We start from the raw sequence: 57671 nt of genomic DNA, 5'->3' as shown, positions 1-57671 counted from the left end.
TTTGGGCATGGCGACCGCTCAACGTTGAGGAATATGCCTGGGTAGTTGGTGCCGGCATTTTGGCCACCTTCAGCCAGCTCGCCATGTCACGAGCCTATAGCTTGGCGCCGGCTGGGCGTATTGGCCCGGCGGCCTATTTGGCCATCGTTTTTGCCGGGCTTTGGGCGTGGATTTTGTGGGATGAGCTGCCCGAGACCTTGGCGGTCGTGGGCATCGTTATCATCTTTTTAGCCACGCTGATGTGCTTAGACAAGCCTTTATTCTGGCGCAAAATAACGCGACGTAAAGGCACACTCCCCGCTCGGTAACCAGCTCGGAAATTGATAGAAGCGCTCACGCACCGACACTAATACCTGCTGGAAATACGCCTCATAGCGAAAGCCTTCGCCAGCCAAAAAGTGGAAAGTTTGGCCGCGATAAGTCAGGCTAAATCGCCGCGATGTGGTGAACCAATTCTCGGCATTAGGCTGCTCATTGGGCTTTTTCAATAGCAGCAATACGGCCTTGCCATCGAGGCTTCGGAAGTCAGTCAGGCTGTCATCTTGGCGTGCATATTTCGCGCCCTCACCCATCACCATGACTGGCTCGCGCACCTGATAAGCCAGCACTGAAGCTGATGAATAGCTCAGCGTTGCTATCGCGCGCTCAGCCTTAGGCTGATCTGGCACTAAGGCATCGACACCTAGACTTTTGCGCGCAGAAGCAGCTTCCCATGCTGGCTGCCAAGCGCCCGCTTGCAGCTCATCAGCCTCGGTACGAGCTTGTTTTAAAATCGCCGGCGCTTCGGTCATCGCAAGCAAATACCATTGCACGCGCGGCTGGCTTTTCCACACCGAAAAAGGCGCGTAAAGAATGCCCAATAGCACCACGACATGCACCACGCTGACCCAACTCACTATCTTCGTCAGTTTTGCCCAGCGCGCGACAGGCAAAGGCAAGAGCAGCACCAGCACCATAGGGTAAAACCACAGCACCCAATGCAGGCCAATATCTTTGCTCAGGCTCACCCATAAAAAGCCCAAGCCTGCGGTCCAACTCAAGGTGGCGGCAAGGCTGATAACGGGCTGTAAGTTTGCACGGAGTGATGAGCGCTGCTGTTGCGCAGCTCGTAACGCCAACCATATAGGCGGCAAAATGACATAGCCCATCATGCCGAGATAGGCCAATAGGCTCTGCCAACCAAAGCCGCCGCCAGCATTGCGATTAACTAAGTTAAACAGCAGGTTAGACCAGCAATGCGTGTAGTTCCAATACAGATTAAGCAGGCCAAAGGGAATGGCGACCAGCACTAGCACTAGGCCATGACGCCAGAAGCGCCTGCCAGCGAAAGCATAGAAAATAACAAAGCCAAGACCTAAGAACACAGCAAAGTATTTGGACAAAAACGCCAAACCTAAGCTCACGCCTGCTAGTACCGCCCAGCGTATATGCTGTGTCAGTAAGCCGCGCGCAGCCGCCACAAACGCCAGTGCGGCGAATAAGATGCAGCCTGTGTCGGTCAGTGTGAATACATTGATGAGACTAAGTGGGCTGAGCGTAAATAGCAGCGCCAACCAGCGCGCCTTAATGGCATCGACAGGTCGAAACAGCGCATAGAGTGCAGCCGCGATAATAAGCTCAGTGACTAGGCCCGGTACGCGCAGCCAGAGATGGTGATCACTGACCAGCAGCTGTAGCGCCATCATCCAGCCGGCCATGGGCGGATGATCGTAATAACCGAAGTCGAGATGCTTGCCCCAAAGCACGAAATAAGCTTCGTCGCCAGTCATTGGTAAGCCATAGGCAATGGCGACTTTGATCAGCACCACAGGCAGCAAAATCCATAGCCAATGCGCTTCAAGCCAGCGAGCCATCAGGCCTGGCTTCAGTGTTTGAGTCATCTCGAAGTACCTATTATTTCAAGCCTTGGCCGTCACCGGCCTGAGTGGCTAACTGTGTGTCTAAACTCTCAGCCCGTGCCGGCATGGTTGGCAAACGCATCACTGCAAATAGCCCCAACAGCACAGCAAACCACAGCGTTGCTAGGCGAATGATCACCGTCGCTGCCACCGCTTCAGGCAAGCTCAAACCTTGCAGCACGAGCAAGCCTGTCATGGTGGCTTCAGTGCCACCTAGCCCACCGGGCATAAAGCTCAGTGCGCCGACTATCATGGCAAAACCATAAATAAACAGACCAATTTCCAGCGGCATATCTGGCATCAATGTGCGCAGCACCAACCATGCGCCCACGCCCTCCGCCAACCATGCCAGCACGCTTAAGCCCTGCACTTGCCACAGCAGGCGTCCACGCCATAGCGCGCGGCTACTGGCCGCAACATTCGCTAGCCAATGCACGCCTTTGCGCTCACCTGCCACATGGCGCAATAGACGCTCAGGCCAAGTCGTGCGCAATACTAAAAGCCCGACTAACAAGGCCACGACCAATATGGCGTAATACATTTCGCCTTGATGTAACTGCGACAAACCGGCGGCAGTGATGATCAAGACAGCGATTAAATCGGCGACGCGCTCGCTAAAAAACATCGCGGCGGCATGATGAAATGTGACGCCATAAGGCTTTAAAAATAGACCACGAATAAGCTCACCGGCCTTGCCTGGCGTGGTGGTGAGAGCAAAGCCGGCAATATAAATGCGTAGGTTGTCGACATGAGAAATTGCATGGCCATTACTGACGATATAGAGACGCCAGCGCTCAGCGCGCAGCCAGTAATTTGCCAGCGATAATAGCAGCGCCAAGCCCAGCGCTTGCCAGCCGATATGGCCCATGGCGGCTAATACTTCACGCCAGCCCGACCATAAAGCAAAGACTAAATAGCCGGCAGCGCCAGCGCCCACCGAGATCATAAGCAGGCGAAGTTGGCGCGGGCTCAAACTCATCTGGCCACCAACACTAAGGTCATCAGCAACCAGCTCAGGCCGGCAGCGACAATATGTGGATCGCGGATTAGGTCGCGCGAGGGGTCGCCACCGCCAGTCTCACGATGCAGCAAGTAGAGATAGCGAAAGCAGGCATAAATCACGAATGGCACGGTGTAAATGAGCTGGTCGGTATTGTGAATACGGCGCACATCGACATCCATGGTGTAGAGGCTGTAGCTGAAAATCATACCCATGCAAGTAATGCTGATGAGCTGATCAAGCAGTGTCGCTGAGTAATGCTCAAGTACTTTGCGGTGGCCACCCGCGCCCTCATCTAGCGCAATCATTTCAGCGCGACGCTTGATGAAGCCTAAAAATAACGTAGTCCAGAGGCCGCAAAACAATAGCCAATTGGAAGGCGGAATATCGACGCCGTCGGTGCCGGCCAAAATGCGCAACATAAAACCGGCCGAGATGCAGAAAATATCCAGCAGCACCACGCGCTTTAGGCGCCAGGTATAGGCCATATTCAGCACTAAATAGGCAGCAATATAGCCGGCCACAGGCGGGTTAGCCGACCAAGCAATGCTTAGCGACACCACGCCTAAGACAGCCGCCAGAAGCAAGGCTTGGCGGGCAGTGACAGCGCCCGATGCTATCGGGCGATTACGCTTGGTGGGGTGCAGGCGATCATTTTCGGCATCGGATAAATCATTGAAAACATAGACGCAGCTAGAGGCTAAACAGAAGGCGATAAAGGCCAGTAAAACCGCTTGGACTTGCTCGGGGACATCCCAGCCATGGCCGAAAACCAAGCCGGTAAGCACGAAGCCGTTTTTCACCCATTGGTGCGGGCGCATGAGTTTAATCAAGGTCATTGGGTGCTGCTCCACACTGTCTTGCTAGCGCTTTTTAATTATTGATTGGTGAGTTGCGTTAGTGCCAAGGCCGATAAAACGGTTGTTCAGCCATGGCCAACATTTCCGTATCGCCACTGCTATCGCCATAAGCTGCGAAAATATGGTCGACGCCGAAGTGCGCTTTTAGGCGCACAGCCTTTTGTGGACCATAGCAGTTTGGTGTCGACATGACGCCCGTTAAGCGCCCTTGTCCATCACATGCTAGCTCAGTCGCAATGACATGCTCAAACTCGTGTAGCTCAGCCCATGGCCGCAAGTACAGCGCTAATGTAGCACTCACTAACACGCAGTGATGGCCTTGCTTTTGATGGTGACGCAGGCGCGCCATCGCCTCAGGCCGCAACGACTTAGGAATACCTTTGCTGGCAAAATCACGCGACAGTTGTTCAAGCTTTTCGCGCGATTGGCCGCGCAAGAAAATACTAATCACCCTCGCCTTCGCACGATCATTGCTCATCAGGCGAGCGACATAGGCCGCCAGCACTGGCACGCAGCGTAGAAAGCACCAAGCGAAACGCCACCATGGCGTGACAAACCAGAGAAAGTGAAAAAATGACTCGCCACGCGTGAGCGTGCCATCGAAATCAAAGGCCACAATGGTCGGCTGCTTAACGATAACCGTCATGATCAGAGCTTCAGGCGCTTAAAGACGAACTCAGGTACATGCTGAATGATGAGCATGATGAGTCGCCAAAATGAGGGTAGGTACACGGTGCTTTTGCCTGCTGCTTGCGCTTGCACAATTTGCTCACCCAACTGCATAGGATCAGCAACCAAGAATAGGCCGGGCAAGCCCCAAGTCATGCGCGTATCGACAAAACCAGGCTTCACAGTAAGCACGGGCACACCAGAGGCAAATAAGCGATTACGCAGGCCGGCGAGATAAATACTGAAGCCACCTTTAGCTGCGCCGTAGAGGTAATTGCTTTGCCGGCCGCGATCGCCAGCGACCGAACTAATGCCAACAATGAAGCCATTTTTACGCGTTTCAAAAGCATCGGCAGCAGCGTTGAGCAGCGCTACTGGGCCGGTGAAATTACGCGCAATAACCTGCAGAGCTGGTGTATCACGGCGCATGGCATCGTTGTCTTCCGGCATCCAGCCCGCCGCCATTAGCACGCCGTCGATGTCACCATGTGCGGCCTCAATATCGCTCCAGCGCGTGGAGAGATGTTTGACGTTATCGAGATCGAGCTCAGCGACTTGCACATTGCTGGCGAAGCGCAAACGAATATCGCTAGCAATGCGTTCAAGCTCCGTAAGGTCACGGCCAGCGAGCACGAGGCGTTGGCCTTGCTTAGCCCAGGCGTAGGCACAACCACGAGCCATCGCAGAGGTAGCGCCGACGATTAAAATTTGCGTCATGGTGCCATCTCCAAACGTTGACCCAAGGCCGAGACAAATAAGCCATCGGGGTCGAGTTCGCGGCGAATTGCTTGCCACTCTGCTAATTGTGGATACATCGCCGACATCATGCTGGCGTTGAGGCGCGCATCTTTGGCTAAATATACGCGGCCGGCGTGAGCCACCACGATGGCATCAAGGCGATCAAGTAGCGCCAAAGTGCCGGCTCTTAATGGCAAGTCTAGCGCCAATGTCATGCCCGCTTGTGGGAATGACAAAAGGCCATCGCCAGCTTCGCCAAAGCGCTTGAGCACGGCTAAAAAGCTGGCATTGCCTGAGCTTGAAACGGCCTTTAAAACATCGCCGATGCAGGCTTCAGCTGCTGCTTCACCAACAACAAATTGGTATTGCACAAAGCCTGGCTTGCCGTAGAGGCGATGCCATTGCTTGATGCCATCGAGTGGATAGAAAAATGGTTCGAAATCGCAGCGGAACGGTTTAGTTTTGCGGCCTTCCCAGCGGTAGTAGAGGGCATTAAACGCGCCCACGCTGTAGCGATTTAATGCTGCGCTGGGCACATTGATGGGCAGGCTGAGCTTGGCATCTCGTGGGCCATGCGCATGTGCGCCATCGGCGTGTTGCCCGCGCATAAATACTGAACGGCCGAGCTTAGCCCCAGAGGCTAGACAATCTATCCACGACACGGTGTATTCGTCGTCATGCTCAGCCGAACTCATCAACGCTAATGATTCACGCAGATTTGCCGCCGGCACATGCTGCACCAGCATATTGCTCGATGGGATGCGCTTGAGCTGCAATTCGACTTCGCCAATGAGACCGGTCATGCCCATGCCACCTAATGTGGCTTGATACGCGGGCACATTTTGGCTGGATGAACAGGTCATCGCACCTGCTGCTGTGAACAACTCAAATGAGCGCACAAAGCGGCCAAAGCTGCCGACGTGGTGATGATTTTTGCCGTGGACATCGGCAGCGATAGCACCGCCTAAGGTGATGTAGCGCGTGCCCGGCGTGACTGGCAGAAACCAGCCTTTGGCCATCACAGCTCGCAAAATAGCATCGAGGGTGACGCCAGCTTCGGCTCGCAAAACGCCGGTATCGGCGTCGAAGCTGAGAAGTCGGTCAAGGCGTTCGGTGAGCACCGTAGTGCCGTTCGCGCTAATCGCGGCATCGCCATAGGCACGACCCATGCCGCGCGCTAGAGATGCTTGCTGAGCCCATGCCGCAAGTTCACGGTATTGCTCGGGGCGTGCCAAGGTGGCATCGACCTGTGGATAGCGACCCCAGCCGCTTAATTCTGCTGACTTCGTACGCATTAAGAGCGCTTCTTAAATGGTAAGCCGGGGCCACCTAGGCCAGGCAAACCACCGCCGGGAAAGCCGGGCGGCAAGGCGCCTTTCGCACCGCCAGCACCACCGCCCATACCAGGCGTATCGTCCATCATGCCCGGCGGTAATTTGCCCTGCATGCCCTTGAGCATCTTCATCATGCCGCTGGGGTTAGAGAATTTTTTCATCATCTTTGCCATCTGCGTGTGCTGCTTGAGCACACGATTAACTTCTTGGATGGTCGTGCCCGAACCATTGGCAATACGGCGTTTGCGCGAGCCATTAATAACATCAGGCTTACGACGCTCACCGGCAGTCATCGACTGAATAATCGCTTCCATTTGCTTCATCTGTTTCTCGGGTGCGCCACCGGCCATCGCCTGCTGAACAGCTGCGGCATTCATGCCCGGCAATTTGTCGATTAAGCCACCCATACCGCCAAGATTACGCATTTGCTGGAACTGCTCGAGCATGTCCTGCAAGTCAAAACCTTTACCCTTTTGCAGCTTTAGCGCGAGCTTCTCGGCTTTTTCTTTATCAATCTTGCGCTCGACTTCCTCGACCAGCGAGAGCACATCGCCCATACCCAAAATACGCTGGGCAACACGATCTGGATGGAATAGCTCAAGCGCATCAGTTTTCTCGCCCATGCCCATAAAGCGAATCGGCTTGCCAGTAATGGCGCGCACCGACAGCGCGGCACCGCCACGAGCATCGCCATCGGCCTTGGCCAGCACCACGCCGGTCAATGGCAGAGCGTCGTTAAAGGCTTTCGCGGTGTTGGCGGCATCTTGGCCGGTCATCGCATCGACAACAAACAGCGTCTCGATCGGATTGATGGCAGCGTGCAGGCGGCGAATTTCCGCCATCATGGCTTCATCGATGGCTAAGCGGCCGGCGGTATCGACCAATAGCACATCAGCAAATTGGCGCTTAGCGGCCTCAATAGCACCTTGAGCGATCGCCACCGGGTCTTGATTAATATTGGACGGATGAAACAGCACGTCGACATCACGCGCGAGCGTTTCTAGCTGAGCGATAGCGGCTGGGCGATAAATATCGGCCGAAACCACCATCACGGTTTTTTTCTGCTGCTTTAAATAGCGTGCAAGCTTAGCCACCGTGGTGGTTTTACCAGCACCCTGCAAGCCAGCCATAAGAATGATCGCTGGTGGCGCGCAATTTAAGTTAAGGCCCGTGTTGGCCTCGCCCAGCGTTGCCACTAACTCTTCGTGAACAATTTTAACGAAGGCTTGGCCAGGCTGAAGTTGAGTCAAAATTTCTTGGCCGAGCGCCGAAGCTTTAATGCGCTCAACAAAATCTTTTACCACTGGCAGCGCAACGTCGGCCTCCAGCAGCGCCATGCGGACTTCGCGCAGGGTGTCTTTAATATTGTCTTCGTTTAAGCGAGCACTACCGCTGATGGCGCGCAGGCTCTGACTCAGGCGGTCGGTAAGGTTGTCAAACATGGTCTATCCTGTGGCATCGGTTTCGCTAATGTCGGCGATTATAGGCTGCTCGCGCGGCTGGCGCACGGACTCTGGCTTATGCCACACTCCATTCATCGTTTGTTTGGTCGCCGTTAGTCATGGATGCCCTACCCGCACTGCTTGCCCTCGTGGCCATTGTTTTATATCTCACTGCCGCTGGCCGTGTCGCCCGCGCGGTTGCGCAACGCCGCGTGCCCGCCCGTGGGCCGCTATTAGCCATCATCAGCACCGCGCTGGTGCTGCATGTAGTGGTCATGCACGAAGCCATTATTATTCCCAATGGCCTGCGCTTTGGCCTCTTCAATATCGCGATGATGCATGGTTGGTTACTCGCGCTACTAGCCCTGCTGGTTAACGTCTACCGCCCAGTACAAGGCATTTACCTAGTGGCCATGCCGCTAGCCGCCTTCGAACTCAGCTTAGGCGTAGTCGGTCATGACCCACAAAGCATGGCCTTAGCACTAACACCAGCCATCGAAGGCCATATTTTACTGTCGCTACTAGCCTATAGCCTGCTCAGCATCGCCGCCCTGCAAGCGCTTTTGCTGCACTGGCAAGATCGCGCGCTACGCCGCCACAAGCGCGGCTTATTAATGGCTTTGCCCGCCTTACAAACCATGGAGAGTATGCTCTTTGAGCTTATCGCCGCCGGCTTTGTACTGCTCTGCTTAGCCATCGGCACTGGCTTTTTTGTCCTCGATGACCTGTTCGCGCAACACGTCGTGCACAAAACCGTATTCACTTTAATGGCATGGGTCGTGTTCGCCTGCTTGCTGGCCGGACGCTATTGGCGCGGCTGGCGCGGACGCACGGCTGTGCGCTTTACCCTCATCGGCTTTGGCTTATTGCTGGTTGGTTTCGTGGGCAGCAAATTTGTCCTCGAACTGCTGCTCATGCCCGCGGCTAGCTAAATCATGATTTTGTGGCAAGCCTTAGCCTTGTTCAGCGTGTTGATGATCTTGCTGGTCATTGTCGGCTGGCGTAGCCATAAACACTGGCTATCTTGGCTGGCGAAATACATCGGCAAACGGCCATCCGCACGTTTAGGACTGAGTCGATTGGTCGGGCGCCTACTGCTGCCACCACTGCATCAGCGCCTACTTCAAGGCCTGCTGGACCTTGACCGTAGCACGGTCAATGACATCATGATTCCGCGCCAAGCCGTCACCGGCATCGATCTCGACGCCAGCGATGAAGATATTTTGCAAGTTTTGAAGCAGACCGTGCACACGCGTTTACCGGTTTTTCATGGCGACTTAAATAACACCGTAGGCATTTTGCATGTGCGCAACACCACACGCTTCTTAGGCCAGCAAGGGTTTAATAAAGCCGCACTCATGCAGTCCGTGCGCAGCGCCTACTTTCTGCCCGAACGCACCCCATTGCCAGCTCAGCTTCTCGAGTTTCAGAAGCTTCGGCGGCGCTTAGGCATCGTCGTCGATGAGTATGGGGATGTGCAGGGGCTCGTCACGCTTGAGGCGATATTAGAAGAGCTCGTTGGCGAGTTCACGACCACCACAGCCGATCGCCATACAGAAATGCATGCAACCAGTGACGGTGCACGCTTAATCGATGGCGCCGCGAGTTTGCGGGCAATTAATCGCACCTTGGGCTGGTCATTGCCCGTGGAGGGACCGCGTACGCTTAACGGTCTCTTGCTTGATCGCCTAGAGGCTATTCCCGATGCGCCTGTGTGCTTGCGTATTGCGGATTACTTTATTGAGGTGCACGAATTGCGCGGCCATTTGATTCGCCGCGCAAGCATTTGGCAGGCAGCGAGCTAAGCCCGGCCTACCGCCACACTCATGCTCTGCAATTTTAGCGTCACAACACCACATTAATTTTTGCAATGACAGCGCGCGCCTTGGCACGCGCAGCCTCAACACTATCATCTTGCGCTAATGCCACGCCCAATCGACGCTGCCCCACTACTTCCGGTTTAGCAAATAATCGGAAGTCTGTATCGGGCTCGGCTAATGCCTCAGCAACGCCATCAAAGCGCATTTGCCGCGAATTGCCATTAACCAACAAAACACATGATGCCGTTGGCCTAGGCTGTCGAATAACAGGAATTGGCAAGCCCAAAATTGCCCGCGCATGCAGGCTGAACTCCGATAGGTTTTGCGACATCAGCGTGACTAAGCCTGTGTCATGTGGCCGTGGCGAGACTTCGCTAAACCATACATTGTCGCCCTTGACAAAAAACTCCATGCCAAACACACCCCAGCCGCCAAGATCATTCGCAACTGCCTCAGCAATGCGCTCAGCCTCGGCCAGCGCTTTTGCCGACATCGCTTGCGGCTGCCACGACTCGCGATAATCTCCTGACTCTTGCAAATGCCCAATGGGCGCACAAAACGAGGTGCCGCCTGCATGGCGCACGGTGAGCAAAGTGATCTCATAATCAAAGTCGATAAAACCTTCAACAATGACGCGCCCGGCACCGCTACGGCCACCCGATTGCGCATAATCCCAAGCGTGCTGTAAGTCCGCCTCTGTTTTTACTGTGCTTTGGCCCTTGCCGGAAGACGACATAATTGGCTTCACCACACAGGGCATACCAACCTGCGTGACAGCCACACAGAAGTCTACGTAGTTATCAACAAAGACATACGGAGACGTCGCTAAACCTAAGGTTTCAGCCGCTAAACGACGAATGCCTTCGCGGTTCATGGTGAGCTGAGCCGCACGAGCGGTCGGCACCACGCACCAGCCTTCCTGCTCCAGCGCCACCAGCTCATCGGTCGCAATGGCTTCGATTTCAGGCACGATCAGTGCGGGTTTTTCTAGCTCAATAATGCGTCGCAGTGCAGCGCCATCGAGCATAGACACCACGTGTGAGCGATCAGCGACTTGCATGCCCGGCGCATTGGCGTAGCGATCAACAGCTATCACTTCACAGCCCAAACCTTTTAAAGCCATGATGACTTCACGGCCCAGCTCGCCCGCTCCCAACAACATGACACGAGTAGCGCTCGCGGAAAATGGTGTGCCCAGGCTAATGGGTTGGCGTGCAGACATCGAAAACTCCTAACAGGGCAAGGCCACTTAATCTTGTGGTTTTAGCTCATCGCGAAAACGGCGGGCATTTTCGACATAATGCTGGGCACTGAGCAACAACATTTGTCGCTGCGCCTCGGGCACCTCACGAATCACTCGGCCTGGCGAACCCACCACTAGCGAAAAATCGGGAATCTCTTTGCCCTCGCCAATCAAGGCATTGGCACCAATAACACAGCCCTTGCCTATTTTGGCGCCATTTAAAATCACCGCGCCGATGCCTACCAACGAGCCATCGCCAATAGTGCAGCCATGCAGCATGGCTTGGTGGCCAACAGTGACATTGCTACCGACTGTCAGCGGAAATCCATAATCGGTATGCAGCACGGCACCATCCTGAATATTGGAGTTTTCGCCGATGGTGATTTGGTCACAATCGCCGCGTAGCACCGCGTTAAACCAGACACTGCTGCGCTCACACAAGCGCACCGAACCAATCACTGTGGCGTTATCGGCCACCCAATGCTCACCATCAGCCTCAACACGGCGATCGCCTAATTGATACTTCATATTCGTCTCCTTAAGAGTGCTAAGACTTAGCTTTCGCTGCGCTTTGGCACCAATACGCCGGGCAAAACCGGTGGCCACGGGTAGTCAATATGATGGCCAAAGCCTTCCCGCATAAACTCCACCAGCATATAGGCCGTTAAGCCCCAAATGATGTAGCCATCAAAACGAAAGCACGGCACCACGAGGTCAAGGCCGCGAAAATTAATGCGGTGAGTGCGCTCGGCCTTGATGTCGAAAAAGTACTGTAATGGCACGCGAAACACGCTATCGATCTCTTCTGGATTACCGTGTAGCTCAGGCGCATCGTGAATCACGCCAATGATTGGCATCACCAAAATACCGCTTTTGGCGCGCGCTGGCTTCAATGCCCCGATAACTTCAACTTTCGACTGCGGCAGCGCCACTTCCTCTTCGCTTTCACGCAAAGCAGTGACAACCAAATGCAGGTCATCGGCATCGCGTTTACCACCGGGAAATGCCACCTCGCCTGCATGCGAGTTCATGTGCAGGGCGCGCTGGGTTAGCAAAATAGTGGGCTCAGGCTCATTACTCAGACCAATCAGCACCGCCGCATCGGCACGCACGGTGTTATCAAACGGTGAGAGATTTTGCTTAAGCGTTTCAATGCGTGAGTGCGTAGTCATGGCTGAATCATACACACCCTCAGGTATACTGGAACGCGTTTACGGGAGCTTTCGTTATGAAATTTTGCAGCAATTGTGGCAGCCAGGTAACACAGCGCATTCCCGAAGGCGATTCGCGACCGCGCTATATCTGCGACGACTGCAATATCGTGCATTATCAAAACCCTAATATCATCGCTGGCTGTTTGCCGGTCTGGGGCGATAAAGTGTTGCTATGCCGCCGCGCCATCGAGCCACGCTACGGCTTTTGGACGCTACCCGCCGGCTTTATGGAAAATGGTGAAACCGTTGCTGAAGGCGCCGCCCGCGAAACCTGGGAAGAGGCCGAAGCTGATGTGCGCGAACTCACGCTCTACACCGTGTTCAACATTCCCTACATCAACCAAGTTTATATGTTGCACCGCGCGCATTTAGTCGATGGCAAGTTTGGCATTGGTGTCGAATCGCTAGAGTGCCAACTCTTCGATGAAGCCGATATTCCATGGGATGAATTGGCATTTCCATCGGTCAAACGCACCCTGCGTTATTATTTCGAAGACCGCCAGCGTGGCGAATTTCCATTACACATCGATGATTTGAGACCGCCAGTCAAAAGCTGAGACCCCTACTCATCGCAATAGTCTCTCGTTAAAACAATGCGCTGCGCGCCTAGGTCGAAAATGACAGACCAATCGGTCATCTAAGTCAACACGACCGCGACTTTTCTGTGCATGATCGGAGCTGACCCCGTGGCCACTCGTCACGCTCATGCACACAGGAGCTCGTATGAACGCCGGAGATATCCAAGGCCTTGGCATTTCTGCCCTCAGCCGTTTCGCCCAATCGCAACTCGCCGACACCCTAAAGCTGCGCAAACCTGTTGAAAAACTACTGTATCGCGGCAGCAAAGCTGGCTTCCAACTCGTCAGTGCCAGCGCGCGCCTATTCAAACCTAGTGCAGGCAAAGGCAAGCAGCGCCTAAGCCATACCAGTAATAGTGGCCTCTTTGATCTTTCGCTCAGTGATGAGCAGCACATGATGCGTGACTCATTGCAGCGCTTTGCCACTGATACCATACGACCACAAGCCCACGATGCCGATGCCACCGCGCGCTGCCCTGAGGCACTACGTCTTCAGGCTCAAGAGCTTGGTCTTGCGCTCTATGCCGTGCCCGAAGCACTCGGCGGTGTTGCCTCTGAGTCCACCGTAGTCACGCAACTGTTAGCGGCTGAAGATTTAGCGCATGGCGACTTTTCTTTGGCGGCTGCACTACTTGCGCCAATGTCCGTTGCCAATGCCTTAACGCGATGGGGCAGCGATAGTCAGCAAGCGACTTATCTGCCCGCATTTGCTGAAGACACGCCACCGCTTGCGACCATTGCAGTCAGTGAGCCCACGGTCTTATTTGACCCATCGCGCCTAAGCACCAAAGCTCGTCGCGATAAGTCTGGCTTTGTGCTCAATGGTGAAAAATCTTTAGTCATTGGCGGCGCTAGTGCCGAGCTTTTGCTCATTGCCGCCGAACTCGATGGCCAGCCGCAAGTGTTCATCGTGCCCGCCGGCACCGACGGTCTGCGCTTCCAGGAAGACCCTGCGATGGGCATGAAAGCGGCAGAAACCGTGAAGCTGCAACTCGATAATGTGATGCTGCCAGTCGAGGCTTTACTAGGTGAAGGCGAGCTGGACTATCAAGCCTTTATCGACTTTGGTTATTTGGCTTGGTGCGCTTTGGCTACTGGTACGGCGCAGGCCGTGCTCGATTATGTCGTGCCATATGTGAATGAGCGCGAAGCCTTTGGTGAGCCGATTTCGCATCGCCAAGGCGTGGCTTTCATGGTTGCTGACATGGCCATTGAAGTTGAAGCCATGCGCATCATGACCTGGCGTGCAGGCTCTCTCGCCGAAGCTGGCAAACCCTTCCATCGCGAAATCTATTTGGCGCGTCTGTTGTGCGCAGAAAAAGCCATGCAAATCGGCACCAATGGCGTGCAGCTACTCGGTGGCCACGGCTTCACCAAAGAGCATCCGGTCGAGCGTTGGTATCGCGATTTACGCGCCGTAGCGATTGCTCACGGCGGCCTGCATTTATAAACCAGACTTTTTTGACGTCGTTTTTATACCGGCCTAAACCACCGTTTTCACCAGCGGCTATTTTAGAAGCAACTATTTGCGCGCTTTGAGCCACTCAAACGCTCACGCGCTGGAGCAGCATCATGAACTTAGACACACCGAAAAAATTTGCCATGCTCATCGAGCAAGCCAAGCAAGTCGCGGACAATTTCTATCGTCCCATCTCACGCAAATATGACCGTGCTGAACATGCCTATCCGAAAGAACTAGACATGCTCGCCTCATTACTCGATGGCATGAATGAAGGCTCAGATGAAGCCGCCGGCGCCACCAGCGCCAGCAAACGCCCAAGCACCGATGGCAATACTGGCATTCGTAATGGTGGTAACTTATCTGTCGCACTCGGCACCATGGAGCTGTGCCGTGGCGACACCGGCTTGCTGCTATCAATTCCACGTCAAGGCTTAGGCAACGCCGCCATTGCAGCAGTTGCCAACGACGAGCAGCTCGCGCGCTTCAAGGGCAAATGGGCCGCGATGGCCATCACCGAGCCCAGCTGCGGCTCCGACTCCGCTGCGATTCGCACCACCGCGATAAAAGATGGCGATGATTACATTCTTAATGGTGAGAAAATCTACGTCACCGCAGGTGCCCGCGCCGAGTGCGTCGTAGTCTGGGCCACTCTGGATAAATCGCTAGGCAAGGCCGCGATTAAATCCTTCGTTGTCGAGCACGGCACACCAGGCATGGAGGTCACTCGCCTCGAACACAAGCTCGGTATCAAAGCCTCCGATACCGCGGCGATCAACTTCACCGACTGCCGCGTGCCCGCCGCCAACTTGCTCGGCACGCCAGAAATTGATCTGAAAAAAGGCTTCGCCGGCGTCATGGAAACTTTCGATAACACCCGCCCCTTGGTCGCGGCCATGGCTGTTGGTGTCGCCGCAGCTTCCATTGAGCGTATGAAAGAATTACTCGCCGATCACATCGATCCCAACTACGGCACACCACCGCTCAACTCATCGCACGCTGAAGCCACGCTGTATCGCTTAGAAGCAGAATGGGAAGCCGCACGCCTACTCACGTTAAAAGCCGCATGGATGGCAGATAACAAGCAGCCGAACTCTAAAGATGCCTCTATCTGCAAAGCCAAAGCCGGACGCGTGGCTAACGAGGTCACGCTGAAGTGTGTCGAGCTCGCCGCCTCGCTCGGCTATGGTGAAGATGAGCTGCTAGAGAAGTGGTCGCGCGACTCTAAAATCCTCGACATTTTCGAAGGCACGCAGCAAATTCAGCAGCTGATTATTGCCCGCCGCGTGCTCGGCAAAAGCTCAGCTCAGCTGAAGTAAGCCGGCGTCCGCTTGGGTATGACAAGTAGCGACCAACGCCAGCAGATTGCGCAGTTTCCACCATTTTTGCCACGCACCTTAATTCAGGTAGCAGGACAAGAAGGTGCGGACTGCGCAAGACTTTGCCACGGTATTGGTCTACTACCTAAAGATCTTGATGACCCATCACTGCGCCTGTCCTACCGTCAGGTCAGCCGTCTAGTGCGACGAGCTGAGACTGAGCTCTCAGCTGGTGTAGGACTGCGTGTTGGCGATAGCAATGTGCTGGGCTCATTGGGCCTAGTTGGCTATGCCATGTCACTCTGCCCAACAATAGGGGCAGCCGTCACACTCGCAATGCAATACCAAGCTCTCGCGGGCAGCCTGCTGCATGTCGACATCGGTGAGTCATCCGATACGCTATGGTTATCAGCCACGCTACGCTTCCCAGATTTAGATATCCAAGCCTTTGCTGTTGAAGAGCTTTTTGCCAGCAGCTTAAAATACGTGCGCTTACTCATTGGCAATGACTTTAAGCCGGAAATGCTCAACTTTGCCTATCCTGCACCACACTACGCAGCAGCCTATGAGCGGCTATTCAACGCGCCAATCGCGTTTTGTAGCAGCGGTAATCATCTCGTGATGAATAAAAGCTGGTTAGCAACGCCCCTACCTAGTCATGAGCCATTGGCGCTAAAGCAAGCCTTAGAGATGCTAGCCGAAGCCGCAAGTCAGCCAATGAATAGTCACGATCTGGCGCTTTCTGTTGAGCGCAGTATTGCTCATGGCCTACGCCAAGGCGTGACCATCGCGGATGTCTCCGCGCAACTCAACCTCAGCACTCGCACCTTGCGTAGACGCCTGAGTGAGTCGGGCCTTAGCTTTGAGATTCTGCTAGATCAGGTAAGGAAAACGCGTGCGCTGAGCCTGCTTGGCCAGCCCAACTTAGCCATCGATGCAGTAGCTATTGAAGCCGGCTATAGCGATGCACGCGCCTTTCGCCGAGCCTTTAAACGCTGGACCGGTGAAAGCCCAAGCAGTTACTCAAAATAGCAAGTATTCGAATTTTTGGCCTTAGAAGTCCCATTACTAGCGTGTAATGACCTGTTGCTGAGCGCCCTAGCGCCCTAGTATCGATCTATTCAGTTTTTGCTAGAGTGGTTTAGCCATGTCTATTAACCCCAATATGAGCCGTCGCCGTCTAATCGGAGCCGGTGCGGCCGTAGGTGCCGCCACACTATTGCCCACGGGCTTACTCAGTGCCTGCGCCGCACCAGCAAAAAATGGCTCGTGGCAAAACTGGTCTGGCTTGTATAAATCGAAGCCATCGACATGGCTCAAGCCTACTAGTGAAGCTGAGCTCATCAGCAGTATCAATAAGAGTGTTGGGCCACTGCGCGTCACCGGCGCTGGACATTCGTTTAGCGCTCTTTGCAAAACCAACGACACGCTCATTTCCATCGATGAGTTAAGCGGCGTTATCAGTCACGACCCTGCGACTCAACAAGCAACCATGTGGGCCGGTTCACGCTTACACGAACTAGGCGAACCACTGTGGGCACGCGGCCAAAGCTTCTGCAACCAAGGCGATGTCGACGTGCAGTCACTTGCTGGTGCTTGCGGCACTAGCACCCATGGTACCGGCAGCCGCCTTGGCTCATTTTCAGCACAAGTACGCGGCGTTCGCCTCGTCACACCATCTGGCGAAATATTAGAGGCCGACACAAAGAGCCAGCCCGACTTGCTTAAGGCTGCGTCGACATCATTAGGCGTTTTGGGCGTTGTGACTCAGCTCACCATGCAGAATCAACCGACATATCATCTGCAAGAACATGAATTTGTTGAGCCCGTCGAGACGGTTTTGAGCAAGATTGACGACTACGCGAAAAACAATCGTCATGCCGAGTTTTGGGTGTTTTTCGAAGGTGACCAGGCCATCGTTAAATTGCTCAACGAAACCACCGTGCCAGATACCGAGCCACCAATGTTCGACCTGCCCGTCAGCAGCGTGCTCGACCTAAGCTCGCGTATTGCTCACGGCATTCCTGGCATGGATGGCCCGATGCAATCCATGCTGCTCGCACTTCACTCCGAGGTACGGCGCTCGGGACGGGCTTATCGTATTTTCCCCAGCGATCGTGATTCGCGTTTTAACGAAATGGAATATGAAATACCGGTCGAGCAAGGGCCAGAATGTTTGCAGGAAATCCTCGCTACTGTGCGTCGCTCAGGCCTGCGTACATTATTTCCTGTCGAATACCGCCTGGTCGCCGCCGATGATGTTTGGCTCTCGCCATTTTATCAACGCGACAATGCTGCCATCTCTGTCCATCAGCATGTGTCTACTGATCACCGCCCGCTATTTGAGCTAGTCGAACCGATTTTCTGGAAGTACGGCGGGCGCCCACATTGGGGAAAACTGCACAGCTTGAAGGCCCGCCAACTAGCCGAACTCTACCCACGTTGGGATGACTTTCAGCGCCTACGTATGCAGCTTGATCCGCAAGGCCGCATGCTCAATGAGCATCTTCGCTCGGTATTGCTGACATGAAACGGCGCAACCTGCTGCTAGGTGCAGGCGCCTTGGCCATTGGCGGCACCTGGGCATTACGTCCATCGGATAATGGCCGCCCACACAGCGCCTATTTCGCCAGCCTACAAGACACCTTGCGGCAAGCGGGGTTGATGCGGCCTTGCGCGGTGATTGATCTTGACTGCCTCGATCATAATATCGATGTCAGCACTCGCGCTTTGGCCAAGGCCGGAAAGCAGCTGCGCATTGTGGAAAAATCGCTGCCCTCACCCGAGCTATTGAGCTATATCCGCGACCGCAGTGGCAGCAAGCGTTTGATGAGTTTTCATCTGCCATTTTTAATCGCCGACACGCAAAACATGCCCGACGCCGACATATTGCTCGGCAAGCCGATGCCAGTTGCGGCGGCAGCTGAATTTTACGCCGCCGTGCGTGGGCCATTTAAGGCCGAGCAACAGCTGCAATGGCTAATAGATACACCCGAGCGGCTGAAACAATATCAAGAACTTGCCGCAGGCTTAAGCCTGCGCATGAATATCAATATTGAGCTCGATGTTGGCCTGCATCGTGGCGGCGTTACTAGTACAGAAATGATGTCGGAAATGTTCACAATCATCAGTGCACATCCAGAGCAACTGCGCTTTTCAGGCTTTATGGGCTACGACCCTTTTGTGGTGATGCTGCCAGCGGTGCTTGGTAGCCGTGAGCAACAGCTCGATAAAGTCATGGCGATTTATCAGTCACATGTAGACCTTGTGAAGCAGAAATTCCCCAGCTTATGGCGCGATGACCTCACGCTAAACACTGCCGGCAGTCCAACTTACGCGCTGCATTTAGACGAGCGCTTGAGCACCGAATTGGCCATTGGTACCGGCCTGCTGAAGCCGTCGCATTACGACATAGCTACGCTAGCTGAACATAAAGCCGCCGTGTTTATTTCCACGCCCGTGCTGAAAACCACGGGGCCGATGCAGCTGCCGGGCCTGGGCCGCGCGTCACAACTATTTTCCGCTTGGGATGCGAACCAGCGCGAGAGCTTATTTCTCTATGGCGGCCAATGGTTAGCTGACCCTGAATCGCCGCAAGGCCTGCAAATCAATGGCTTATATGGCCGCAGCGCCAACCAGGAACTGATGAATATCTCGCCGCGCGCCAACGTGAAAGTGGATGATTTAGTATTTCTCCGACCTCAGCAAACTGAAGCGGTATTACTACAATTTGGTGACTTAATCGCTGTGCGCGGCAACGAAGTTATTGCGCAATGGCCAACACTGAAAGGATGAACTCGATGCTTCAAGCTGGTTGGGGAAAAGAGCGTATTGCCATCGAAGCGCGCGGCTACGCCATGCACGGTTTTGGTCAACCACATCACCAAGCGCACGGCATTGAAACGCCGCTCTGGGCACGCGCCTTATGTCTGCAGGATGGCGCTGGCCAGATCGTGGTGTTTTGCTGCCTAGACTTAGGCTATGTGACATGGGCGATGCGCAGTGCACTGACCGCCAGCTTGCGCGAAGCAATTGGCGACAGCTTTGCCGATGAGCGCTTTGTACTGACCTGTACTCACACCCACTCCGGCCCTGGCGGCTGTAGCCATGACGCGATGTATAACTTGGTCACGCCCGGCTTTCAGCCCGATCATCTAGCTGCTGTCATCAGTGCCGCCGAGGCCGCTATCGTGATTGCATGGCAGGGCTTAGCGCCGACCGACATCAGCATCGGCAGTGCCACGTTTGAAGAGAAAGTGCCGGTGGCATGGAATCGATCGCTAGACGCATGGAACCGAAATCCCGATGTGGCGAAATTTATTGCTGGCGAAAATCATCGCGCGCTAGACCGACGCATGCAGGTTTTACGCTTTGCTCGAGATGGCAAAACGCAAGCTCTGCTCAGCTTATTTGGCGTGCATGCTACTTGCGTTAGCAGCCACCTAGACAAACACGACGGCGACAATAAAGGCTATGCCGCCAGCGCCGCTGAAGCCGTATTAGCCGCTGCCGGCGCGGAGGCTCCAGTGGCTATTTTTGCACAAAGCACTGCTGGCGATGTTTCTCCGCACTATCACGGCCCCAGCGATCTTGCCATTCGCCGCCACATTCAAGGCAACGACGAATACGCCTATGCAAAAACCAATGGCGAATACCAAAGTAGCCTAGCCTTAGCGACCAACACGACTACCCCGCTCGGGGGCTCGCTCGATGGCATCTTGACCTATGTCGATTTTAGCAATGTCGCGGCTGATACCGCATGGACTGGCGGCGTAGAAAATGCACGCACCGGCGACCCCTGCCACGGCGTTGCTTTTGTTGCAGGCACTCCTGTTGATGGCCCCGGCGTAGCAGCACCACTCGCAGCCATACTGCGCCAAGGTTCGCGCCTATTGCGTCGCTGGCGTATGAGCCGCTTTTCTGGTCTCTCGGCAAATGACCGCGCTTATTATCAAGCGCTTTACGAGGCTCATGGCGCGAAAGATATTGTCTTTGAGGCAAGCCTAAAACTTGCCTTGGGCAGACCGTTTAAAAGCCTAGGTGCTGCGAGTATTGTCGATCCGCTATTGGCCGAGTTGAACCGCCAAGCTAAGGCCGGTGCGCTGAATAAAAGCGCCATGGTGCCAACCGTTTTGCCGCTGCAAATTATCCGCATCGGCACTGTGGCGCTGGTCTGCTGCCCCGGCGAATTCACTACCACGGCCGGCCGACGCCTACTCAAAACCATCGAAGACAGCCTGAAAGGCCAAGGCTATTCGCAAGTGCTCATCTGTACTTATTGCAACGAATACATGGGCTATGTCACCACACGTGAGGAGTACCAGCAGCAAGCTTACGAAGGTGGCCACACGATATTTGGGCAATGGACATTAGCTGCGTTTCAAACGCGATTTGCTGAACTGGCGCGTGAGTTTCGCCAGCCTGTCGCTGTGCGCAAGCATGATCAAGCGCTGCGACCCGCCGCGGTACCGGCAGATGAGCTTGCCAAGCGTAGTCGTCAGAGGCCAAACTGATAGCGTCCATACGCTAATAAGGAGCGCCGTACATGAAAGGCGATAAGCAAGTCATTGCTCATTTGAACAAAACCCTGGCCAATGAGCTGGTGGCAATTAATCAGTACTTTTTGCATTCGCGGATGTATGACGACTGGGGCTTGAAGAAGCTCGGCGCACACGAGTATCACGAATCCATCGATGAGATGAAGCACGCAGATTTGCTGATTAAGCGAATCTTATTTTTAGAAGGTCTGCCGAACCTGCAGGATCTTGGCAAGCTGATGATCGGTGAAAACACTGAGGAGATGCTGAAATCAGATTTGGCTTTGGAAAACAAAGCCATTCCTGATTTGCGTGAGGCGATTGCCTACTGCGAGAGTGTTAGTGATTACGGTAGTCGCGATTTATTTCAGCATATTTTGGATGCTGAGGAAGAGCATGTGGATTGGCTGGAAACGCAGCTAGGCTTGATTGAAAAAGTCGGCCTACAGAACTATTTGCAAACGCAGATGGAAGGGGCTGATAGCTGAGGCTTTTGGCGGTGAGCTGAGAACAGCATGAGGAGTGGATGAGGACTGCGCTACGGCTTCGCCTATTCGCGCCGACCTCATCCACTCCTCATGCTTTCGGAGCTCGCGCAGGCTCTTCTGAAGCAAATATTTTCTTGGGCCGCCAAGCCTGCCTGATAAGAAATAGGCTAGCTTTTTTCGCGGCAGCGCTAGGTCGGCGCTATGCATTTCTCGGATGACACTCCCCTTCTACCTCATGTTTACCCATAACGCATGCACAGAGCCGGGAAGAACAAAAAGCAAGCACAAAATAATGTTTAGTATCAGATGCTTGCCTACACCTTCTTTTATAAATACGGCTACTGGCGGTAAAAAAATCGACAGTAGGATCATGATCAGTTTGCTCATGTGAAGCTCCAAGCTTGGTGGTGATGTCGCACTTTAGTGTATTTTTGAACTTGATTTCATTCAAAGTAAAAAGTTAGTTAGCACTCTGCATGATTCAGTTTATGCCTAACTTGCTCATTCGATAGGCCTTGGATCTCGACAACCTTATGCTGAGATGTCTTGCCTGAAACAACGCTAACGCTTTTTTCAGGTAGACCAAGGCTAGTTGCTAGCACAAGCACCACTGCCGCATTCGCCTTCCCTTTCTCGGGCTGAGCTGCCACTCGAATTTTTAGCGAATCCCCTAGCCATCCAGATACTTCAGACTTCGAGGCGCCTGGAACTACTTTCACGCTAAGCCTAACTAGCACATTTTTTTTATATGTCATGCAGCAATCGCTTCTCATTAAATTAAAAATCAAAATAAATAGTCACGCCATAATGCTTAAGCTCTCGCACCATAGCGGAGCAAGCAGGCCATCAACAATCCTAAGTTGGTGCGAAATTTATTAAAAAACAGGCTATTTCCCATTTTTTTTGTGGCACAGCTCTTGCTCTTACAAACATATCGTTTGGTTCTTCATGCTCAATACCCAAGCATAGCAGAGAGCATTTTCTTGAAGAAAAATCAGGGAAAAGTGAGTAAATCTTAGGCATTTATAAAACGCACGAGTGATACCAAATGGCTAGCCCTTTACCTTTAAAAGAGAAATCTTATGTCCTACTTAGCACCCTCTGAGTTTGTTACAAAAATGGTAGACTCTGGAGAATCAAAAGTCTTCATGTCTACTCGTGACACCTTAATTCGTGCCTATATGGCTGGTGCAATCTTAGCTTTAGCTGCTGTTTTTGCGATTACTATTGCCGTTCAAACTGGTTCATTTCTGCTTGGCGCAATTTTATTCCCCGTCGGTTTTTGCATGCTCTACTTAATGGGATTTGACTTGTTAACTGGCGTCTTTGTGCTGGCACCGTTGGCCTTACTTGATAAACGCCCTGGTGTTACAGTTTCCGGCGTACTAAGAAACTGGGGCTTAGTTTTCTTAGGAAACTTTGCTGGCGCCTTAACCGTTGCAGCCATGATGGCTTTTGTTTTCACCTACGGCTTCAATACTGATGCAGGCGCCGTTGGCACGAAAGTAGCTAGTATCGGTGAAGCACGTACATTAGGTTATGCTCAATATGGAGTAGATGGCTGGCTGACTATTTTTATTCGTGGCATGCTTTGCAACTGGATGGTATCTTTAGGTGTTGTTGGGGCGATGATATCAACATCAGTTAGCGGAAAAGTTATTGCCATGTGGATGCCAATATTCCTATTTTTCTTTATGGGATTTGAGCACTCTGTAGTTAATATGTTTTTGTTTCCATTCGGCTTAATCATGGGTGGAGACTTCTCTATTGCAGACTATTTAATATGGAATGAAATCCCTACCGCTTTGGGCAACTTAGTTGGCGGCCTTGCTTTTACTGGCCTCACTTTATATTCAACGCATGTTAGAACTGCACCTAAGCGCAATGCATAATAATGAATAACCTGAAAGTTAGTATTGGGCAGTACTCTGACAAAGGCCGAAAGTTAGAGAACCAAGACTTTCATGGTATTCATATTCCTGAAGATTCTTTACGTGGAATCAAAGGTATTGCTGTTGCAATGGCTGATGGCATTAGTAGTAGTGCCGTCAGCCATATAGCTAGTCAAACCGCGATACAAAGCTTTTTGCAAGACTATTACTGCACGTCTGAGGCTTGGTCCGTTAAAGGCTCGGCTGAACGCGTTCTATCTGCCACCAACTCATGGCTTTATTCACAAACTATGAGTAGCCCACATCGCTATGACAAAGATAAGGGCTATGTCTGTACATTTAGCGCACTAATTATAAAAGGTCACTCTGCGCATATTCTCCATATTGGCGATACAAGAATATATCGCTTTAATAGTAATGGCCTAGAGCAACTCACTAATGATCATCGTCTATGGGCTACGCAAGATAAAAGCTACCTAAGTCGCGCACTAGGCATTGAGTCAAAATGCAACTCTGACTATCAATTACTAAGCGTTAACGCAGGCGATATTTTTATTATTACCACTGACGGAGTTTATGAGTTCGTTAGTGCGCAAGATATAGTTTCAACACTAGAACAGCACCACGACAACCTAAATGCTGCTGCACAAGCCATTACTACTCTAGCGTATGAACAAGGTAGCGATGACAATCTTAGCATTCAAATTGTGCGAATCGATAATCTGCCAGAGCAGGCAGTAAATCACGTTAAGCAACAAATAGAGCAGCTACCATTTCCACCCGAACTCAGAGGGCGGATGGTGTTTGATGGCTACACTATTCTTCGAGAAATTCATGTTAACTCCAGAAGCCATGTCTACTTAGCACAAGATAACGCATCAAAAAAGCAGGTAGTTTTAAAAACTCCCTCAGTTGACCTAGGCGGAAATGAAGACTATTTAGAGCACTTCTTGATGGAGGAGTGGGTTGCTAGGCGCATTAATAATACCCACGTCATGAAAGCAGAATTGCCAGACAGACCGCGAAATTATATTTATACCGTATTCGAATTCATCAAAGGCAAAACTCTAGCTCAGTGGGCAATAGACAACCCAAAAGCCGATATCGAAGCCGTCCGCAGTATTGTGGAGCAAATTACCAAAGGGCTATATGCTTTTCATCGCATGGAGATGCTGCATCAGGACTTACGACCTGAAAATATTATGATCGATACAGATGGTGTCATTAAAATAATCGACTTCGGCGCTGTTAGCATCGCTGGGCTACAAGAAACAACGATAGAGCAGCCAGCCACCTACTTACAAGGCACAGCTCTTTACAGTGCGCCGGAGTATTTTTTGGGCGAATATGGCACAACACGATCAGAATTATTCTCTCTAGGAGTAATTACCTACTATCTTTTATCTGGACGCTATCCTTATGACACTAATGTCGCAAAAACTAAGACTTTATCCGCCCAAAAGAAGCTTTGGTATCGTAGCGTGCTTGAAGAGGACCGAGAAATCCCTAAATGGGTAGATTATGCTATTCAAAAAGCGGTTCATCCATTACCAAGCCAGCGTTACGAGGAAATATTTGAGTTTACTCATGACTTGCGCCAGCCAAGTAAGCAGTTTTTAAACAAAATACGCCCTCCACTGATTGAGCGAAATCCAGTAGCAGTATGGCAAGCAATATCATCAATACTACTTATGATTATTTTATATTTACTTAGCCTAGGACAGTAAATAAAAATATATTATCGCCAGGCCACAAAGGCTAACCATGATATATATTCGCTAGGAGCTTACTAAGGTTATCTTCAAAAAAGTAGTAAAAAAGCTAGTTAACGCCCAGCATGATTCAGTTTATGCCTAACTTGTTCATTCGATAGGTCTTGGATTTCGATAACCTTATGCGGAGGCGTCTTGCCTTAAACAGCGCTAACGTTAAGACGAGCAAGCGAGCTGTCAGCGCTACTCATCCTCTACAACTACCGCTATTTTTAGCGCATGAGCATCTTCGCCCAAATTAAATTTATTGCCAAAATAGAGTGTGGCATCGCCTTTTTGATGGGCAACTAGTCTACAAACGGTGCCGCCAAATAAGACTCCAGGCTCACGGAATGGGATGAAGCTTCTGGTATTTTCGCACTCAATACTGGCTATCTCTGGCGCGGCACTGATCATCCAAGGGTAGTAACCCCACCAACCCGGAAAGCCATTGCCAATTGCTAAAACCTCAGCGGCTTCACCGACCTTTATTTGCAAGGATGGTTCTGCGTCAGGATTTTTCAGCAGCGATTTATAACTTAGCCTTACTCCAGCGCAGCCTTGAAGAAGCACCGCCAGCAGAGCTAGGCATACTATTTTATTGCAGTATATTTTCATGTTCTTCGCAGCAGCCCTCTGACAGTAGGTGAACTCTTAGCACAAGAGCCCCCATTGAGAAAAGTCGTCGGCAATAGAGCCCCTCGCTACGGCTTCGCCTATTCGCGAGAGGCTCTATTGCCGACGACTCAGTTGACGCTGGTGGAGATAGTGGCGGTGCGAATAGGCGCAGCCGTAGCACAGCCACTATCTCCACCAGCGCCAACCAACTTAAACCTCAAGCTGCTTCCGCTTCCGATACTCGATCGGAGTTTCCTGAGTCCACCGTTTAAACGCCCGATAAAACGTGCTCGGCTCGGCAAATCCCGTCAAATACACAATCTGCTCAATACTCTCATCGGTGCGAGCCAATAAACGCCGCGCCAACCGTGAGCGGTAGTCTGCTAGCACATGATTAAAGCTTGTGCCCGCCTCCTCCAGCTCAGTCCGCAAACGCCGCGCCGGCATGCCGATGCGCTGCGCCACCGCCTCTAACGTGGTATCGCCCGACTCTAGCATCTCACCAATTGCTCGCTTCACTGCTTCAACTAAATCCAAACGCTCAAGCTCAGCGAGCTTCTCGTTAGCCATTTTTTCATGCAGACGCAGCAAGCTCGGCTCGGCATGCCAAACCTGGTGGTCAAGCACTCGCATATCAAAATAGATCCGATTTTCGCTGCAGCCTAGCGTTACTGGGCAGCCATAAACGCGTTCGTATTCGGCCGGAGATGCGCCTTCCACATGCGTGAAGTGCACGGCGAGTGGCTGAAAGTGACCATCGGTAAGCGAGCCAAAAAAGCGGATCACACCCATCACTAGTGCTTCGGCAAAATGACGCATGCCGGTGGCATCGGCAATGTCGGCGAGATAGCAGTGATTACCATCGATTACTAAGCGCGAGGTAATGGCATCGCTCAATAAGCGCTGATACGCCAAGGCGCGGTGCAGACCTTCGCCAAAAGTGGGGCTGGATGAAATGAGGTATTCGAGCACCTGGCCGCGATAGACCGGTAGATGCTCGCCTAAGTGCAGGCCGATATGAGGGTCGCCGGAGATGTCTTCGAGTGCGCGCCAAAACATGGCTTGACCGGCAAATGGCGTGCGCTCGGGCGACTCAACATCAAGCCAGTTAGGTGAAACTTTGGCTTGTAGCAAGATAGCTTCGACCGGCAATCCAGCCTTGAGCATGGCCTGATAGGCCAGTCGCAGCAAAATCGGCGCGTCCGTTCGCTCAGTCATCAGCAAGTCTCAATTATCGTCGGCGCAAGGGGTCTCATCATGAGCCCGAGTCTACTCGCATTTTGCCGCGGCGCAGACAAAGCCTATGCCGCGAGTAGGCCTTATCCGATAAAGCGACGAGCATTGCGGAACATGCGCATCCACGGGCCGTCTTCTTGCCATTCTTGCGGATGCCAGCTGTGTTGCACGGCACGGAATACGCGCTCGGGATGCGGCATCATGATGGTGGCGCGGCCATCGCGACTGGTCACGCCGGCAATGCCGTGTGGCGAGCCATTGGGATTGAGCGGGTACTGCTGCGTGCGGCGGCCATAACCATCGACCCAGCCGAGAGCAACCAAGCCTTGTTCGCCCAGAGCCGCCAACGTGCTAGCGTCGTGATGCGCGCGGCCTTCGCCATGAGCCACGGCGATGGGCATAGTGGAGCCGGCCATTCCCGCTAAAAATAACGAAGGCGATTCCGGCACTTCAACCAAGCAAGTTCGCGCCTCAAAGACTTCGCTGCGGTTGCGGGCAAAGGTTGGCCACATATCCGCGCCAGGAATGAGCGCCTTCAGTTGCGAGAGCATTTGGCAGCCATTGCACACGCCTAAGCTAAAGGTGTCTGGGCGAGCAAAGAAGGCCGCGAATTCATCACGCACATGTTCGGTGAAGAGGATGGATTTAGCCCAGCCACCGCCAGCGCCGAGCACGTCGCCATAAGAGAAGCCACCGCAAGCGACAAGGCCAACGAAGTCCTTCAATGACACACGACGGCTGATGAGATCGCTCATGTGCACATCGATCGCGGTAAAACCGGCGCGATGGAATGCTGCAGCCATCTCGGTTTGGCCATTGACGCCCTGCTCACGCAAGATCGCCACGCGTGGACGAATGCCGCTAGCAATAAACGGTGCGGCGATGTCGTCATTGATATCGAAACTAAGTTTGGCAAATAAGCCGGGGGCTGGCTCGGCCAAGGCCTTGAATTCCTCTTCGGCGCAGTCGGCGTTATCGCGCAGCGCTTGCATGCGATAGCTGGTCTCGGCCCACAACTGTTGAGCACGCGAGCGCGGCAGGCTTAAGCGAGCCTTGCCTTTCAGGCTGATGTTCAATTCTTCACGGCTATTAAGGCCGCCAAGCACGTGCACATGACCGGCAACTAGCGTATTGGCAAAAGCAGCTTTCACCGCCTCAGCATCGCTGGCACGGACTTGCAGCACAGCACCTAACTCTTCGCTAAATAGTGCGGCTAAGACATCAGCCTCGCTATCACTGTCGGCTATCGCGTCGAGGGCGACGTTGACACCAACACGGCCGGCGAAGGCCATTTCCGCCAAAGTGGCCCAGAGGCCGCCATCGCTGCGATCGTGATAGGCCAGCAAACGGCCATCGGCATTGAGCGTTTGGATGCCATCGAAGAAGGCTTGTAAGAGCATGGGGTCATCGACATCGGCAGGCGTCGTGCCGACTTGGCTATAAACCTGCGCCAAGGCGGAGCCGCCGAGGCGGTTATGGCCACGACCAAGATCGATCAGCACTAGCACTGTATCGTCGATATCGCGGCGTAATTCAGGGGTGAGTGTGGCGCGAATATCAGTCACAGGAGCGAAGCCGGTGACCACTAATGACAGCGGCGAGGTCACTGATTTTGATTCATCGCCATCCTGCCAAACTGTTCGCATAGACATCGAGTCTTTGCCCACCGGAATGGTTAAGTTCAGCGCTGGGCATAACTCCATGCCCACTGCGTAGACGGCGTCATAGAGGTTTTCATCTTCTTTGCCAGCGCCAGCGGCGGCCATCCAGTTCGCCGACAGTTTAATGTCGGAGAGCTTGGCAATGCGCGATGCCGCCATATTGGTGATGGTCTCACCAACGGCCAAGCGTGCAGAGGCAGCGGCGTTGAGTATGGCCACGGGCGTGCGTTCACCCATCGCCATGGCCTCGCCGGTGTAGCCATTGAAACCTGTCGCGGTTACTGCGACATCAGCTACCGGCACTTGCCATGGGCCGACCATTTGCTCGCGCGCCACTAAGCCAGTAATTGAACGGTCGCCAATGGTGATCAAGAATTGCTTTGAGGCTACCGAAGGCAGCTGCAAAACTCGTTCGGCGGCGTCTAGCGCAGTGACATCACGCAAGTTGAGCGCGGTTTGTGTGAGCACTTGGCGCTGAAAGCTGCGCTGCATTTTTGGTGTTTTGCCGAGCAACACCGACATCGGCATATCGACTGGGGCATTACCAAAATGCGCATCTTCTACGCGCAGATGGCGTACTTCTTTTGCCTCACCCAAGACCGCAAACAAGGCCCGCTCGCGCTCACAAAGCTCAGTAAATAGCTGCAAGCTGCTTGGGCGAATAGCCAAAACATAGCGCTCTTGCGCTTCGTTGCACCAAATTTCAACTGGTGCCATGCCGCGCTCTAAGCTCGGGATAGCACGTAAATTCAAGGTTGCGCCAAGCTCGTGATCATTGACCAATTCGGGCATGGCGTTGGACAAGCCACCGGCACCAACATCGTGAACTGAAACAATAGGGTTGGCTGCACCCAAACCCCAGCAGGCATCAATGACTTCTTGCGCCCGACGCTCCATTTCAGGGTTTTCGCGCTGCACTGAGGCGAAGTCTAGGTTCTCTGCGCTGGCGCCACTGGCCATCGACGAAGCTGCACCACCACCTAGGCCGATGAGCAGTGCTGGGCCGCCGAGCACAATCAATAGATCGCCGGGCTCAATCGGATTTTTCTGCACATGGTCATCGCGAATATTGCCGTAGCCGCCAGCGATCATGATGGGCTTGTGATAGCCCATGACTTCGGAGCCATGAACACCGTTGACGCGCAGCTCGAAGGAACGAAAATAACCGCACAGGGCTGGGCGACCAAATTCGTTATTAAATGCCGCACCGCCAAGTGGGCCTTGCAGCATGATGTCGCGCGCAGTGACGATGCGATCGGGCTTGCCATATGGTGTTTCCCATGGCTGCACAAAGCCGGGGATATTCAAGTTCGATACCGTAAAGCCAGTGAGTCCCGCCTTGGGTTTGCCACCGCGACCGGTCGCACCTTCATCACGGATTTCACCACCAGAGCCTGTCGCTGCACCGGCAAATGGCGCAATCGCGGTCGGGTGGTTATGCGTTTCCACTTTCATCAAAATATGCACGGGCTCGTGATTAAAGCCGTAAGCGTGGCCGCCATTGAGGCGATAAAAACGATCAGCTTCGCTGCCGGCAATGACCGCGGCGTTATCGTGATAAGCCGATAAAATGCCGACACTGTAATTGGCGTAGGTGTTTTTGATCATGCCAAATAGCGTGTGCGGCGCAGCCTTGCCGTCAATCACCCAGCTGGCATTGAAAATTTTGTGGCGGCAATGCTCGGAGTTGGCCTGAGCAAACATCATCAGCTCGATGTCGTGCGGGTTGCGGCCCAAGCGCGTGAAGTTGTCGACCAGATAATCCACTTCGTCATCGCTCAGCGCAAAGCCGTGGGTTTGGTTGGCCTCAGCTAAAGCTTCACGGCCACCACCTAAAACATCGATAGATTTCAGCTCACGCGGCGCTTCTTGGCGAAATAAAATGCTGGCGTCCGCAGGAGCATTAAGCACCGCTTCAGTCATGCGATCGTGAAGCAGCGCAGTGACTTGCTGCCAATCGGCAGCGCTCAAACTTTCAGCGCCAGCCACCCAATACTCAGTGGCGCGCTCGATGCGGCGCACGGCAGCCAAGCCGGTATTGTGGGCAATATCGGTAGCTTTCGATGACCATGGCGAAATAGTTCCTGGCCGTGGCACCACTACCGCCACTCGGCCCTGCTCGCTGGCATCAAACTCATCGCCATAATGTAAGAGTGCTTGCAGCGACTCTGGAGCTTCGCTTAAGTCAGTGTCGACAATGTGCAGCCAACGTGCGGAGACCGCCTGAATGCTGGGCTGAAGCTCTCGCAAGGTGTCCAACAAACGTTGTTGACGGAAGGCGGTGAGCGCAGAAGCGCCGGGCAGAAGCAGCATAGTGGAGTCTCGCGTGCCAAAGAGGAAAAATCTGAGGTGCATAGTGTAGCAAAAACAGCTGCCGACGGACGGCTGATCGTCACATTAGCGCAGTCTGTATTCGCGGCCAGCGCCGAGACATTGTCGGACAATCTAGCGAGCTTCATCGGGTCAGGTTGGACGCTCAGCCTTCCTAGCCCTACACTGCAAGCAACTCAGAGAAGACAAGTTGAGGTGCCACATGGCTATTAAACGCCCACCAAAGCGTCTAAGCCCGCATCGCCAAGCTATTAAAATGCTCAAACGCATTAACCGCCGCCACGTTAAAGTCGCGGTAGCGGGCACATTAGCAGCTAGCACACTGGCCTTGCAGCCTATGCAAAATGCTTTGGACATGGTGCGTAGCAGTGGTGAACTTCACCTCGTCGGCGTCTCTAGCCCCAGCACATTCTTCCAGCAAGATGGCCATACTCACGGCCTGCAGTTCGAGCTTGCGCAGCAGTTTGCTAATGAACTCGGCGTAAAACTCGTTGTCGACTCAGTCACATCACCGCACCGAGTCTTGCAATCGATTCGTCGCAATCAAGCTCAACTCGCACTCACTGGCATTACCGCCGACGACCCTCGCCTTGAGCGTTTGCGCGTTAGCAACCCAGTCATTGAAGTTCAGCAGCAGCTGGTTCAGCGCAATGATCAGCGCATGCCCAAAGATATCTCAGGGCTTACCGGCAAAGTCGTTGGTGTCGTCGCAGGCAGCACCGAGGCCCAGCATTTAAAAGACTCTGTGCGCGAAGTTGAAAACGTCAAAATCATCGAGATTCGCCAAGGCAAAAGCCTCGACTTATTAGGCTTGCTCGATGAAGGCCGAGTCGATTTTGTCGCGATGAATTCGCGCGAATTCGACGCCTTCCGCCCACTCTTCCCTAATCTTCGCGACAGCATGTCGCTTGAGCGCACCGATGCAGTGTCTTGGGTGTTCATGAAGTCTGGTGATCACAGCCTTTACCAAGCCGCCCAAGACTTCTTAGTGCGCAAACAAGCCGATGGCACTTTGCAGCGTTTGGCCGAGTTTTATAGCAATGGCAACGTCTTCGACAGCTATGGCGCCAAGCATTTCAATCGCGATATTGCTAACCGCTTGCCGCATTATCAATCGTTGTTTGAGCGCGAGAGCACCGCCACCGATGTCGACTGGCGTCTACTTGCGGCCATTGCCTATCAAGAGTCGAAATGGAACCCCAACGCTGTGTCACCAACAGGTGTTAAAGGCCTGATGATGCTGACGCAGGGAACTGCCTCGATGATGGGCGTAAAAAATCGTGAGCATGCCGGCCAAAGCATTCATGGTGGCAGCGCCTACTTCAAATACATTCACGATCGTATGCCAGAGAGCGTTGCCGAGCCTGATCGCACGTGGATGGCGCTGGCTTCATACAATATGGGCCCTGCGCATATTTTGCGCGCCCGCAAACTCACCGAGCGCAATGGCGGCGATGCCAATAGCTGGCTCGATGTGTCGCGTAATTTACGCCAGTTAGCGCAGGATAATCGTCGCCAAGGCCGCTCTGTGCCGGATGTTGGCCAAGGCCTGCATTATGTCCAGCAGGTTCGTCGTTATTACGATGCCATCGCACTCAATACGCAGGTGACGCTGAGCAAAACTCAGGTGGCATCACTTGATTTTGATATTAGTAATTCGACCACGCAGTAAATTCTGTACGCTCTGCCTACTTACTGCGCTCGATACACGCAGTCTTAGCACCCGCAAAATCTACGCACTAGTGCCCTAAATACGCCGCCCGCACACGTGGGTCGGCAGCCAGCGCTTTTGCCTCGCCGCTCAGCGTGATAACACCTGACTCCATGACATAAGCTCGCTGCGCAATTTCCAGCGCTTGGCGGGCATTTTGCTCAACCAACAGCACTGCCACACCCTCGCTAGCTATCCGCTCAATCAGTCGAAAAATCTGCTCAACCAAAATTGGGGCCAGGCCCATCGACGGCTCATCGAGCAGTAATAATTTCGGCCGGCTCATTAGTGCGCGAGCAATCGCTAACATTTGCTGCTCACCACCCGATAACGTGCCAGCCAACTGCCCACGACGCTCCGCTAAGCGCGGAAACTGCTCTAATTGCTGCGCTAAATCGTGGGCGATTTGCGAGCTATCATTGCGGCAGTAAGCACCCATTTGTAAGTTTTCCAGCACCGTGAGTTTGGCAAAAATACCCCGCCCTTCTGGTACCAATGCTAGGCCGCGCCCTACTCGCTCATGCGCCGGCAAACGGCTTAAGTCGACACCGTCATAGGTCAATGAGCCAGCCGCTTTTAGCAGTCCGCCAAGAGCACCCATGGTCGATGTTTTACCCGCGCCATTGGCCCCAATAAGCGAGACCAGCTCGCCAGCCTGCACATCCAAGCTGATGCCGCGTACGGCTTCAATGCCACCGTAATGCACGGTGAGGTCACGCACGCTCAGTAAGCTCATGCCTCACCTCCCAAATACGCCGCAATCACGCGTGGATCTTGACGAATAGCTGCTGGCTCGCCTTCGGCTATCAGCTCACCAAAGTCGAGCACGGCCAAGCGATCACATAAACTCATCATCAGTTTTACATCGTGCTCAATCAGCAACACGGTGATGCCGTCATCGCGAATGCGGGTGAGCAATACGCGCAGCGCCTCAGTCTCGGTTGGGTTCATGCCGGCAGCAGGCTCATCGAGCGCTAATAATGACGGCCGTGTGGCCAAGGCGCGGGCAATTTCTAGGCGGCGCTGGTCGCCATATGACAGTTCATTAGCTAGGCGCGAAGCACAGCTGCGCGGCAGGCCAACGTAGTCGAGCAACTCAAACGCACGCGCTCGAATGCTGGCTTCTTCGGTGCGAGCGTTCGCGGTATTAAACAAGGTAGCAAACAGGCCTATGCCACTGTGGCGATGGCAGCCCACCATGATGTTTTCTAAGGCGCTCATATAGTGAAACAGGCGAATATTCTGAAACGTTCGCGCAATACCACGAATGACGATTTCGTAGGGCTTCAAATTCAACGGCAAGGCTTGGCCGCGCAATACGCGAGTGCCGGTATCGGCGGTATACATGCCGGTGATGATATTAAACAGCGTGGTTTTACCGGCGCCATTGGGGCCAATCAGGCCATAAATAGTGCCTTCGGGAATGCTTAAATCGATGCCCTTTAAAGCCTTAACACCGCCGAAGCGCTTGCTGATATCACGCAGCTGCAAAAGCTCAGTCATGCTTCAGCTCCTGCGCGCGCCGGGCCGATGGCCAGAGCCCGCCAGGACGATAGAGCATGACCAGAATCATCGAAAGGCCGAACAGCAACATGCGCAAGTTTTCCGGATCGACAACTTGATGGCCAAATAGCTGCTGCTGCAAAGGGCTAATAACTTCTCGCAAAATCTCTGGCGTGATGGTCAGTAAAAACGCTCCCAACAGCACGCCTGGGATATGCCCCATGCCGCCGAGCACCACCATGCACAGCACCATGACCGACTCCATCAACGTGAAGCTTTCAGGGCTAACAAAGCCCTGAAACGAGGCAAATAGCGCTCCGCCAACACCACCAAAGCTCGCGCCCATGGCGAAGGCTAATAGCTTCATATTGCGCGTATTAATGCCCATGGCAGTCGCCGCTACTTCATCCTCGCGAATGGCAACCCAGGCGCGACCAATGCGGGAGTTTTCTAAGCGGCGGCAGGCCACTACGGCAATAATAACCAACGCGAGTAGCACATAGAAGTACAGCTGCGCACTGACCAAGTTGACCACGCCAAAGTTTAAGCCTTGGTCAAAACTCCAGCCACCAACGCTTAAAGTATCGATGCCGCTAATGCCTTGCGGGCCATTGGTAATGTTTATTGGTCGATCAAGATTATTGATAAACAAGCGTACGATTTCGCCGAAACCCAAGGTGACAATGGCGAGATAGTCGCCGCGTAGCCGCAAAGTTGGCGCGCCGAGCATGGCGCCAACCACAGCCGCGATAGCTGCCGCGATAGGTAAAATCAGCCAGGGCGACCAATGCATATCCCAGTGTGGCGAGGCTAGTAGCGCAAAGACATAAGCGCCAACGGCGTAGAAGGCGATGAAGCCCAAGTCGAGCAAGCCGGCATAGCCAACAACGATATTTAGCCCTAGAGCCAAAATGGCGTAGAGCAAGCAGTAGTCGAGGATGCGCACCCAGTACGGCCCAAGCAAAGCGCCCATCCAAAATGGCGCGGTGAGCAGCAGGCCTAATAAAAACCAACGCGCGCGGCCTTGCGCCAATGCCATTAAATTGAACTTCATGGACGGTCCGCCGAGCGTTCGCCAAGCAGGCCCGACGGCCTAAACACCAGCACTAAAATCAGCACTAGAAATGCAAAGACATCCTGATATTGGCTGCCCAAAAAGCCGCCAGTCAGGTCGCCAATATAGCCCGCACCTAAGCTTTCAATAATGCCCAATAGCAAGCCGCCAACGACTGCCCCTGCAAGGTTACCAATACCGCCAAGCACGGCAGCAGAGAAGGCTTTTAGGCCAAGCATAAAGCCCATATAGGCATGAGCTTGGCCATAATTAGCACTAACCATCACACCCGCGACCGCCGCCAGTATCGAGCCGATAACAAAGGCACTAGCGACAACACGATCAACGGAGACGCCCATCAGGCGAGCAACCGATGGTGACTGCGCCGCAGCGCGCATGGCACGGCCAAGTTTGGTGCGATGCACGAGTAGCAAGAGCGCGCCCATCAACACCGCTGAGAGCAGCACAATGACGCCCTGCACTGGCATAAAAGTGGCGGAGCCAAGGTGGATTGGTTCACTGGGCAAAATTGCAGGAAAAGGAATGTATTGGCGACCCCAGATCATCATGGCGACGTTTTGCAGCACGATGGAAACACCGATGGCGGTGATCAGCGGCGCTAAACGCGGCGCGCCACGCAGCGGTCGATAGGCGAAGCGCTCAATACCCATGCCCAGCAAAGCGCAAACCGGAATCGCCAGCAGCAAGCTAAACGCAATGAGTAACACCGGTGACAAGGGCAAATGCATGCCGAGCAACCAACTCAATACGCTGATGGTGACCATGGCGCCGATCATCACCACCTCGCCATGAGCGAAGTTAATTAGCCCCAAAATGCCATACACCAAGGTGTAGCCAAGCGCGATCAATGCGTAAATGCTGCCTAAAATCAGGCCATTGAGTAACTGTTGCTGCAACACATCCATGGCTTATTTCGACTCAATCGTTTTCAGCACTTGCCATTGGCCGGCCTTGGCGCGATAGACCGTGATCGAGCCTTGCGTGAGGTCGCCCTGAGCATCAAAACGAATACGCGAGGTAACGCCGTTATAGTCAGTTTTGGCCAGCTCTTGTTTCACTTTCACAGGATCGGTAGTGCCGGCACGCTGCATGGCTTGCGCGAGAATCATCATAGCGTCGTAGCAATACGGTGCATAAAGCTGGATTTTTCCGTACTTAGCTTCGAAGCGCTTTTTAAACGCTGGGCCATTCGCTAGCGTGTCTAAAGGTCGACCCGGAAGCGATGCGACAACACCCTCGGCAGCTGTTGCGGCAAGCTTCATAAACTCGGCGGTATGAATACCATCGCCGCCAAGCAGCTGCATACTTAAGCCCAATGACTGCATTTGCTTGGCCATAGGCGCGCCTTGACCATCCATGCCACCAAAAAATAACAAGTCCGGCTTCTTACCTTTAATCTTGGTCAAAATCGCAGTGAAGTCCGAGGCTTTATCGCTGGTGTATTCGCGCACAATGATTTCAGCACCGGCAGCAATAGCGGCTTTTTCAAACTCATCAGCTAGGCCTTGGCCATAGGCAGTGCGGTCATCAATGATGGCAATTTTCTTCGCGCCCAGCTCCTGTACGGCAAATTCGCCTAAAGCTCGCCCCTGCTGAATATCATTCGCCATGACACGAAAGGCGTTATCGAAACCTTGTTGGGTATAACGTGGCGTGGTTGCCGAAGGCGAGATTTCTACGATGCCAGCGCTGTTATAAACACGCGAAGCCGGCATGGTGGTGCCTGAGTTCAAATGACCAATGACGGCCTTAACGCCATCATCAACAAACTTTTGCGCGACTGTGGTGGCCATACGCGGGTCGGCCTGATCATCTTGCGAGTCGAGTTGAAAGACCACCGACTCATCGCCAATTTTAAAGCCAGCGGCATTTAAATCATCGATGGCTAAGCGCACGCCATTTTCATTATCTTTACCGAGATGCGCCTGAGTGCCAGTGAGCGGCGCGGCGTGGCCAATGACCACGATGCGTTTGCCGTCTTCTGTCATCGATGGCGTATGTGGCTTTGGGCTACAAGCGACCAAAACGGTAGCGGCAGCAATGACGGCGGCAGCAATGCGCGAGGATTTTTTCATCATGATATGTCTGCTCGTTGCACAGGCCATGTGGCCAAAAGTGTGATTATTACTGCGTTAGGCCTTGCTGAACAGATCACCCACCAGTTGTTATTGCCTTGTTGGCAAGACGCGCTGGCACAAGATCGCTAAACTGCGGCGCTTAATGAGATATTTTGTGCTCACAGTGTGCCGCGAAATGGCCACAAAACCAAACAATGCCGACGAGAATCTGATGAACGCAGCCACGCCCTTATCACCCACACTAGAACTCACCCTCGCCCTCATCCGCGAACCCTCGGTGACACCTTTTGATGCCGACTGCCAAGACCTAATGATCCGTCGCTTAGAAGCCATCGGTTTTGTGATTGAGCGCCTACGCTTTGGTGAAGTCGATAATTTCTGGGCACGACGTGGCACAGAAGGTCCTCTATTTGCTTTTGCTGGCCACACCGATGTCGTGCCGCCAGGTCCTAGCGAGCAATGGGCAGTGCCGCCATTCGAGCCACGCATTGAAGACGGTATGTTGATGGGCCGAGGTGCAGCTGACATGAAGGGTTCACTCGCCGCCATGGTGGTGGCCTGCGAACGCTTTGTCGCTGCGCATCCAGACCATAAAGGCAGCATTGCGTTCTTGATCACCAGCGACGAAGAAGGCATCGCGATCGATGGCACCGTGCGAGTAGTGGAAACGTTGGAAGCGCGCGGCGAAAAAATCACCTGGTGCTTAGTCGGCGAACCCTCCAGCACTGATCTAGTCGGCGATGTCATTAAAAATGGCCGTCGCGGCTCGCTCGGCGGCATCCTTAATGTGCTCGGCAAACAAGGCCATGTCGCCTACCCGCATTTGGCCGACAACCCAATTCATCGCGTCGCGCCCGCGCTTACCGAACTGGCCGCTGAGACTTGGGATGAAGGTAATGCCTTTTTCCCCGCCACCAGCTTCCAAATTTCCAATATCAACGCCGGCACAGGCGCCAATAACGTCATCCCAGGCAATGTCGAAGTAGTGTTTAACTTCCGCTTTTCTACCGAACTGACTGAGGCGGTTTTACGCGAGCGCACTGAGGCCATTTTGGATAAACACGGCCTGCGCTATGAGCTGGCGTGGCGCTTAAGCGGCCAGCCATTTTTGACAGCAGCTGGCGCATTAGTCGATGCCGCGGTTGGCAGTATTCAGCACTACACTGGTCGCACGCCTGCGCTGCTCACTACCGGCGGCACATCTGATGGCCGCTTTATCGCACCCACAGGTGCGCAAGTATTGGAGCTAGGGCCGGTCAATCGCACGATTCATCAGATCAACGAATGTGTGAAAGCAGCCGACTTAGACACGCTGACCGACCTCTATGAGGGCATTTTGCAGCGTTTGCTGACCAACTAATGTTGGTTAAAAATCATACTTCTGTATGGCATTTGTCTGATCTAGCTAGTCATCCCGATAAACAGCCGTTAGTCGGCTAAATGCAGAGCTGTCCTAGCGTTTAACAAGTAGCTCTGCTTAATTTTCCTTGCCGGCTCGGATAGCCACTAACAGGCAAGGAATGCATCATGCAGAATCCATCACTCCCCGATCGTAGTGTTCTACAGTATTACCTCAACGAGGTGCGCAACTACCCTCTACTCACGGCCGAAGAGGAGCTAAGCCTGTGCTTAGCTTCGCAAGCGGGCGATGGCTGTGCACGCGACCGCATGATTGTCAGCAATTTACGTCTAGTGCTTCGCATAGCGCGACAACATCAGCGCTCTAGCATGGCATTTGAAGACTTAATTGAGGAGGGAAACCTCGGCTTAATACACGCGGTTGGTAAATTTGACGCTAGCCGTGGCTTTCGTTTTTCAACCTATGCTGTGCATTGGATACGCCAATACATCGAGCGCGGCATCATGGATCAATCGCGCGTTGTGCGTCTGCCGGTGCACATGGGCAAGCGTCTAAATAAATGTCTACGAGTTAGCCGCGAATGGCGTCAGCGCTATGGACACGACGCGCGGCCGGCCGATATGGCAGATGCCATTGGTCGCAGCGAAAATGAAGTGCGCGAACTGCTGCCTTGGCGAGAGTCACCTACAAGCATGACCACCTTTGAAGATGAGGGGCATCCACTACACCCGAGCTGTGGTGAGCATGAAAACCCAGAGCATCAATCGCTGCAAAGTAACTTACTCACCGCCATGTTTCGCTTTGTGGCTAGATTAAACTCGCGCGAGCAGTACATTATTAACTGCCGCTTTGGCGTTAACAGTCATTGCAAGCAAACACTTGAGTGCATCGCCACAACCATTGGCGTAACGCGCGAACGCGTACGACAAATTCAGCTTGAGGCGCTAGCAAAGCTACGCTTATGGATGCACGAGGAACACTTAGATAAAGACTGTTTGAATGACCTAGATGGCTGAATTTGCACGCTCTATCCGCTAGAATACCGAGCTAAGCCTCAGTAGCTCAGCTGGATAGAGCAGCCCCCTCCTAAGGGGCAGGTCGGACGTTCGAATCGTCTCTGGGGCACCATTAAATCAATGATTTAGTTAATTATTAAATCTATAGTACTGGCTAAAAGTAGTGGTATATGAACATCGGACGAAAAAGCGCATTTGAAACTCTAAGCGCCTAGCCCACTACACCGCCGAGCATTGGCACAAAATGTACAGGCTCAATGGTTTGTTGAGTGATGCCATCAAGCGTTTTACACACCAACACCAATGATTGTCCTTGGCCAGCGCCTACGGGTAAAACCATGCGCCCACCGACCGCTAATAAGTCGATTAGCGCAGGTGGTACACCAATCGCGGCGGCCGTGCCAATGATGCCGTCGTACTCGCCCTCACCGGGCCAGCCTTGCATGCCATCGGCATGGCGCAAACGCACATTATTAAGCCCTAATGCTTTTAAACGATCGCGGGCTTTATCCTGCAATGCTTTGATGCGCTCAATGGAGTGCACGCTGCCAACCAGTTGCGCCAAAACAGCAGTTTGATAGCCCGATCCGGTGCCAATTTCTAAGACTTTCTGGCATGGCCCTGCGGCCAGTAAAATCTCACTCATTCGCGCCACAATATATGGCTGCGACAGCGTTTGGCTGTGACCAATAGGCAGCGCAGTGTCTTCATAGGCTCGATGCGCAAGCGCTTCATCAACAAATACATGCCGCGGGGTTTGGCGCATGACATCAAGCACTTGCGCATCGGTAATACCCTGCGCAATAAGCCGTGTCATTAAGCGGTCGCGGGTGCGGGCAGACGTAAATCCTGAACCGTGAATATCGAAGGGCGTGCCGGTGCTCATGGTGTTGTTATTATCTCTAAGCGATGGGGCAAATGTAGCACGCAGCACGCAGGGCGGCAGAACAATTCAGTCATCAGAATTGTTTAATCCATGCCGACAGTGTGCTCATGGCACCACGATGCGTCATATCAGGATCGAGTGGCGTCACACTAATGCAGCCTTCTGAGACCGCATAAAAGTCAGTGCCAGGCGCATTATCGAGCGGATCACCCAAGGCGCCTATCCAATATACGGTGTTGCCGCGAGGGTCTTGCAGCTTCAGCACATCTTGACTACGCGCGCGATGACCTAGGCGGGTCACAGCAAAGCCTTTGTGTTCACTGGGCTCGCCACCCGGCACATTAATGTTGAGCAAAGAGCGCGGTGGCAATCCAATATCCTGCCATTTGCTAATGAGCTGTGCAGCGTAAGCGGCGGCGGCGCGATAATCATCAATGCCGCGAATATCCATTTTCGGCTTCGCCAACGACACGGCCATGGCTGGATGGCCTAAGAATCGCCCCTCCAATGCCGCCGCAACCGTGCCTGAATAAAGCACATCATCGCCAAGGTTTGGGCCGGCATTGATACCTGAAACAATCAAGTCTGGCTCGAAATCGAGCAGGCCATTAAGCGCAACATGAATACAGTCTGCCGGCGTGCCATTGAGCGAAATGAAACCATTGGCTAAGCGCTGCGGGCGTAGCGGCCGATCCAGCGTCAGCGCACTAGAAAAAGCACTGCGCTCACTATCAGGAGCAACTACCGTGACCTCGCCTAAATTAGCTAAAGCATCGGCCATTGCTTGTAGGCCAGGCGCTAATACGCCGTCGTCATTACTCAGCAAAAAGCGCATGCGGGCTCTCCTCTAAATCAATACTCGATGCCAATAGCGCCGTGGCGAACGCACCGCAGGGCAGGCTAAAGCTCAGGCGTAAGCTATCATCAGCTAGCCATTGCGCCGATAAATCAGGGGCGCACAAGCGCAGGGATCGGCGCTGATTAGGCAGGCCAATTGCGGCAAGGTCATCGATAATTTGTTGCCATGGCGCTAGCGTCTGCGCTTCGAGCGCGGCCACGGCGTCATGCACCGCCGCTTCACCGGCACCAGGCATCGGGCCGGTGGGATGAATCAGGCCGGCACTTAGGCGCTCGGGCCAACTGGCGTCGTCATTAGTAGGTTGAAAAAAACTGCCGCGACCATCGAGCTGTAAAACATCGCCAACGAGATATGACGCCCAGCTTTGATTGCTCACTCGCGCGGCCAAAACGCGATTAAATAGCGCCGAGCGCAGAGCCGATAACCAAATGCTTTCGCGCTGGTCACGGCGGCGGCGTTGGCCAGCGCGGCGCTCAGCGAGCAGCCTCAAGCCTTGGTCGATATTGCGGCCGCCATGGCCAAAACGCTGGTCGCCAATATAGTTCGGCACGCCGTGCACTGCGATGGTGGCGAGTCGCTCATCTAGCAGCTCGCGTGTGGCTGCGCCGATAAAACTTAACTGACGCAGCGTGATGACAAATTGGTTGGCGGCATGAGCGCCACGGCGTAATTTACGATTGCTGCGTGCCTGCTTGAGCACACGATATTGCGCGTTTGAACTATCTTGCGGCAGCCATTCATCGCCCAATGACCAAACGCCGGCGTTTGCCGTGCCCGCACCAGCAGGCCAATGCACGCTAAACCATTGCTGTGTTCGCGCATGGCGATCTTTCATACCGGAATAGCTCAGAGCTTGGCGTGAGAGCCCAAGGCGCTGAGCAATATCAGCGGCAACGGCATCGGTATTGAGACCGCACTTCTCCACCCATAACCACAGATGCTCACCCTCGCCGCTGGGCTCAAAGCCCATAACTTCCACTACCTGAAAATCATCAGGCGTGGCTTTTAATTGCGCACGAGCTAATGGCTCGCCCCACGGAGAAGGGCAATCCCCGCGCAGCGCTGGCGTGTGACTTGTGCATGTTTCGCTTGAAGCAGGCAACTCACTCATATCGGCCACAACATCACCACGGCATGCGCCTCAATGCCTTCGCGGCGACCGACAAAACCAAGTTGCTCTGTGGTCGTCGCCTTCACACTCACGGTATCGAGCGCGACCTGAAGGTCTTCCGCAACGACAGCGCGCATGGCATCAATATGTGGTCGCAGACGCGGTTGCTCGGCCATGATGGTGAGGTCGGCGTTACCCACGACATAGCCACGGGCATGAATGAGCACCAAGACTTTGCGTAATAGCTCACGGCTGTCGGCACCAGCGAAAGCGGCGTCTGTATCGGGAAAATGCTTGCCGATATCGCCTAAGGCTAGCGCACCAAGTAGCGCATCCGATAAGGCGTGCAAAGCTACGTCACCATCGGAATGGGCCATCAAGCCATGCGTGTGGGCGATGCGAATACCGGCGAGCGTGACCGAATCGCCTTCGCCAAAGCGATGCACATCGATGCCGTGGCCGATGCGTGGACGCAAAGCAGCAGAGCTGGTCATGAGCAGATTCCTTGCGCGCGTTGCGCCGATAAATAAAACGCCGCGAGAGCAAGGTCGTCGGCGTAGGTGATTTTTATATTGTCGCGCGCGCCCAACACTAGGCGTGGGCGATGGCCGAGGCGCTCAATGGCGGCAGACTCATCGGTGACCACCACACCATCGGCGCGTGCGGCCAATAACGCATCACGCAATAAGCCGTAGCGAAATAGCTGCGGCGTAAGTGCATGCATCAGACCAGCACGCGGCACAGTCGCCTCAACGCGAAGACCCACTGAATTAGCCCTACTCTGCTTCATGGTATCGCGCACATCATGGGCCAATAGGCCACCGACATCATCCTGCGCACAGGCGTTAATCAACTCGCGCACATCATTCGGCCGTAGCAAAGGCCGAGCAACATCATGAACCAGTACCCAGTCGTCATCGCGCGCCTGCGTCAGCGACAGCAAGCCCGCCAGCACCGAGTCCATGCGCTCGGCACCACCAGCAACGCGACTAACTCGTGCATTCTGCACAGCCGAAACTAGCGCAGCCTGCTCATCATGAGCCGCCAGCACTAATGCAATATGGGAGATTTCATCGAGATCTAGCAAGCGCTGAAGACTGTGTGCAATCACAGGCTGGCCATCAAGGATGGCGTATTGCTTAGCTTGGTTGCCGCCAAAACGAGTGCCTATTCCGGCAGCAGGGACGACTGCAAAATATGCACTCATGGTTGGCGCTCAGGCTCCGCCGCAGACTCTGAAGCGCTATCTTTAGGCGCATGCACCACCGCTGGTGTCGCGGGCATTCGCGCGGTTGCAGAACCCGACAAGGCTTTACCCGTCACCAGATAAAAAGTTTCATCGTCTTTGATCATGCCAAGATCTAACCGTGCGCGCTCTTCAATTGCAGCATGGCCTGTTTTTAGATCATTGACCTCAGCCTCTAAAACATCGTTGCGCTGACGCAGGCGGAGATTTTCTGCCTGCTGCAGCGCAACCGCGCCTTTAAGCCGATGCACATCGCGAACGCCACCTTCGCCGAACCACAGACTCAGCTGCAGCACCACAAAGATAGCCGCCGCCAGCCATAGCAAGGTTCGACTCAGGCTGGGAGCAGCTGTCATGACTTACGCTAAGCCCTTGAACTCGGCCTTGCCGCGATACGGCGCGCTGTAGTCGAGCTCTTGCTCAATACGCAGCAGCTGGTTGTATTTCGCAACGCGATCGGAGCGGCATAGCGAACCAGTTTTGATCTGACCTGCGGCTGTTGCCACCGCTAAGTCCGCGATAGTGGCATCTTCAGTTTCTCCCGAGCGATGCGAAATTACCGTGCTATAGCCATTGGCTTTGGCCAAATAAATCGCGTCCAAAGTTTCAGTCAATGTGCCAATTTGGTTGAACTTGATCAGAATCGAGTTGCCCACGCCTTGGTCGATGCCTTTTTGCAGGATGGCGGGATTGGTGACAAACAAGTCATCGCCGACTAGTTGCACACGGTGGCCGAGCTTATCGGTGAGAATTTTCCAACCTGCCCAATCCGATTCGTCCAAACCATCTTCAATCGAAATGATGGGGTAGCGATCGCAAAGACCCGCGAGATAGTCAACAAACTCAGCTGAAGTGAAGGACTTATTGCCCTCGCCTTCGAGCACGTATTTGCCATCGTGATAGAACTCAGAAGCGGCGCAATCGAGTGCCAGCATGACGTTCTCGCCCGCTTTGTAGCCGGCAATGCCGATGGCTTCAACAATAACCTTCAGCGCTTCTTCGTTACTGCTTAAGTTTGGCGCAAAGCCGCCCTCATCGCCCACAGCCGTGTTTAAGCCGCGTTTTTTCAACACACCTTTCAAGGCATGGAAAATTTCAGCGCCGCAACGCAGCGCTTCAGCAAAGCTAGTGAAGCCGACTGGCTCAACCATGAACTCTTGAATATCAACAGTATTATCAGCGTGCTCGCCGCCATTGATGATGTTCATCATCGGTACTGGCATGGTGAACTGGGTGTTTTTACGCAGGCTAGCAATATAGGCATAAAGCGGCTGGCCTTTGGCTTGCGCAGCAGCTTTAGCAATGCCTAATGACACAGCCAAAATCGCATTAGCGCCTAGCGATGACTTAGTCTCAGTGCCATCTAGCGCGATCATGGCGTGATCTAAATCTGTTTGATCAAACACACTTTTGCCAACCAGCAGCTCGCGGATGGGGCCGTTAATATTGGCCACAGCATTGAGTACGCCTTTGCCGAGGTAGCGCGACTTGTCGCCATCGCGCAGCTCTAGGGCCTCGCGCGAACCGGTGGAAGCGCCACTAGGCGCGGTGGCGCGACCCATCATGCCATTGTCTAAAATGACGTCGGCTTCAACGGTGGGGTTGCCGCGCGAGTCCATAATTTCGCGACCGCGAATATCTACAATAATCGCCATTTTTGGCTCTCCAAGGGCTATTGGGCTTGCCACTAACGGCAAGCCTTATGAATTAATGAGTGTCGAGAACGGGGAAGCTTTTTACCAAATCATCGATGGCTTTCACTTGCGCCAAGAATGGTTCCAGCTGTGACAAGCGCAAGGCGCAAGGGCCGTCGCATTTGGCTTTTTCAGGGTCTGGATGTGCTTCTAAAAATAGGCCGGCGAGCTTTTGGCTCATGCCTGCTAGTGCCAACTCAGTGACTTGCGCACGACGACCACCAGCGGCATTCGACAGGCCGCCGGGCATTTGCAAGGCGTGCGTGACATCGAAAAACACGGGGTAGTCAAACTGCTTCATGATGCCAAAGCCGAGCATATCGACGACTAAGTTGTTGTAACCAAAGCTGGAGCCGCGCTCGCATAGAATGAGCTGATCATTACCGGCCTCTTCAAATTTGGCGAGGATATGGCCCATTTCTTTCGGCGCTAAGAACTGCGCCTTTTTGATATTAATCAGAGCTTTAGTGTTCGCCATGGCCACAACCAAGTCAGTCTGCCGCGACAAGAATGCTGGCAGCTGAATGATGTCGACCACTTCAGCTACTGGTGCGCACTGCGCTGGCTCATGCACATCGGTAATGATGGGCACGTTGAAGGTTTTTTTAATCTCTTCAAAAATGCGCAGACCCTCTTCCAAGCCTGGGCCACGATACGAGCTCACGCTAGAACGATTGGCCTTATCGAACGAGGCCTTGAACACATACGGGATGCCCAGCTTCTCGGTGACCGTGACGTAGTGCTCACAGATCTGCATCGCCATATCGCGCGACTCCAACACATTCATGCCGCCAAACAGCACGAATGGCTTGCTGTTGGCCATCTCGATAGCGCCTAAGGAAATCGTTTTCTCGGTCATCGCTCAGTCCTCTTTTTATGTGCGCTCGCGGCGCTTTATTTGTTAAGCCCGCGGCGCATTACTCATTACGCTCGCGGTGCTCAATGCCGGCAACTCAGAAGCTTAACCGCGTGAGTCGGCGTGTAGCAGCGCGGCAGCAATAAATCCGCTGAATAGCGGGTGGCCATCACGCGGCGAACTGGTGAACTCAGGGTGGAACTGGCAGGCAACAAACCATGGGTGATCAGGAATTTCGACCATCTCAACCAAGGACTTATCGGCGCTATAGCCCGAAATACGCAAGCCAGCAGCTTCGAGCTGCGGCACATAGGTATTGTTGACTTCATAACGGTGGCGATGGCGCTCAGTAATTTCATCGGCGCCATACACGCTGTGCGCCAAGGTGCCAGGCACTAAATGGCACTGCTGTGCGCCCAAGCGCATGGTGCCGCCGAGGTCTGAATTGGCATCGCGGCGCTCAATGGCACCCGACTCGGTTTGCCACTCAGTAATTAGACCGATGACCGGGTGCGCACAGCCGGGCTTGAGCTCACTGGAGTTTGCATCGTCAAGGCCGGCTTTATTGCGCGCGTACTCGATGACCGCGACTTGCATACCTAAGCAAATACCGAGGTAGGGAATCGCGTTTTCGCGGGCATGACGAACGGTAGCAATCTTGCCTTCGGTGCCGCGATCGCCAAAGCCGCCGGGTACCAAAATCGCATCAACGCCATCGAGTAAGCTCAAACCTTGCTGCTCAATCGCTTCGGCATCGATGTAGCGAATTTTTACTTTTGCATGATTTTTAATGCCGGCATGCAGCAGCGCTTCATTGATCGACTTATAGGCATCAATAAGCTCAACGTATTTTCCGACCATGGCCACACACACTTCACGCTCAGGATTCATCAGGCCGTCAACCACAGCATCCCAGTCGCTCAAATCGGCTGCTGGTGCGGTTAGGCCTAGACGCTCAACGACAAAATCATCGAGGCCTTGCTCGTTAAAACGGCGCGGAATTTGGTAAATCGATTTCGCGTCTTTAGCGATGATGACTGCGCGCTCTTCGACGTTAGTGAACAGCGAAATTTTGCGGCGCGACTCATCCGGTACGTCATGCTCTGAACGACAAATGAGGATGTCTGGCTGCAGACCGATGGAGCGCAGCTCTTTTACCGAATGCTGTGTTGGCTTGGTTTTCAGCTCACCAGCCGAGGCGATATAAGGCACCAAAGTCAGGTGCATCAACAACGAGCCCTGATAACCCAGCTCAATGCGCATTTGCCGCACCGCTTCCATAAATGGTTGCGATTCGATGTCGCCGGCGGTGCCACCAATTTCAACAATAGCGATGTCATGACCGCGCGCGCCATCACGCACACGCTGTTTAATCGCGTCGGTAATATGCGGAATGACTTGTACTGTGCCGCCCAAATAGTCGCCACGGCGCTCTTTGGTGAGTACGTCAAGATAGACGCGGCCAGAGGTAAAGTTATTTTTCTTGGTCATGCGACCACGGCGCAGAAAACGCTCGTAATAGCCCAAGTCGAGATCAGTTTCAGCGCCATCGCTGGTGACAAACACCTCACCGTGCTGAAACGGACTCATGGTGCCGGGGTCAACGTTGATATAGGGGTCCATCTTGATCATGGTTACGGCGAAACCGCGCGCTTCCAAGATAGCCGCTAAGGAGGCAGCTGAAATGCCCTTACCTAAGGAAGACACCACCCCGCCGGTGACGAATATAAATTTGGTCATGAACATTCCAGGCTATCGCGTGAGCATTGGTGCACTGAAAAAAGTCAGTGCTAAGACGGGAGAGGATGTTATCACGCACGCCTCATTGCGGGGAGGGGCTGCGCTGGCTTATCACGCAGTCGACACGGCCTAAGTCCTTGAGTTTTTTGCTTGACCATGAAAAAAGGCCCCGAAGGGCCTTTTTTTGCTGCGTTTAGGACAACTTAGAAGTTGAACTGTGCGCGGGCAGTAACAGCAGATGCACTCTTGTCTGTGCCTACTTCTGTTTCACCATCCACGTACTCAAGCATAAAACGTGTATTTGGTGTTGCGTAGTAGTTCAAACCGACTGTGTAATAAGACGCTTCGTTACCGCTGATGTCTTTATTTTCAATCGTGTCAAAGCGTGCTTTTAGCTCCAACGCACCTTCTTCACCATCCACTTTAGGTGACTTAAACACACCTTTTTTGAAGTCATATGGCTTAACGTGATCAGTTAGCATGTAGCTAGCTTGCACGTAATAGGTATTCACGTCTTGATCGGGATTAGGCACAGCAGTAATGGTGTCTTTGAAGGCTGCCATTGCATACTCACCTTGCAATGTCATGGCGCCAAAACGTGCAGCCAATTCAGCAGCAATTGTGGTCTGCTCATCATACTTAGCCGCTAGTAAGTTACCGCTTTTCAAGCCATTTTCACGACCAACAACGCGAACATTGGGGTTTTTCTCGTTACCAATGCCGTACTTATCAATCGAAGCGCTTAAGCCAATGTGTACGAGATTGCCATTCGAGCGAATCGGTACGATGAAGCCACGAGCGTTGGCGCCATTACCGCCCTTATTGGCATCAGACGCTGAACGTGGCGAGTATGCCGACACGCCCCAACCATAACCTTCGCCATGGCCATCTAAGAAAGCACCCAGAACAAACTGCTCACCATAAATGCCTGTAGCTGTCGCAAATGGACGCTCCATGAAGGTCAGCTCATTGGAGCTTGTTAACTCTTCCATGCCGCGGTATGGCTTAGCCTGGCCTAAGCGCAGGTTGGCACCACCAAGCACTTCACGGCCAATCCACATTTCACGTAGGCCTTCGTTATTATTTGAAACTCCAGCACCTGAAGAGGCAAAGTCGTTTTCAAATTTGTATTTGAAGTCGTATGCACGGCCTTCCAAGGTTAAACGTGCGCGGCGGAAGAAGAAGTCATTGCCGCTATTTTGTGTGCCGACATTAATGTCATCTTCATCGGTGTAGTAGTTAGCATCGAAATGAATGCGGCCACCAATTTTGGCTTCGAAGTTGCCATCTTCCGATTTAATTTGAAAGCCACCGGTGCTTGAAGCTTTATCAGCGGCCAGGGCGGTCGCGCCAAAGGAGGCGGCAAATACAGCCAGCGCGGTCATCTTGATTGCATGTTTCATTATTTACCTCTGCATATCAGCTTAGGGGATTAGGCCACTTGGCAGCCAACCCAGGGACCTATTTAGGTGCCCGCTTTTGGGTTGCCGCGACTATGGCTTTTAAATATGACATTTCATCGAAGTTTTTGTGACGGTTTCGTGACAATCCGATCGGTTGACACTGGATATGAATATTTCATGACCATTCAGTCGCAATTTACCACCGCTGGTCGCACCAATTTAGCGCAGGCATTGTATGTCTTATGTATCTAGATTTTACTCATTACGTACGGCCTTGGCTGTACTCGCAATGCATGCATTCAATTAAGAATAAGAGGTTACCTCATGAAATTACAAAAAATTGCTCTGGCAGTTGCTCTAGTTGCCGCACCACTCAGCGCCTTCGCTGGCGGCTCTGTGGATGTGTTCTATGTAGATCAAGATTTGGATATTCAAGGAGGAGGCAGCGATGACGGTAATGGTTACGGCTTCCGCGGCTTAGCCGAGCTTGGCCATGGCGTAAGCCTAACCGCTCTTCACCAAGATGCTGACCTAGACACCGCAAATGGCAACTTAAAAGAAACCCGTATTGGCTTAAGCTATGACCGTGGCATGAATGGCTTTAGCGTTGGCGGGGGTTTAGAAACAGTTACTCTTGATATAAATGGTGGTGGCCCTGGCACTTCATTGCGCGGCTACTCTGCGAACGTTCACGCCAGTATTTCTCCAGTCGAAAACTTAAGCGCATATGCCCGAATCGGCTATACCGATGTTGATGATCTAGATGGCGTGGAATACGAGGTCGGTGCAAGCTATGCCTTTACACCTGAGGTAGCAGGCTTCATTGAGTACCGAATGGCTCAACTTGAAACTACTGCATCAGGACCATCAGCCGACGTAGATCTAGACACACTTCGTGTCGGTGCACGCTACACATTTAAGTAAGACGTGCGGAGCATTGAGAGAGGCTAAACACCTCTCTCTTTTTTTGCCCGCAACTCACGCCCTAAGAGAGCCTCAGCCTACAAACCTTCTCGCTTAGACGCCTGCCAAAGCACTTCCATAGCCTCTATCGTCGACTCTTGAAGAGACTCATCTAGCGCCAATAGCTCGCGCTCAATATAGCCAAAGCGACGACGGAACTTAGCGATACCACCGAGCAATGCTTGCTCACTATCGACACTCACTTGGCGCGCGAGATTAGTCGTGCAAAACAAAATATCACCCAGCTCATCTTGCAATGCCTCTTGGCCTAAGCCCTGCTCCAAGGCCTGCTCAAACTCATCGATCTCTTCGCGCAACTTGGCCAAAACCGGACGCGGATCTCGCCAGTCATAGCCCACCTCACCTGCGCGCGCTTGCAGCTTTTCAGCTCGGCGTAATGGACTATGGCCGGCCCCAACTTTGTCGAGAAACGCCACAGGCTCAATGGACTTGCCTTGCACCGCCTTCAGCGCTTTCTCGACCGCCTTAATCTCATCCCATTGCGCACTCACCTGCTCAGCCGTCAGATCAATACGCGGCAAATCGAGGCGGTCATCACGAAAGATATGCGGATGACGGCGAATTAACTTCGCGCTAATCGCCTCGGCGACATCAGCAAAATTGAAGCCGCCCTGCTCGCTAGCAACTTGCGCTTGGAAAACAATTTGCAATAGTAAGTCGCCAAGTTCCTCGCATTGCGCGGCGCTATCGCCGCTGGCAATAGCATCGACAACCTCATAAGCCTCTTCGATGGTATATGGCGCCAACGTTTGTGCATCTTGCGCTAAGTCCCAAGCACAACCCTGCTCAGGGTCTCGCAGACGAGCCATGATGGCTAAAAGCTGGCGCAATGCCTGCTCCGAATGCACTGAAGTAGCGCTCATTGAGTCTCTCCAGCAGAATCCGACGGCAGGCGATGCTCGGTCAGCCGTCGCGCCTCAATCACCATGGCCAGCTGCTCAATGCGCGTGAGTACACGCGACAACTTATCTAAACTCGACACTTCCATAGTCAGACGCAAAGTTGCCGTAGCATCGTGCTTATCAGACTGGGTTTGTACACCAGTAACATTGACTTGCTCATTGGCCAATACTGCCGTGACATCACGCAATAAGCCTGTGCGATCCCATGCTCGCACCATAATATCCACTGGATACGAAGCTTGCTCATTGAGCTGCCATTGCACATCAAGCGTGCGCGCTGGATCCTCTTGTGCCATGCGTTCGTAATCAGCACAGCCACGGGCATGAATGCTGACGCCGCGCCCCTGTGTAATAAAGCCAACAATCGACTCGCCTGGCACCGGCTTACAGCATCCGGCGACATGGCTGAGTAAGTTGCCCACACCTTCGATCATGATGCCAGCACCGTTTTGATCGCTACGTGGAGCACGTAGTGCAATCTCCGGCAATGCCAGCTCTTGTTGCGCAGCCGATTGCTCACCACTCAAGGCATGCGTAATCCGCGCCAATGGCAAATCGCCAGCCCCTAGAGCTGCAAGCACATCCTCGCCTGTTCGCATATTAAAGCGCGGGGATAAGCGATCTAGCGTGCCTTTCGGTAGTGCGATACCTAGGCGCGACAGCTCGCGCTCAAGCAGGCCGCGACCTTCTGCTACATTGCCTTCGCGCGCCTGCTGCTTAAACCAAGTGCGCACTTTAGCTATCGAGCGGCTAGCCGCCAAAAACCCTTGCGATGGATTCATCCAATCACGACTAGGATGACCACCGCGATGCGTCATGATGTCGACCTGCTCACCGGTTTTTAGCTTGTAAGTCAGCGGCACAATACGCCCATTAACCTTGGCGCCACGGCAGCCATGACCCACTTCAGTATGGATGTGGTAAGCGAAATCTAAAGGTGTTGAGCCAGCTTGCAGATCGATGACTTGGCCATCGCGAGTAAACACATAAATACGTTCGTCATGGATGGCAAGGTTAATTTGCTCAGCCAGCTCTTCTATACGCTGGTCACCAATATCATCTTGCCACTCAAGAACTTGGCGCAACCAAGCGATCTTATTTTCGTAGCGCGCGTCGGAGCGAGAGGCCTTACCTTCTTTATAAGTCCAATGTGCACAAACGCCGAGTTCAGCCTCTTCATGCATATCAAAAGTACGAATTTGCACCTCGATAGGCTTGCCGGACGGGCCAATGACTGCCGTGTGCAGAGAGCGGTAGCCGTTCTCTTTTGGTGTCGCAATATAGTCGTCGAACTCTTTCGGAATATGTTTCCACAGCGAGTGCACGACGCCTAGTGCGGCATAGCAATCGCGCACATCGGGCAGCAAAATACGAATCGCGCGGACATCAAAAAGCTCATGAAAGCCGAGACCTTTACGCTGCATTTTTCGCCAAATCGAATAAATATGCTTGGCTCGACCAGTGACCTCAATCGGTCCCATGCCCATACGCTCGAGCTGCACGCGCACGGTTTCAATAACCTGTGCAATATAACCATCGCGGTCGAGGCGCTTCTCATCAAGCAGATTGGCAATTTGCTTATAGGCCTCAGGCTCAAGATAGCGAAATGAGAGATCTTCAAGCTCCCATTTCACATGACCGATGCCGAGCCGGTGCGCTAATGGCGCATAAATGTCGAAGATCTCACGGGCGACACGGCGCTTACGCTCGTCGCTAGCATCTTTCAACTCACGGATAGCAAAAGTGCGTTCAGCGAGCTTAATTAGCGGCACGCGGACATCATCGATCATTGCGATAAGCATTTTGCGGACGTTATCGAGCTGATGCTCATCACTGTTTTTATTATGCAGATCGGGGTTAATCAGACGGCTAATGGCCGCCATGCGTAGTACGCCCTCGATCAGGCCGGCAATATCAGGACCGAACTCTTTATCTACCTGAGCCAGCTCAATTTTGCCTTCGCGAACGGCACGATAAAGCACCGCCGCCATCAACGACTCTTGATCGAGATTGAGCTCAGACAAAATATCAGCCATGTCTAGGCCAGTGAGGAAGCTTGAGGTACGCGATGACCAAATATTATGACGCGCAACAGCATCACGATCGAGCTGCTCAGCGCGGAGGCAGGCACGCAAAAGTTCTGCACGATCATGCAGCTCAACGTGATCCTCGACCCGGTCTAGCCAGGTCTCAAAGTCTACTGAGCCGTCGGCTAAGGTCGGGTAGTCAGCGCGTACTTTTACCATCGGAGCGCTCTCTTTTTGCTTATTTGCGTTGCCATAACAGTGCTTACTAGCACTGTTATGGGGCGCCTAGCGCCGCTTTTCAAATACCGCAATCGACTCCACATGCGTGGTATGCGTAAACATATCCATGATACCTGCCTTCAACAGCACGTAGCCGGCCTTGGCCAACTCGCCGGCATCACGCGCTAGCGTGGCAGGATTACATGACACATAGACGATGCGCTTGGGCTTCAAGCTCACAATATGTGGCAAAACTTCCAGCGCACCACTACGCGGCGGATCAATCAAAACCCGGTCAAAGCCCAGTGTCGCCCATGGCTGGCTGGCAATTTCTTTCGTCAGGTCATGCATATAAAACGACACATTATTTAAGCCATTGGCTGTGGCATTTTCTTGGCCACGCAAGACCATCGCCTGCGAACCCTCGACTCCAACGACTTCCCGAGCCTTTGTCGCCAATGGCAAGGTGAAGTTGCCAAGACCACAAAACAGATCCAAGACGCGATCTTCTGGCTGAATATCTAGCAAGTCCAATGCCAACGGCAGCATGCGCTGGTTTATCTCGGCATTAACCTGAGTAAAGTCATTTGGGTGAAAGGCTAGACGCAAATCGGTGCCATTGGGCGTTTGAAACGGCAGCTCATAGGCCAGACGATCGGGGCCATCTTCAGGCCACACCTTATGCACAGTGTCGTAATTGCCTGGCTGCAAATAGCACTGCCAGCCGCGCTCAGCACAGAAGTCGATGAGCGCTTGACGGTCGCTTTTGCTCAGCTCATTCATATGTCGAAACACCAAAGCCACTGGCGCTACACCATCAAGCTCATCGCCGGCGGCCACTTCGATTTGCGGGATATGATCACGCGCCTCTAAGCCGCCTATCAGCTCACGGAAAGCAGTGATGCTCAAGCCTAGGCGAGGATCCATGACCACGCAGGAATCAAGCTCAGCGAGAAAGCTGGCTTGGCGCTCACGGAAACCGACCAGCAACTTCTCTTTTTTGATGACATAGCGCACGCCCATACGAGCCTTACGGCGATAGGAAATATTGTCGCTAACTAACGGCGGCAGCCATTCTTGCGGGACGATGCCACCAAAGTGCTGGAGGTGCTCAGCCAATACTGAGTGCTTCAATGTCAGCTGCGCTTCGCGCGACATATGTTGTAGCGAACAACCACCACAGACACCAAAGTGCGCACACGGAGCGTCAACGCGATCGCTAGAAGCGGTGATAACTTCAATGACTCGGCCTTCATCGTATTTTTTATGCAGATTGGTGAGCTTCACCACCACCTGCTCGCCCGGCAAAGCGCCATCGACAAATATCAATTTGCCATCTTCGCGATGCGCAATACCACGGCCATCGTGACCAAGCTTGGTCACGGTTAGCGCCATTGGCTCCATGGCGTTCAATTTATTGTGTTTACGCGACATAACAGACTCTAATCACGCCCCAGCTTTAAGGCTGGCGGCGCAATATTAATGGGAAGAAATCGGGGTATTTAGCGGCGGATCGATTAATGGCATGGCTGCTGTTGCCGTCTGCCATTGCGCCAAAAACTCGCTTAAATGTGGTTGATTAGCAGCGACAAGAGCATTTTCAAGCAGCATGAACTCTTCCGCGAGCTGGCTTGCGTCTAGCTGCCCGCGCATCTGCTGAAAACGCAGCCAAACCAAGTAAGTGTTGAGCACATCAGACTCGCAGTAATTGCGAATACTGCCCAAGTCGCCGGCCAAAAATGTTGGCCATACTTGACCACCATCCATGCCATTTTTACCGGGAAAACCCAGCAAGCTAGCCACTTGATCTAAGGGCTGTACGGCACGTGCTTGATAGCCCGCCAGCACATCCATGACATCGGTGTGGCGTGAGTGAAAGCGACCGAGGTAGTTATTAAATTTAGCATCGCGATTCAGTTCGCCCTGATCCCAATAGGTGGGCGCTGAAATGCCGTGCAGCAAGGCACGGTAGTGCAGTACCGGCAAGTCAAAACCACTGCCATTCCACGACACCAAGGTTGGGTTGAAGCGCTCCAAGCCCTGATAAAAGCGCGAAATCAGATCGGACTCACTCGACGACTCATCGCCCAATGACCAAACTTTCACGCCATCACGCGAGCGCAACACGGCAGAAATACATACCACTCGTTGCAATGAGTGGCGAATAAAGTCGGAGCCACCGGTTTCTTGTCGACGCAGCTTAAACATTGCTTCGGCGGCGGCGGCATCATCTAGGCCATCAAGACCATAGAGGCGACGACCGCCAGCAATATCGGGTACGGTTTCGATGTCGAACACTAATGTATTCATGCGCGATCATCCGAAGAAAATACGCCAGTGGATAAATAGCGGTCACCTCGATCACAAATAATCGCCACGATGACGGCGTTTTCGACAGTTTTTGATAGCTCTAGCGCCGCCCATACCGAGCCACCCGACGACACTCCACAAAATATGCCTTCTTCACGGGCTAAACGGCGCATGGTGTCTTCGGCTGCTTGCTGAGATGTATCGACAACAACATCGACGCGATCGCGCTCAAAAATCGTGGGCAAATACGCCTCTGGCCAACGCCGAATGCCGGGTATCGAAGCACCATCTATTGGCTGCAGGCCGACAATTTGCACTGCTGGATTTTGCTCTTTTAAGTAGCGCGAAACGCCCATGATGGTACCAGTTGTGCCCATCGAACTAATAAAGTGCGTGATCTGACCATTGGTCTGCTGCCAAATCTCTGGGCCAGTGCCACGATAGTGCGCCAAGGGGTTATCGCTATTACCAAACTGATTGAGCACCACGCCCTCGCCTTCGGCCTGCAAACGCAGCGCTAAGTCTCGCGCCTCCTCCATGCCCATGCCGGCATCCATGGAGATCAGCTCGGCGCCATAGGCCGCCATCGCATCGCGGCGCTCCTGACTTTGGCTCGCAGGCATGATCAAGCGCATTTTATAGCCCTTAATTGCCGCTGCCATGGCTAAAGCAATGCCAGTATTACCCGAGGTGGCCTCAATCAAGGTGTCGCCAGGTCGAATATCACCACGGCGCTCAGCTTCGTTAATCATCATTAAAGCTGGACGATCTTTCACTGAGCCGGCGGGATTATTGCCTTCGAGCTTCACAAGAATGGTATTGCTGGTGTCACCGGGCAGTCGTTGTAGGCGAACCAAGGGCGTGTTGCCAACGCAGTCGGCAATGGTGGGGTAAGTCATGACAGCACTCAGCGCTAAAGTGTGCCAATTGTAAAGATAAAGCCCGTGCTAGGACATAGCACGGGCTTTATCAGAAGCCGGATGCAGCAGCGTTCATCAGCCGCTACATATGACGACTTAGCGTGGCGCCATACGAATCGCGCCATCGATACGAATGGTTTCGCCATTCATAAAGGCGTTTTCGACTAACTGAGCAGCTAGCTGCGCATACTCTGAAGGCAGACCTAAACGTTTAGGGAATTGCGTCATTTCGATCAATGGCAGCTTCACGCTATCCGGTGAAGACTGAAGCAATGGCGTATTAAAGATGCCCGGTGCAATGGTATTCACACGCACACCAATGCTGGCTAAATCACGTGCCAATGGTAGCGTCATACCAACAACGCCGCCTTTCGATGCCGAGTACGCCGCCTGACCAATTTGGCCATCAAACGCCGCAACCGATGCTGTGTTGATAATCACGCCGCGCTCGTTGTCGGCATTGCCTTCGTTTTTAGCCATCTCAGCAGCGGCTAAGCGCGTGACATTAAATGTGCCGATCAAGTTCACCGCAATGACCTTACTAAATACGTCCAATGAGTGCGGGCCATTTCTACCAACAGTCCGCATCGCGCTGCCAATGCCGGCACAGTTCACTGCAATATGAACACCGCCCCAGGCCGCAACAACATCGGCTAAACCAGCTTGCACGGACGCTTCATCGG

Annotated in this window: 53 protein-coding genes and 1 tRNA gene (2 of these 54 cut by a window edge); 18 read left to right on the top strand and 36 right to left on the bottom strand. The window is 53.3% G+C overall.

Annotated features, from left to right (window positions below):
* On the top strand, positions 1-308 hold the final stretch of the coding sequence (locus ACFQ0F_RS00520; RefSeq protein ID WP_340675345.1) for a DMT family transporter. The gene continues 598 nt to the left of window position 1, outside the view; only the last 308 of its 906 coding nucleotides appear in the window; the start codon falls outside the window, past its left edge; the stop codon is at positions 306-308.
* On the opposite strand, the gene ACFQ0F_RS00515 is transcribed toward ACFQ0F_RS00520, so the two are convergent.
* The 7 genes from ACFQ0F_RS00515 to ffh are packed head-to-tail and all read right to left on the bottom strand — an operon-like array spanning position 258 to position 7941.
* Positions 258-1880, bottom strand: coding sequence for an ArnT family glycosyltransferase (locus tag ACFQ0F_RS00515; protein ID WP_379067895.1), 1623 nt, complete (start codon positions 1878-1880; stop codon positions 258-260). The two genes, ACFQ0F_RS00520 and ACFQ0F_RS00515, sit on opposite strands and share 51 nt — an antisense overlap.
* Positions 1881-1893: 13 nt before the next feature.
* A complete protein-coding gene (locus ACFQ0F_RS00510; protein ID WP_379067892.1) occupies positions 1894-2877 on the bottom strand; it encodes a lysylphosphatidylglycerol synthase transmembrane domain-containing protein in 984 nt (327 codons plus the stop codon).
* On the bottom strand, positions 2874-3737 hold the full coding sequence (locus ACFQ0F_RS00505) for a decaprenyl-phosphate phosphoribosyltransferase (RefSeq protein ID WP_379067889.1): 864 nt from the start codon (positions 3735-3737) through the stop codon (positions 2874-2876). Before ACFQ0F_RS00505 ends, ACFQ0F_RS00510 begins: the two co-directional genes overlap by 4 nt.
* 58 nt (positions 3738-3795) lie before the next feature.
* Positions 3796-4404 carry an HAD-IB family hydrolase gene (locus ACFQ0F_RS00500; RefSeq protein WP_340675341.1) on the bottom strand — a complete coding sequence of 203 codons (609 nt, stop codon included), beginning with the start codon at positions 4402-4404 and terminating at the stop codon, positions 3796-3798.
* A gap of 2 nt (positions 4405-4406) precedes the next feature.
* On the bottom strand, positions 4407-5144 hold the full coding sequence (locus ACFQ0F_RS00495; protein ID WP_379067886.1) for an SDR family oxidoreductase: 738 nt from the start codon (positions 5142-5144) through the stop codon (positions 4407-4409).
* Positions 5141-6460 carry an FAD-binding oxidoreductase gene (locus ACFQ0F_RS00490; RefSeq protein ID WP_379067883.1) on the bottom strand — a complete coding sequence of 440 codons (1320 nt, stop codon included), beginning with the start codon at positions 6458-6460 and terminating at the stop codon, positions 5141-5143. Before ACFQ0F_RS00490 ends, ACFQ0F_RS00495 begins: the two co-directional genes overlap by 4 nt.
* Positions 6460-7941, bottom strand: coding sequence for a signal recognition particle protein (gene ffh / locus ACFQ0F_RS00485; protein WP_379067881.1), 1482 nt, complete (start codon positions 7939-7941; stop codon positions 6460-6462). Before ffh ends, ACFQ0F_RS00490 begins: the two co-directional genes overlap by 1 nt.
* Positions 7942-8060: 119 nt before the next feature.
* On the opposite strand from ffh, the gene ACFQ0F_RS00480 reads away from it, so the two are divergent.
* A complete protein-coding gene (locus ACFQ0F_RS00480; protein ID WP_340675337.1) occupies positions 8061-8873 on the top strand; it encodes a cytochrome C assembly family protein in 813 nt (270 codons plus the stop codon).
* 3 nt (positions 8874-8876) lie between these two features.
* Positions 8877-9746: a transporter associated domain-containing protein gene (locus tag ACFQ0F_RS00475; protein ID WP_340675336.1), complete on the top strand. Its 870-nt coding sequence runs from the start codon at positions 8877-8879 to the stop codon at positions 9744-9746.
* 40 nt (positions 9747-9786) lie between these two features.
* Here ACFQ0F_RS00475 and purT read toward each other — a convergent pair whose 3' ends face one another.
* Genes purT through ACFQ0F_RS00460 form a run of 3 tightly spaced genes read right to left on the bottom strand, consistent with a single transcriptional unit; the run spans position 9787 to position 12176 of the window.
* Positions 9787-10983, bottom strand: coding sequence for a formate-dependent phosphoribosylglycinamide formyltransferase (gene purT, locus ACFQ0F_RS00470; protein ID WP_340675335.1), 1197 nt, complete (start codon positions 10981-10983; stop codon positions 9787-9789).
* 27 nt (positions 10984-11010) lie between these two features.
* A complete protein-coding gene (locus ACFQ0F_RS00465; protein ID WP_340675334.1) occupies positions 11011-11532 on the bottom strand; it encodes a gamma carbonic anhydrase family protein in 522 nt (173 codons plus the stop codon).
* A gap of 26 nt (positions 11533-11558) precedes the next feature.
* Positions 11559-12176, bottom strand: a complete 618-nt coding sequence (locus tag ACFQ0F_RS00460; protein ID WP_340675333.1) for a CoA pyrophosphatase — start codon at positions 12174-12176, stop codon at positions 11559-11561.
* Positions 12177-12232: 56 nt separating this feature from the next.
* Between ACFQ0F_RS00460 and ACFQ0F_RS00455 the strand changes: the two genes are divergently transcribed.
* From ACFQ0F_RS00455 to bfr, 8 genes are all read left to right on the top strand, one after another.
* Entirely contained in the window at positions 12233-12775 is a 543-nt protein-coding gene (locus ACFQ0F_RS00455) for an NUDIX hydrolase (RefSeq protein WP_340675332.1), read from the top strand.
* Positions 12776-12941: 166 nt separating this feature from the next.
* Entirely contained in the window at positions 12942-14246 is a 1305-nt protein-coding gene (locus tag ACFQ0F_RS00450) for an acyl-CoA dehydrogenase family protein (RefSeq protein WP_379067876.1), read from the top strand.
* A 122-nt stretch (positions 14247-14368) separates the two neighbouring features.
* Positions 14369-15574 (top strand): acyl-CoA dehydrogenase family protein, encoded by a 1206-nt coding sequence (locus tag ACFQ0F_RS00445; RefSeq protein ID WP_340675330.1) that lies wholly within the window; start codon positions 14369-14371, stop codon positions 15572-15574.
* Between the two features lie 18 nt (positions 15575-15592).
* Complete coding sequence (locus ACFQ0F_RS00440) at positions 15593-16606, top strand: AraC family transcriptional regulator (protein WP_379067872.1); 1014 nt, start codon at positions 15593-15595, stop codon at positions 16604-16606.
* Positions 16607-16721: 115 nt separating this feature from the next.
* Positions 16722-18104 carry a D-arabinono-1,4-lactone oxidase gene (locus ACFQ0F_RS00435; RefSeq protein WP_379067869.1) on the top strand — a complete coding sequence of 461 codons (1383 nt, stop codon included), beginning with the start codon at positions 16722-16724 and terminating at the stop codon, positions 18102-18104.
* Entirely contained in the window at positions 18101-19369 is a 1269-nt protein-coding gene (locus ACFQ0F_RS00430) for an alanine racemase (protein ID WP_379067866.1), read from the top strand. Before ACFQ0F_RS00435 ends, ACFQ0F_RS00430 begins: the two co-directional genes overlap by 4 nt.
* Before the next feature lie 5 nt (positions 19370-19374).
* Positions 19375-21087, top strand: coding sequence for a neutral/alkaline non-lysosomal ceramidase N-terminal domain-containing protein (locus tag ACFQ0F_RS00425; RefSeq protein ID WP_379067863.1), 1713 nt, complete (start codon positions 19375-19377; stop codon positions 21085-21087).
* Positions 21088-21119: 32 nt separating this feature from the next.
* Positions 21120-21599 carry a bacterioferritin gene (bfr, locus tag ACFQ0F_RS00420; protein ID WP_379067860.1) on the top strand — a complete coding sequence of 160 codons (480 nt, stop codon included), beginning with the start codon at positions 21120-21122 and terminating at the stop codon, positions 21597-21599.
* A gap of 228 nt (positions 21600-21827) precedes the next feature.
* Here the strand turns inward: bfr and ACFQ0F_RS00415 are convergent, their stop codons facing one another.
* Together ACFQ0F_RS00415 and ACFQ0F_RS00410 are read right to left on the bottom strand one after the other, a co-directional pair.
* Complete coding sequence (locus ACFQ0F_RS00415; protein ID WP_379072051.1) at positions 21828-21971, bottom strand: YqaE/Pmp3 family membrane protein; 144 nt, start codon at positions 21969-21971, stop codon at positions 21828-21830.
* A gap of 92 nt (positions 21972-22063) precedes the next feature.
* Positions 22064-22354: a DUF167 domain-containing protein gene (locus ACFQ0F_RS00410; protein WP_379067857.1), complete on the bottom strand. Its 291-nt coding sequence runs from the start codon at positions 22352-22354 to the stop codon at positions 22064-22066.
* Between the two features lie 327 nt (positions 22355-22681).
* On the opposite strand from ACFQ0F_RS00410, the gene ACFQ0F_RS00405 reads away from it, so the two are divergent.
* Positions 22682-23491, top strand: coding sequence for a formate/nitrite transporter family protein (locus ACFQ0F_RS00405; RefSeq protein WP_340675326.1), 810 nt, complete (start codon positions 22682-22684; stop codon positions 23489-23491).
* A gap of 2 nt (positions 23492-23493) precedes the next feature.
* The gene (locus ACFQ0F_RS00400; protein WP_379067853.1) at positions 23494-25218 is read left to right on the top strand and encodes a protein kinase domain-containing protein; all 1725 of its coding nucleotides are present in this window, start codon (positions 23494-23496) and stop codon (positions 25216-25218) included.
* A gap of 228 nt (positions 25219-25446) precedes the next feature.
* Here ACFQ0F_RS00400 and ACFQ0F_RS00395 read toward each other — a convergent pair whose 3' ends face one another.
* From ACFQ0F_RS00395 to purL, 3 genes are all read right to left on the bottom strand, one after another.
* The gene (locus ACFQ0F_RS00395) at positions 25447-25860 is read right to left on the bottom strand and encodes a hypothetical protein (RefSeq protein ID WP_379067850.1); all 414 of its coding nucleotides are present in this window, start codon (positions 25858-25860) and stop codon (positions 25447-25449) included.
* Positions 25861-26070: 210 nt separating this feature from the next.
* Complete coding sequence (locus tag ACFQ0F_RS00390; protein WP_340675323.1) at positions 26071-27078, bottom strand: AraC family transcriptional regulator; 1008 nt, start codon at positions 27076-27078, stop codon at positions 26071-26073.
* 101 nt (positions 27079-27179) lie between these two features.
* Positions 27180-31070, bottom strand: a complete 3891-nt coding sequence (purL, locus tag ACFQ0F_RS00385) for a phosphoribosylformylglycinamidine synthase (RefSeq protein WP_379067847.1) — start codon at positions 31068-31070, stop codon at positions 27180-27182.
* A 220-nt stretch (positions 31071-31290) separates the two neighbouring features.
* On the opposite strand from purL, the gene mltF reads away from it, so the two are divergent.
* Positions 31291-32760, top strand: a complete 1470-nt coding sequence (gene mltF / locus ACFQ0F_RS00380; RefSeq protein WP_340675321.1) for a membrane-bound lytic murein transglycosylase MltF — start codon at positions 31291-31293, stop codon at positions 32758-32760.
* Positions 32761-32827: 67 nt separating this feature from the next.
* On the opposite strand, the gene ACFQ0F_RS00375 is transcribed toward mltF, so the two are convergent.
* From ACFQ0F_RS00375 to ACFQ0F_RS00355, 5 genes are read right to left on the bottom strand one after another with little or no spacing between them, the layout of a single operon-like run.
* Entirely contained in the window at positions 32828-33535 is a 708-nt protein-coding gene (locus ACFQ0F_RS00375; protein ID WP_379067843.1) for an ABC transporter ATP-binding protein, read from the bottom strand.
* Positions 33532-34302: an ABC transporter ATP-binding protein gene (locus ACFQ0F_RS00370; protein WP_379067840.1), complete on the bottom strand. Its 771-nt coding sequence runs from the start codon at positions 34300-34302 to the stop codon at positions 33532-33534. The genes ACFQ0F_RS00375 and ACFQ0F_RS00370 overlap by 4 nt, the downstream gene beginning before the upstream one ends.
* The gene (locus tag ACFQ0F_RS00365) at positions 34295-35356 is read right to left on the bottom strand and encodes a branched-chain amino acid ABC transporter permease (RefSeq protein WP_379067837.1); all 1062 of its coding nucleotides are present in this window, start codon (positions 35354-35356) and stop codon (positions 34295-34297) included. The genes ACFQ0F_RS00370 and ACFQ0F_RS00365 overlap by 8 nt, the downstream gene beginning before the upstream one ends.
* Entirely contained in the window at positions 35353-36282 is a 930-nt protein-coding gene (locus ACFQ0F_RS00360; RefSeq protein ID WP_379067834.1) for a branched-chain amino acid ABC transporter permease, read from the bottom strand. The genes ACFQ0F_RS00365 and ACFQ0F_RS00360 overlap by 4 nt, the downstream gene beginning before the upstream one ends.
* A 3-nt stretch (positions 36283-36285) precedes the next feature.
* The gene (locus ACFQ0F_RS00355; protein WP_340675316.1) at positions 36286-37455 is read right to left on the bottom strand and encodes a branched-chain amino acid ABC transporter substrate-binding protein; all 1170 of its coding nucleotides are present in this window, start codon (positions 37453-37455) and stop codon (positions 36286-36288) included.
* Between the two features lie 211 nt (positions 37456-37666).
* Here ACFQ0F_RS00355 and dapE point away from each other — a divergent pair, with 211 nt between their 5' ends.
* The 3 genes from dapE (at position 37667) to ACFQ0F_RS00340 (ending at position 39943) form a co-directional block, all read left to right on the top strand.
* A complete protein-coding gene (gene dapE / locus ACFQ0F_RS00350; RefSeq protein ID WP_340675315.1) occupies positions 37667-38815 on the top strand; it encodes a succinyl-diaminopimelate desuccinylase in 1149 nt (382 codons plus the stop codon).
* Positions 38816-38982: 167 nt separating this feature from the next.
* Entirely contained in the window at positions 38983-39831 is an 849-nt protein-coding gene (locus ACFQ0F_RS00345; RefSeq protein WP_379067829.1) for a sigma-70 family RNA polymerase sigma factor, read from the top strand.
* 35 nt (positions 39832-39866) lie between these two features.
* A tRNA-Arg gene (locus ACFQ0F_RS00340) sits at positions 39867-39943 on the top strand.
* A gap of 99 nt (positions 39944-40042) precedes the next feature.
* Here ACFQ0F_RS00340 and ACFQ0F_RS00335 read toward each other — a convergent pair.
* The 10 genes from ACFQ0F_RS00335 to ACFQ0F_RS00290 form a co-directional block, all read right to left on the bottom strand.
* Positions 40043-40717: a protein-L-isoaspartate(D-aspartate) O-methyltransferase gene (locus tag ACFQ0F_RS00335; protein ID WP_340675313.1), complete on the bottom strand. Its 675-nt coding sequence runs from the start codon at positions 40715-40717 to the stop codon at positions 40043-40045.
* 73 nt (positions 40718-40790) lie between these two features.
* Entirely contained in the window at positions 40791-41552 is a 762-nt protein-coding gene (gene surE, locus ACFQ0F_RS00330) for a 5'/3'-nucleotidase SurE (RefSeq protein WP_340675312.1), read from the bottom strand.
* The gene (truD, locus tag ACFQ0F_RS00325) at positions 41533-42687 is read right to left on the bottom strand and encodes a tRNA pseudouridine(13) synthase TruD (RefSeq protein WP_379067825.1); all 1155 of its coding nucleotides are present in this window, start codon (positions 42685-42687) and stop codon (positions 41533-41535) included. Before truD ends, surE begins: the two co-directional genes overlap by 20 nt.
* Entirely contained in the window at positions 42684-43181 is a 498-nt protein-coding gene (gene ispF / locus ACFQ0F_RS00320; RefSeq protein WP_340675310.1) for a 2-C-methyl-D-erythritol 2,4-cyclodiphosphate synthase, read from the bottom strand. Before ispF ends, truD begins: the two co-directional genes overlap by 4 nt.
* Complete coding sequence (ispD, locus tag ACFQ0F_RS00315) at positions 43178-43894, bottom strand: 2-C-methyl-D-erythritol 4-phosphate cytidylyltransferase (RefSeq protein ID WP_379067822.1); 717 nt, start codon at positions 43892-43894, stop codon at positions 43178-43180. Before ispD ends, ispF begins: the two co-directional genes overlap by 4 nt.
* On the bottom strand, positions 43891-44289 hold the full coding sequence (ftsB, locus tag ACFQ0F_RS00310; RefSeq protein WP_379067819.1) for a cell division protein FtsB: 399 nt from the start codon (positions 44287-44289) through the stop codon (positions 43891-43893). The genes ispD and ftsB overlap by 4 nt, the downstream gene beginning before the upstream one ends.
* Positions 44290-44292: 3 nt before the next feature.
* Positions 44293-45588, bottom strand: coding sequence for a phosphopyruvate hydratase (gene eno, locus ACFQ0F_RS00305; RefSeq protein WP_379067816.1), 1296 nt, complete (start codon positions 45586-45588; stop codon positions 44293-44295).
* A gap of 52 nt (positions 45589-45640) precedes the next feature.
* Positions 45641-46486, bottom strand: a complete 846-nt coding sequence (kdsA, locus tag ACFQ0F_RS00300; RefSeq protein ID WP_379067813.1) for a 3-deoxy-8-phosphooctulonate synthase — start codon at positions 46484-46486, stop codon at positions 45641-45643.
* A 102-nt stretch (positions 46487-46588) separates the two neighbouring features.
* Positions 46589-48223: a CTP synthase gene (locus ACFQ0F_RS00295; RefSeq protein WP_340675305.1), complete on the bottom strand. Its 1635-nt coding sequence runs from the start codon at positions 48221-48223 to the stop codon at positions 46589-46591.
* Positions 48224-48426: 203 nt separating this feature from the next.
* On the bottom strand, positions 48427-49626 hold the full coding sequence (locus ACFQ0F_RS00290; protein ID WP_379067810.1) for an OprO/OprP family phosphate-selective porin: 1200 nt from the start codon (positions 49624-49626) through the stop codon (positions 48427-48429).
* Between the two features lie 324 nt (positions 49627-49950).
* Between ACFQ0F_RS00290 and ACFQ0F_RS00285 the strand changes: the two genes are divergently transcribed.
* A complete protein-coding gene (locus ACFQ0F_RS00285) occupies positions 49951-50550 on the top strand; it encodes a porin (protein ID WP_340675200.1) in 600 nt (199 codons plus the stop codon).
* 77 nt (positions 50551-50627) lie between these two features.
* On the opposite strand, the gene mazG is transcribed toward ACFQ0F_RS00285, so the two are convergent.
* From mazG to ACFQ0F_RS00255, 6 genes are all read right to left on the bottom strand, one after another.
* Positions 50628-51473 carry a nucleoside triphosphate pyrophosphohydrolase gene (gene mazG, locus ACFQ0F_RS00280; RefSeq protein ID WP_379067807.1) on the bottom strand — a complete coding sequence of 282 codons (846 nt, stop codon included), beginning with the start codon at positions 51471-51473 and terminating at the stop codon, positions 50628-50630.
* Entirely contained in the window at positions 51470-53758 is a 2289-nt protein-coding gene (gene relA, locus ACFQ0F_RS00275) for a GTP diphosphokinase (protein ID WP_340675198.1), read from the bottom strand. Before relA ends, mazG begins: the two co-directional genes overlap by 4 nt.
* A 66-nt stretch (positions 53759-53824) precedes the next feature.
* Positions 53825-55192, bottom strand: a complete 1368-nt coding sequence (rlmD, locus tag ACFQ0F_RS00270; protein WP_379067804.1) for a 23S rRNA (uracil(1939)-C(5))-methyltransferase RlmD — start codon at positions 55190-55192, stop codon at positions 53825-53827.
* 45 nt (positions 55193-55237) lie between these two features.
* Positions 55238-56068, bottom strand: a complete 831-nt coding sequence (locus ACFQ0F_RS00265; protein WP_379067801.1) for a 3'-5' exonuclease — start codon at positions 56066-56068, stop codon at positions 55238-55240.
* Positions 56065-56967: a cysteine synthase CysM gene (gene cysM, locus ACFQ0F_RS00260; protein ID WP_340675195.1), complete on the bottom strand. Its 903-nt coding sequence runs from the start codon at positions 56965-56967 to the stop codon at positions 56065-56067. The genes ACFQ0F_RS00265 and cysM overlap by 4 nt, the downstream gene beginning before the upstream one ends.
* Positions 56968-57084: 117 nt before the next feature.
* Positions 57085-57671 carry the 3' portion of a 3-hydroxyacyl-CoA dehydrogenase gene (locus tag ACFQ0F_RS00255; protein ID WP_340675194.1) on the bottom strand. The gene runs 181 nt beyond the window's last position, so only the last 587 of its 768 coding nucleotides appear in the window; its start codon lies beyond the right edge, outside the window; its stop codon occupies positions 57085-57087.

This window comes from Paraperlucidibaca wandonensis (genome assembly GCF_042677145.1).
Classification (GTDB): Bacteria; Pseudomonadota; Gammaproteobacteria; order Pseudomonadales; family Moraxellaceae; genus Perlucidibaca; species Perlucidibaca wandonensis.
The sequence above is the reverse complement of the archived record's forward strand: the minus strand, read 5'-3'. Positions and strand labels throughout refer to the sequence as shown.

Bases quoted from the DNA above. Each gene is read 5' to 3' on its own strand.
- ACFQ0F_RS00515 (WP_379067895.1), bottom strand. From the start codon at position 1,880: ATGACTCAAACACTGAAGCCAGGCCTGATGGCTCGCTGGCTTGAAGCG.
- ACFQ0F_RS00510 (WP_379067892.1), bottom strand. From the start codon at position 2,877: ATGAGTTTGAGCCCGCGCCAACTTCGCCTGCTTATGATCTCGGTGGGC.
- ACFQ0F_RS00505 (WP_379067889.1), bottom strand. From the start codon at position 3,737: ATGACCTTGATTAAACTCATGCGCCCGCACCAATGGGTGAAAAACGGC.
- ACFQ0F_RS00500 (WP_340675341.1), bottom strand. From the start codon at position 4,404: ATGACGGTTATCGTTAAGCAGCCGACCATTGTGGCCTTTGATTTCGAT.
- ACFQ0F_RS00495 (WP_379067886.1), bottom strand. From the start codon at position 5,144: ATGACGCAAATTTTAATCGTCGGCGCTACCTCTGCGATGGCTCGTGGT.
- ACFQ0F_RS00490 (WP_379067883.1), bottom strand. From the start codon at position 6,460: ATGCGTACGAAGTCAGCAGAATTAAGCGGCTGGGGTCGCTATCCACAG.
- ffh (WP_379067881.1), bottom strand. From the start codon at position 7,941: ATGTTTGACAACCTTACCGACCGCCTGAGTCAGAGCCTGCGCGCCATC.
- ACFQ0F_RS00480 (WP_340675337.1), top strand. From the start codon at position 8,061: ATGGATGCCCTACCCGCACTGCTTGCCCTCGTGGCCATTGTTTTATAT.
- ACFQ0F_RS00475 (WP_340675336.1), top strand. From the start codon at position 8,877: ATGATTTTGTGGCAAGCCTTAGCCTTGTTCAGCGTGTTGATGATCTTG.
- purT (WP_340675335.1), bottom strand. From the start codon at position 10,983: ATGTCTGCACGCCAACCCATTAGCCTGGGCACACCATTTTCCGCGAGC.
- ACFQ0F_RS00465 (WP_340675334.1), bottom strand. From the start codon at position 11,532: ATGAAGTATCAATTAGGCGATCGCCGTGTTGAGGCTGATGGTGAGCAT.
- ACFQ0F_RS00460 (WP_340675333.1), bottom strand. From the start codon at position 12,176: ATGACTACGCACTCACGCATTGAAACGCTTAAGCAAAATCTCTCACCG.
- ACFQ0F_RS00455 (WP_340675332.1), top strand. From the start codon at position 12,233: ATGAAATTTTGCAGCAATTGTGGCAGCCAGGTAACACAGCGCATTCCC.
- ACFQ0F_RS00450 (WP_379067876.1), top strand. From the start codon at position 12,942: ATGAACGCCGGAGATATCCAAGGCCTTGGCATTTCTGCCCTCAGCCGT.
- ACFQ0F_RS00445 (WP_340675330.1), top strand. From the start codon at position 14,369: ATGAACTTAGACACACCGAAAAAATTTGCCATGCTCATCGAGCAAGCC.
- ACFQ0F_RS00440 (WP_379067872.1), top strand. From the start codon at position 15,593: ATGACAAGTAGCGACCAACGCCAGCAGATTGCGCAGTTTCCACCATTT.
- ACFQ0F_RS00435 (WP_379067869.1), top strand. From the start codon at position 16,722: ATGTCTATTAACCCCAATATGAGCCGTCGCCGTCTAATCGGAGCCGGT.
- ACFQ0F_RS00430 (WP_379067866.1), top strand. From the start codon at position 18,101: ATGAAACGGCGCAACCTGCTGCTAGGTGCAGGCGCCTTGGCCATTGGC.
- ACFQ0F_RS00425 (WP_379067863.1), top strand. From the start codon at position 19,375: ATGCTTCAAGCTGGTTGGGGAAAAGAGCGTATTGCCATCGAAGCGCGC.
- bfr (WP_379067860.1), top strand. From the start codon at position 21,120: ATGAAAGGCGATAAGCAAGTCATTGCTCATTTGAACAAAACCCTGGCC.
- ACFQ0F_RS00415 (WP_379072051.1), bottom strand. From the start codon at position 21,971: ATGATCCTACTGTCGATTTTTTTACCGCCAGTAGCCGTATTTATAAAA.
- ACFQ0F_RS00410 (WP_379067857.1), bottom strand. From the start codon at position 22,354: ATGACATATAAAAAAAATGTGCTAGTTAGGCTTAGCGTGAAAGTAGTT.
- ACFQ0F_RS00405 (WP_340675326.1), top strand. From the start codon at position 22,682: ATGTCCTACTTAGCACCCTCTGAGTTTGTTACAAAAATGGTAGACTCT.
- ACFQ0F_RS00400 (WP_379067853.1), top strand. From the start codon at position 23,494: ATGAATAACCTGAAAGTTAGTATTGGGCAGTACTCTGACAAAGGCCGA.
- ACFQ0F_RS00395 (WP_379067850.1), bottom strand. From the start codon at position 25,860: ATGAAAATATACTGCAATAAAATAGTATGCCTAGCTCTGCTGGCGGTG.
- ACFQ0F_RS00390 (WP_340675323.1), bottom strand. From the start codon at position 27,078: ATGACTGAGCGAACGGACGCGCCGATTTTGCTGCGACTGGCCTATCAG.
- purL (WP_379067847.1), bottom strand. From the start codon at position 31,070: ATGCTGCTTCTGCCCGGCGCTTCTGCGCTCACCGCCTTCCGTCAACAA.
- mltF (WP_340675321.1), top strand. From the start codon at position 31,291: ATGGCTATTAAACGCCCACCAAAGCGTCTAAGCCCGCATCGCCAAGCT.
- ACFQ0F_RS00375 (WP_379067843.1), bottom strand. From the start codon at position 33,535: ATGAGCTTACTGAGCGTGCGTGACCTCACCGTGCATTACGGTGGCATT.
- ACFQ0F_RS00370 (WP_379067840.1), bottom strand. From the start codon at position 34,302: ATGACTGAGCTTTTGCAGCTGCGTGATATCAGCAAGCGCTTCGGCGGT.
- ACFQ0F_RS00365 (WP_379067837.1), bottom strand. From the start codon at position 35,356: ATGAAGTTCAATTTAATGGCATTGGCGCAAGGCCGCGCGCGTTGGTTT.
- ACFQ0F_RS00360 (WP_379067834.1), bottom strand. From the start codon at position 36,282: ATGGATGTGTTGCAGCAACAGTTACTCAATGGCCTGATTTTAGGCAGC.
- ACFQ0F_RS00355 (WP_340675316.1), bottom strand. From the start codon at position 37,455: ATGATGAAAAAATCCTCGCGCATTGCTGCCGCCGTCATTGCTGCCGCT.
- dapE (WP_340675315.1), top strand. From the start codon at position 37,667: ATGAACGCAGCCACGCCCTTATCACCCACACTAGAACTCACCCTCGCC.
- ACFQ0F_RS00345 (WP_379067829.1), top strand. From the start codon at position 38,983: ATGCAGAATCCATCACTCCCCGATCGTAGTGTTCTACAGTATTACCTC.
- ACFQ0F_RS00335 (WP_340675313.1), bottom strand. From the start codon at position 40,717: ATGAGCACCGGCACGCCCTTCGATATTCACGGTTCAGGATTTACGTCT.
- surE (WP_340675312.1), bottom strand. From the start codon at position 41,552: ATGCGCTTTTTGCTGAGTAATGACGACGGCGTATTAGCGCCTGGCCTA.
- truD (WP_379067825.1), bottom strand. From the start codon at position 42,687: ATGAGTGAGTTGCCTGCTTCAAGCGAAACATGCACAAGTCACACGCCA.
- ispF (WP_340675310.1), bottom strand. From the start codon at position 43,181: ATGACCAGCTCTGCTGCTTTGCGTCCACGCATCGGCCACGGCATCGAT.
- ispD (WP_379067822.1), bottom strand. From the start codon at position 43,894: ATGAGTGCATATTTTGCAGTCGTCCCTGCTGCCGGAATAGGCACTCGT.
- ftsB (WP_379067819.1), bottom strand. From the start codon at position 44,289: ATGACAGCTGCTCCCAGCCTGAGTCGAACCTTGCTATGGCTGGCGGCG.
- eno (WP_379067816.1), bottom strand. From the start codon at position 45,588: ATGGCGATTATTGTAGATATTCGCGGTCGCGAAATTATGGACTCGCGC.
- kdsA (WP_379067813.1), bottom strand. From the start codon at position 46,486: ATGACCGAGAAAACGATTTCCTTAGGCGCTATCGAGATGGCCAACAGC.
- ACFQ0F_RS00295 (WP_340675305.1), bottom strand. From the start codon at position 48,223: ATGACCAAATTTATATTCGTCACCGGCGGGGTGGTGTCTTCCTTAGGT.
- ACFQ0F_RS00290 (WP_379067810.1), bottom strand. From the start codon at position 49,626: ATGAAACATGCAATCAAGATGACCGCGCTGGCTGTATTTGCCGCCTCC.
- ACFQ0F_RS00285 (WP_340675200.1), top strand. From the start codon at position 49,951: ATGAAATTACAAAAAATTGCTCTGGCAGTTGCTCTAGTTGCCGCACCA.
- mazG (WP_379067807.1), bottom strand. From the start codon at position 51,473: ATGAGCGCTACTTCAGTGCATTCGGAGCAGGCATTGCGCCAGCTTTTA.
- relA (WP_340675198.1), bottom strand. From the start codon at position 53,758: ATGGTAAAAGTACGCGCTGACTACCCGACCTTAGCCGACGGCTCAGTA.
- rlmD (WP_379067804.1), bottom strand. From the start codon at position 55,192: ATGTCGCGTAAACACAATAAATTGAACGCCATGGAGCCAATGGCGCTA.
- ACFQ0F_RS00265 (WP_379067801.1), bottom strand. From the start codon at position 56,068: ATGAATACATTAGTGTTCGACATCGAAACCGTACCCGATATTGCTGGC.
- cysM (WP_340675195.1), bottom strand. From the start codon at position 56,967: ATGACTTACCCCACCATTGCCGACTGCGTTGGCAACACGCCCTTGGTT.